Source organism: Desulfovibrio biadhensis, assembly GCF_055388615.1.
The window spans coordinates 3,386,720-3,444,390 of the sequence record NZ_AP042477.1 but is presented as its reverse complement, the minus strand read 5'-3'; the positions used below and the strand labels follow the sequence as shown (position 1 = coordinate 3,444,390).

Below are 57,671 nucleotides of genomic sequence, written 5' to 3'. Positions count from 1 at the left end.
GCTGTCCGGATGTCATACATGAAGCCCTGGATGCCCGTTGGTATGGGGGGCGCTTCCGCAATGGCCGCCGCCGCATAGGCAGCCAACCCCACAGGAGGCGTGTCATCCGCCAGAATACCAAAGTAGAAGCAGAACAAATGCGCCGCCATGAGCGGCACCATAAAGCCCTGCATGGCGCCCAACTGCACGATTGCAGGGGCAGTGAGCGAAGCCATGACAATATACGTGGCCGTGGTGGGCAGCCCCATGCCGATCAACAGGCTGGCGCCGGCGGTGATGGCCAGCATCAAGAAAATGTTGCCCATGGAGAGCACGTCGATGATCTGGGTGATGAGCCCCCCAAGACCAAGAGCAACAACGCCGACGATTATGCCGGCGGAAGCCGTCGCCATGGCCACGCCAGCCATGTTTCTGGCGCCATCCGCAAGGGAGACGACAATGTCCTTGATGCCCTCCTTAAAGGCGGGCCACACGGCTTCGCCTCGTACTTTGGCCTTGATGGGGTGCTGCAGGAGCATGATTACGGCCAAAACGCAAATGGCGCGGAAAGCAGCCAGTTCAGGCGAATGGCGAACCACGATCAGTTCATAGAGCAGCATGATCAGGGGCAACAGGTAGTGCAACCCTTTCAGCAGGGTTTTGCCCAAAGGAGGCAACTCCTTCCAGGGGATGCCCTTCAGGCCGAGCTTGCAGGCTTCGATATGCGAAATGTAAAGCAGCGCCCCGTATGAGGCAAAGGCGGGAACAGCAGCGGCCTTAACCACTTCGATGTAGGGCACGTTCACATACTCGGCGATGATAAAGGCGGCTGCCCCCATGATAGGAGGCGCAAGCTGCCCGTCTGTACTCGCGGCCACCTCGATGGCGCCAGCTTTGGTGGCTGGATACCCCACTTTTTTCATCATGGGGATGGTAAAAGTGCCCGTGGTGACGATGTTGGCAATGGAAGAACCGGAAACCATGCCCGTAAGACCCGAGCCCAGGATGGCGGCTTTTGCGGGCCCCCCCTTGAATCCACCAAGGATGGCAAGGGCAATCTGGATGAAAAAATGCCCTGCCCCGGCTTTTTCCAACATGGTGCCGAACAAGACGAATAAAAAGACAATGGTGGCGGATACATCCAGGGGGATACCGTAGATGCCCTCCGAGCTCATTGTCATTTGCCCCAGGTAGCGTGTGATGGACACGCCTTTGAAAGCTATGACATCGGGCATGTATGGCCCAAGGAAGGCATAGGCCGTGAACAGCAACGCAATGAACGGCAATGCCGGGCCGATGACCCGGCGGGTGGCTTCCAGCAGGAGAACCACGAGAATAATGCCGAAGATCATGTCACGCATGATCGGATTGCCGTATCGGAGGGCGATGCCGTCACGGTCAATATAAATATAGAGCGCCGACAAGGCAGCCAGAAATCCCAACACGTAATCAAGAATTGTCACGCGGTGCATGGCTAAAAGCCAACGCAAATCCGGCCGCCAGTTTGGCGTAAATTTGAACATGGGAATATTCAGGTAAATCAATGCGATGGCAAAGGCCAAGTGAATTGAACGTATATAAAGCGTGTCCAGTATCAGCCACGATGCGATGGAAAGCTGAAACAATGACCAGGAAATGGCCAGCACCAGGGTGACGTACTTGGTGACGCCTTCCTCTGCCGAAAAATGCCCGTGTTCCTGTTCCGCCAGCTTTTTGGCGAACTCGACACCGTGCTCTGTCTGTCCATTGTTTTGCATGTACCATTCCTTGTTGCGGCCCTGCGCACCGGCCGCAGTCACGTCTACACTCGTCTGAAAAATACAAGAATGCGGCCAAAACCACAGGCCGCAATATGGCTACACGATAAGGGGGCAGGAGCATGCGCTCCCACCCCCTGTTCCTGCCCGACTATTTCATCAGGCCGGCTTCCTTGTAGTATTTGATAGCGCCGGGGTGCAGAGGAGCACTCAGGCCTTCCAGCATGCTTTCCTTGGTCAGCACGGAGTAAGCGGGGTGCAGCGCCTTGAAGTCGTCGAAGTTTTCGAAGACTTCTTTAACCATGGCGTAAACCACTTCGTCAGGCACATCAGCGGAGGTCACAAAGGTTGCCTTCACACCAAAAGTAGGAGTGTTTTCTTCGTTGGCGGCGCCTTCGTAGAACTCGATGGGCACAAAGGATTTGGCATAGTAGGGATGTTCAGCAAGGAGCTTGTCCACGGGCTCGCCAGCGATTTCAACAAAACGTACTTTGCGATTGCCGGCAGTGGCTTCCTTGATGGCGCCGGAGGGGTGGCCAACGGTGTAGAAAAAAGCGTCCAGGCGGTCGTCCTGCAGCAGGCCGGGAGCCTCAGCGGCCTTCACCTGCTCGGCTTCCATGTCAGTCTCGTAATTCATACCAAAGGCGGACAGGGCGTCGATGGCGTTCTGGCGGAAACCAGAACCGGGGTTACCAACGTTAACGCGCTTGCCCTTCAGGTCCTGAATGGTCTTGATGCCGGCGTCTTCAGCGGCGACCAGGGTCACGGACTCGGGGTGGATGCTGAATACAGCGCGCAGCTTGTCTTGAGGCTTGCCTTCCCACTCAGCCAAACCTTTCACGGCCTGGTACTGACGGTCAGACTGGGCGACGCCGAATTCGAGGTCGCCAGCCATGATGGCGTTGATGTTGAAGACGGAGCCGCCAGTGGATTCAACAGTGGCGCGGATGCCGTACTCATCACGCTTGGCGTTGACCATTTTGGCGATAGCGCCACCAGTGGGGTAGTAAACACCGGTGATACCGCCGGTACCGATGGTGACAAACGTGGTTTTGGCCTCGACAGTAGGCGCAAAGCCCATGACCAGAGCCAGGCTAAGCACTGCTAAAAGAAAACCGATCCTCCGCATAGTAACTCTCCTTCCTCAATATGGTTAACGGTTTTGGTCTGCATCGCCTTCCACAGTAGGCTGCAGGGACCGAATGACTTACATTCCGGCGCACAACCAGACTTCACTGCTTGTTTGACTGGGCCAACAAGAGCGGTCAGATATTTATATTCGTGTGCCCCGACAAATTCGGGATACAACCTGAACCCGTATAACTTTTGGGGACGGATTTTACTGTCCGTCAAGACTGTCGACGCTGTGCTTCCTAGAGAGGCGGCCTCTCTACAGAAACCCGCATTATTTTTTATAGTTACCAAATTTGAAAATAAATCGCAACCCTTAGTGAAAATATAGTTAATTCATCAAGAACAAATCACCCTGTTCACAGCGTTAGCGCATGACGCACCTAAGCGCCTGCTTTGCGCAGCATTTCCAACTGCGACGGTCATCTTTTTGCCCTCCCTGCACTGATGTTCTCGCTATCTTGACGCACCAAAACCCCCATGCTAGCAAAAAACAAGTCGAACTACTGAACTGCCAGCCATCATTCACCTTCTGCGCAGCACAAATACAATCGGCAACACCATTCGTATCAACTCCCACCACACGGCACGACAATGGACTATCAACTTTACGATGACGTCATCTATTCCAATCTCGCGTTGGACCCGGACACCTATTATTTTCTCTATGTAGGCGAACTCAAAGCACATTGCCTCAACCACTACCTGCAACGCGGCATGCAACGCGAACGCGGCGGAAAAGTGGGGCACATTTCCATCATCCAGGATGTCCTTGGAGAATATGACCACGAAAACATCCTTGTTTTGAATCCGATTGCGCAGCAGTTTTCCGAGGAATCTGATGGGGCGCCGCGGGTCGCTTTCCGACTGCCCATGCGTGATTTCGCCATGCAGGCGTCACAGAGCGTTGCAGTTCAGGATCTCATCCGCCAGCTCTTGCGCCGGCAAAAGGAAGTCAAGGTCTGGATGTTCGAGAACAAGCCCGAGCTGTCTCTACGCGAAGTTTCCGGCGTAGAGCTACTGGGGCCCAACCCGGCCCTGGTGCACCAGTTCAACGACAAGGCCTGGCAATACGACACTTTTTACGGGCTGGTGCCCACGGTGGACTACAAAATATGTTGCGGCAATGATGAACTGCTTTCCGTCACCGGACGTATGCGCGATGTATGCTGCGATGGCATATTCGTTACCCACACATACAGCGCAGGCGGCTCCCACTCCATGATAACCCGCAATCAGGATGAAACAGCCACCCGCTTCCAGGACCCATACGCCCGCTATCTGATCAGCCCCTTCATTCCGCACGAATATGACCCCACGGTGCTGGGCATTGTCGCCAGCAGCCAGGATGTCTACATCGCTGGCGTTGCAGACCAACGCATAGAGGGTGGCAGCGGCTTCCGCGGTTCCACCTACCCTTCAGTTTTGCCGGAAGACATCCAGGCGCCCCTGCGGCAACACACCAGGGCGGTCGGCCGCAAACTCGGTGAGCTGGGCTTTCGCGGCATTTTCGGCTGTGATTTCATTGTGGACGCATGCGGCAACATTTTTTTTATCGAGGTGAACCCCCGCAAGCAGGGCACGACCATGGAGTTCACCTGCACACTGGAGCAACTTTTCCCCCCTGACGCCCACAGCTTCATCGAACTCGAGTATTACGCGCTCTCCCACAAGCGATTCCCCACAAACACACCTTGGCCCGACTTTGGCGACGCCCTTACCAAACGCAACAACATTCATTGGGGCACATACAATTACAAGGTGGACCGGAACGTTGTGACGCATGACGCCTTGCCCCAAAAAATGCCGGAAAGAGAACTCTTCCGGCGTTGCGCCAAACATGGCAAGGGGGGTAGTCTGATCCTCGAACATGTGGGCGCCAACACGGTGGTCAAGCCCGGAACCTTCCTGGCCCGCGCAGTGGCCGTGGATACATCTCACGAAGGCATGCAGCACCGCCTGGAAGAAGCGATACAGGAAATCGAACGGTCTTTTTCCGATTGATGAACATACGTCTGAAAAGAGACCCTACATACAAGACTGGAGAACAGCATGAGCACTTCCCCCCAAGCAACCGCCTCACCTTGTGAGGCCGGCCAGAATTCTCTTTCGCTGGACAAATTTACCCGAAATCTTCTTGAAGAATTGGAAAGTGGCAGCACGGAATCTGCCCCCGCTGCGACAGAGAGCATTGCCCCTTTGCTTGCCAAGGCAAGGAATGAAGAGCTGACGCGCCCCATTGTGGAGCTGTTCACGGCTTTAAAGGAATTGCGCCGCGACAAGGGGCTGGCCCCGCAGGCTGTGGGCATACGCCATGAGGACCTCATCGAGCTTTGCGAAAAGCACCTGCGTATCGATGAGCACGCGGTTACCGTGGGCGGGCGTGTTGGCCGCGCCCTGGAAATCGTTTCCGAGGCAGATGCCCGAGTAAAGGAATACCTCGCAGCAAAGGATTCCGTGGCACCCAGCGGCATCGAATTATGGGAGCGCATCAGCGAAAACCGTATGCGCATCATGCAGACCCTCGGCATGAGCGATACCGACTGGGGCAGCTTCTCCGGCCAACTGCGTTACGCCATCAATGACGTTGCCACCCTGGCCAAATGCATTCAATTGCCTGAAGCGGCCATTCGTGACGTGACCCGTGTGACCGGGACCTACCGCATGCGGCTGACCCCTTATTATGCAAGCCTGATCATGCCTGGAACAACAAATGACCCCGTGTTGCTGCAGGCCGTACCCACTGCAGAAATGGTAGACACTGTAGGGGAGGAAATCCCGCCCGTTGCCTCGGACCACTCCCCGGCCCGGCTCATCGACCAGTTCTACCCGCGTGTCGTGACCATCAAGGCCACGAATATCTGCGCCATGTACTGCGTACACTGCCTGCGCATCGCGCACATCGGTAAAAAAGACCGCAACTTCGGGTGGGAGGCCTTCCAGGAAGCCATCGACTATATCGCTGCCACTCCGGAAGTCCGCGACGTTCTGATTACAGGGGGCGATGCCTTCATGGTGCCTAATGAGATGCTTCGCAAACTCCTGCGCGCCCTGGACGATATCGAGCACGTGAAGATGAAGCGCCTGGGCACCCGCGTTCCTGTCACCACACCACAGCGCGTGGACCAGGAACTGCTGGATATTCTGGCCGAAAGCAACGACCGGGGCCCGGTGCGCGTGGTCACGCAGATCAACACAGCGCAAGAGATAACCCCGGTCTCAAAAGATGCCTTCAAACGCATCAACAAGGCTGTGAGCGCGGTGCTCAACCAGGCCGTACTGTTACGTGGCATCAACGACGAAAAGCATAAGATGTGGAAGCTTTGCGAGACCATTCAGGAAGCGTACGTGCGCCCCTACTACATATTCAACTGCAGCTACCGCAACCCCCAGTACTATCACTTGCGCGTACCCGTGGAAAAAGGGCGAGACATCGTGGAGGGCATGTACGGCAACATCTCTGGCGATGCCATCCCGCGTTACATTGCGGCGGCTGGCGGCAAAATTCCACTGCACCGCGATAACCTGACAGCCCGTGAAGACGACGTGCTGCTTCTGCGCAAGCCGTGGAATGGCGAGGTGGTGCGTTACCCCGACGCCGATCCTGAACTATATGAAGATGATGGAGATTTTGCGTTCAACAAGTATGAGTAACGAATTGAAAGGCGGTTCACGTCTGCGTCCCACTATCTCCCGGGCGTGGACCGCCACTGTATATATTAGGCAGGCTAAGTAATGTCGTTTACAGTAAAATAATCGTTATAAAATTGAGACCTGTTTTTCTGTTCAAGAATAGCTGAGGGGATTGCCTCTAGATGTGTTTTATATCGCCGTAAAATTCCTTTATTAACTATCATACTCATTGTATATTCTGTAACAGAAATATCAATTTTTTGTTGATTGTATAAATGGTTTAGCAAAAAAATGTAAATAAATTCTATCCCGTGAGTATTCTTAATCTTTGTAAAATCACTTTTTTTCATCATTATCAGACTTTCGTAAACATAAGGAGCATCTACTATTTCTTTTGATTCACTATCCATTCTAATTTTAGAAAAATCAGAACTGTAAATAAAATTTGCTAACAGTGAGAGATAGTATTTCCCGTATTTTTTTGATTTTGAGTTGGCGTTAAATATCCTATTGCATAATGTTTCAAACATGTCCCGCGTCACTTCATATTCTGTTAGTTTTACATCAGTATATGTCAGGACATCATATTTCTTTTCAAAAGGGACGAAAAACAACTTAGCCGTATTGTTTTTTATTGTATCAGGCAGCTTTAATTTGGGATCAATATACACCCCAACACCCTTCATTTGTGTCTGTAAATGATACACATAGCCGACCTGGCGAGATAGAAAATTAGTGCTGTTCAGGACTTCCGAATACTTCCGCAATTCATATAGTAGATTGATTGACGGATCCAATATTCCATCATCTAATTTTTTTTCTGTTTTTTTTAATGAGTCTACGGTAGAGACGACATCAAGGCTCCCATCTGATATCGCACAATTAAAATAGTAGCCGCGTGCATATAATGTTGCGCGCAAATTTTTAATAAACGAAAACAATACATCAAGTTTTTTTGATTCTACAAATACAGAATCACTGTATGAATTGATATTTACTTGCTGTTTTCGATATGTATCATAATTTCTTCTGACAAGGTCAACAATTTCTTGCTGCATTGAAGCGATCATATCATGATAAGCAAGAGGTGCATACTTGGCAATTTCTTTAACACCAAGCAAATCAAAAAAAGCAATGTAACTTTCCATATCAAAGCTCAAAATAATACATACCTAGGTATGTATCCCAGTTTTCCAACATTATTAATTGCTCATACGGTGAAATTTTAATCCTTCCCACATGCAACTCCTCTCCACCAAAATAATTTAGCAAGGTGGATTTCACATCCTGTTTTCTTGGCTTTCTTTCCAAGCGTACCAGAAGATATTTTCCTTGAGGCAATGCATCCAGTTCTTGACGTATCTTATTAAGGGGTAATTGCTTATACTTTTTATGCTTGCTGTAGAGTTTATACACCAAATCATCTGTGCCCTTGAACTCAATTTTTACAATCCCCGCAGCTTTTCTTGCGATCTTATCCTTCATCGCTGTATCGTATCTATAATGATCCAGGAATTCATTCCACAACGCAATATAAGCATCAACATCGAATTCACCGTTTTTCATTCGTACTAACGAAGCAAAAGAAATATACGTAATACCTTCGTGCATATTTCCATGGACGGTCGTTTCAAATCTTTCTTTTGCAAATGCCACTTTTTGCATTGAAAATTCACGCCTGAATTCAAGATCACTCGTATCTGAAAAACAGGGGAGACAATGACAAAATGCCACATCTAGCAAAACATCTTCAATGAGATATTTAATCCTATTGCATTCTTCAAAACAAACTTTTGCATTTACAATTCCCTCTGCGGGATGCCATCCTTGCTCGTTATTGAAATCAGTTTCAACTACGTGCGATATATTAAAACTTCCATCATCATTTATTACGATTCTTTCCTGGCCTATATAAACAAGAACTCGTACATTTTCACCTTCATTGCTTTGCATATACTTTTGCAAGAAAACTTCATGTCGATTAGTGCAATCGTTTTGTTTTATAGAAACATATGGGACATTAAAAACGCTTACTCGCTTCAATTTTGCAATCACCTGCGACAAGGATTCTTTCGCTTTTGCAATCGCGAGATTAACGTTTGTGCAGAATGCAGCATATTCATCTTGTTTAAGAGCATCGCCTCTTAAAACCATAACGCTACGTTCCAGTGGCCCTGCAACATCATAGTATGGTTTATTTTTTTCCTTAGGCATTCCCCGGACCCCTTTTTTTTGATATTTAATTGCCGGGGATTAATACTCACTACAAGTTAACATTTTGCAAGCTTATTCGCTTCATCTATATTGAATTAACAATAAAAAACCCCCACCCTTTCCATTATCGGAAAAAGCGGGGGCTTATCTACGTCATACGCCCTGCAGCACAGGGCTTTTATTGCATACTATTCCGCACTGTGAGAAGCAGCTCTCTCATGGCGCTGATTGCCATTACCAGCAGAACGTTTCCGCTTCATTGGGGATTCGCTGAAGGAGAGACTATTTCCCTTTTTACGGGGCGGCTTCGAGCCACCAGGCTTAGGTGCGCCGGCGCCCTTTTTGGCGCCGTTACGCGAGGCATTGCCAAGGCTTTTGCCTGCACCGTTACGGGGCGTGCGGCGTGCACCGTCCTTCTCAAAAGGAGTTGCCTCTGCACCGTGTCCGGCTTCACCCTGCTCTCTGCCTTTTCGAGAAGGACGCCCCCCGCGAGGAGCGGCGTTGCTTCTCCCCTCTTCACGCGGTGCGCGCGAAGGACGGGAATTCCAACGCTGCGGACGATCGCCCCTTCCATCCGGGGAAGGCACATCATAATTGAAGCCCTCAAGGGTCTTGCGCTCAAGGGGCTTGCCGATGAGACGCTCCACCTGGCGCAGCATGCGCATGTCGTCACGCGTGGTCAGGCTATGCGCCATCCCTTTGCGCTCGGCACGGCCGGTGCGGCCGATACGGTGGGTATAGGCCTCAGGGGTATCGGGCAGGTCGTAGTTCACAACATGGGCAACGCGGCTGACGTCGATGCCCCTGGCTGCGATATCCGTGGCAACCAGGACACGGTAGCGCCCGTTCTTGAAAGCCTTGAGCGTGGACTGGCGCTTGTTCTGTGAAAGGTTGCCCTGGAGTGATGCGGCCGTGTGGCCATGGCGCTCAAGCTGCTCGGCAAGCTGCTTCGCCTTGTGCTTGGTGCGGGTAAACACCAGGGTGGTGCCGTCATGAGCGCCCAGAAGCCCCAGCAACAGCTTGGTCTTCAGATGTTGCGCCACAGGCCAGGCCGTATGCGATACGGTAGCAGCAGGGGCAATGCGCCCCACAGTTACCCGGGCGGGATCATGGAGCACATCCTGGGCCAATGCCTCGATGCTGCTCGGCATGGTTGCGGAAAACAGCAAGGTCTGGCGCTCCTTGGGCAGATGCGACAGAATCTTGCGCAGATCAGGCAGAAAGCCCATGTCGAACATGTGGTCAGCTTCGTCCAGCACCAGCACTTCCACACCGGAAAGGTCAATGGTGCCCTGATTGATGTGGTCCAGAAGACGTCCGGGGCAAGCCACCACGCAATTGGCGCCATTACGCAGATTGCGAATTTGGGGAGAATAGCCAACCCCGCCATAGATTGTCGCCACACGCATGGCGGTCTTGCGCCCCAAAGCGCGGGCAGACTCGGCAATCTGCTCTGCCAGCTCCCGCGTTGGTGCAATAATCAGGGAGCGCACACCCTTCTTTTTCCCGCCAGAAGCACGCTTCATCAGTCTCTGTACAATGGGCAGCATAAAAGCGGCGGTCTTACCGGTGCCTGTCTGGGCAAGGCCAATCATATCGCGACCTTCAAGGACGGGAGGAATGGCTTGCTCCTGAATAGGAGTGGGGGTCTCGTAGCCCAGGGCTTTGATATTGGCAAGAATACAGCCGTGTAAGCCAAAAGTCGAAAAATCCAAAATAAAATCCTTTTGTTACTGGTGCACCGCGAGCACGCACCACTACAAAAAAGGGCGGACGCGGCGATACGCTCGTCAGTAATGTGGTCGCTGCGGGCCACAGTCGTGACGGCGGTCAATGACGTGACTAGTGTCGAATCGGCGAGAACAACTGGTGGGAAGATGCGTGTCTTGCAGCGGAAACGCCGCATCGCAGAAATGTCTGCCGGGGGGCGCTCGTTGGCGCAAAGGACTATTTAAGCCCCCAACCGCCCAATGTCAAATTCTATTTGAATGCTGCTCTTTTTTCTTGCGATTTTCCCCTACTCTTTATACACCCCTTCATCCGGGGAACTCCCCCATGCACACCGCCCTTTTCTCTCACCATGGAGGGATTTCATATGGGCAGCAGATCAAAAAAAACCGCTGCAACACGCCGCAAACGCCAAATCGCGCCCGGATTGACACGAGATGCTCGTCCTGCCACGCCGCAGACAATCATTGCAGGGGGCGGCGACGCCACCCAAGACGTTTTTTTGCAACGGATCGCCAGACGCTGCAAAGAGACGACGCAAAAATCTTTGCAAAAAACGCCTGACCTGCGCAGCCTCCATGGCGTGGTGACGGATTGCACCCGCCTCTTTGACGATACTGTGCGCGAAATCGACTTTACGCCGCGGATTGCCTGCAAGCGCGGCTGCAGCTACTGCTGTTTCAACCAGGTATCGCTATCCCAGCCAGAAGCCTTGTTTCTGGGCATCCACCTCCTGGAAAACTTCACTGAGGAAAGATTATGCCTGCTTGAAGAAGAACTGACAGCCCTCGTCCTGCGCGTAAAAGGCATGACACGGGCGGAAATCGGCATGATCCGACATGAAGTGCCCTGCATTTTGCTGGAGAACGGCGCCTGTTCGGTCCACACTGGCCGCCCCTTTGCCTGTAGGGGGTGGAATTCGGTCAACGTAGCAAATTGTCGTGATAGTGTGGAACAGCGCAACCCCATGCTGCCTGTAGAGAATCATGGATTGATGCGAGAAATCGCAGAACATATTCAGCTTGGCCTGCTTCAGGGCGCGCACGCCGCTGGTCTGGAAGCAGGCTACCTCCTGCTCCCTCGCGCCCTCCTGCTTATGCTGCAAAAAGGCGTTCTGGAATGCACTACAAACTGGCTGCAAGGAAAAACCTTTTTCCGCAGTGAATGATGCGTAGGCGAATGTCTCAGCGCCAATGGTCTCGGTCTTGGCTGTGATGCGCCCCACATTGTCGCGCGTGAGGGCGATGTCTCCTATGGCAATGCCGTTAACAGTCAGCGTCTGTCGTTCGACCTCGCCGTAGCCATTAAATTCCCGAACAATACGCGCCCCGCCGTCATCCACGGCCAGGGGCAGACCATTTTGTTCGTCGCGCTCGATGCTGAAGTCGCCGGACTGGATGAGCAGGCCGTCGTCGTCATATTAATGAGTGCACAAATTTTTAATTTTGCAGCACGAATTAAAAATTACACCCGCGGCCAAGCGTAGCGAGGGTGCGGGGTAGCGGCGAAGCCGCTGGAGCAGGATGTTTAAAAACATACTGCTCTGAGTAATAGGTGTAGGACACGGAAATATCCGCATAGTCCATGATAGCGACGTCGAAATCGCTGTTGTATGCGAAGCCGAGCGATTGCTCCAGACTGCCGCTCTGCGTAATGGATGTGATAAGCGAGCCGTCGTAGGCTATAGGCTAAGGCAACGATCTCTATAACCGATTGGGTGTTGCCGTGTCTCGGTAGAAGGCACAATGAACAGCTTATGAAAAGTTAATATTACGCAACGAAAGAGGAGGCACCTCAGTCCATTCCAGAGCTGCATCATTTGCAGCAAAATAGAGATATGAATCGTAATAGTTCATATATACAGAAACAGTAAAATATCCTTCCGGTATATCATGAGGGATTTGACAGGCTCTCCCAGTGGTGTGATTATCTAAAAATAAATCTATATCTGTTTCGCCATCAAGCCCTAGAGTTGAGTTACTGCAGAAGCACCCTTGCCAAGGAAAATCAGCTACAAAGTAAAGAGTATTATAGAAAAACAAATTCGCCTTAACTAAACATATTTTTTCATCATCGTCATCCTCGTTACATAGAATGCCCATTTTAAAGCATAGCTGACCACTAACATAATCAACAGAGTACGAAAATAACTCTGAATCATGGAAACCATGATGAAGGTTTCTTTTCAAATCTCTTATATGCATAAATCTTATTCCTTAGTTAAAAATAAATATGTAAAAGATGACAATGCTCGATATTATTGCGGCTCCAATTGCATTTGGATCAGGTTCTGGTAATTCAGGACTTGTGTTTGGATCAGGTTCAGGGTCAGGACTACATGGATCAACTTCTACTATATCACCAGGAAGAAAATGTCCTCTTCGACCAACAGATATATCAGTCCTCCATTTTCCTTTTTTGTTTTTAATAGACCTGTGCCAATGATCTTTTCCTTCAAATCCAAATTCACCAGGAACACCTTTATGGAATTCTAATCGTGGAGAATCTGCTCCAGCATCAGAATTATAATACCTTGGTTGGTTGTGAGTCATATCTCTTTTCCAACATCCAGGAAGACCGCTTGGATTAGAAGGAAGTATTAGAGGAGCGAAACCTTCACTATCGAAATATAAGATGGGGTCATAAAAGCAATACCCATACAGATCGCTGTCTCCCCCACCAAACCCAATAGGATCCTTGGCCGTCCATCTTCCGACTTCGGCATCATAGTCGCGATATCCAAACCGCACCAGTCCGGTGTCGGCATCATACAGTCCCCCAGCGAAGCCAAAGGGAACCTCAAGCGCAGAATTCGAGTCTTCCAGGACGTTGCCGAAGGAATCGTATTCAACCACCTTCACGACTAGGCCATTGGCGTCAGTCACGGCGCGCAGGGAGCCCACTTGGTCGTACGCCAGGTAGTAGGTCTGGCCGTCGGCCGTCATGGACACAGGCAAACGGCCGTCGGCATATTCGAAGCGGTATTTCAAAGAGCCGTCTGGGGCGTAGGTGGCAAGCAAACGCGTGCGCCCCAGCCATAAGTACTTCTCTATTAGCTCGCCATTGAGGTATTTCGCAACCCGTCGCCCCAGTGGGTCGTGGCGGTATTCAACCACGTCGCCAGAGGGCAGTTCCACGCGTTTCAGTTCGCCACGGCTGGCGTAGGTATAATTGGTCGTACCGTTAGCGTCGGTCTTGCTGGTGAGGTAGCCGTCCGGATTATACACATAGCTGGCGGTTCCGGCCGTCAGCAAGTGGTCTTCCGCGTCGTACGTGTAGTTGCGGTTGCTGATGCCGCGCCGCGTATTGGTTTCGGTCAGGCGCTCCCCTTGGGGGCCGTAGGTATAGGCTTCCACCACGGCGCCGTTGAGCTGCACTTCGATCAGACGGCCAAAGGCATCGTAGGCGTATGCGTAGGCGAATGTCTCAGCGCCAATGGTCTCGGTCTTGGCTGTGATGCGCCCCACATTGTCGCGCGTGAGGGCAGCGTCACCTGCTTCAGCTCGCCGCGTCGCGAGTAGGCGTAGGTCGTGGTTTCGCTTGTGGCCGCGTCGGTCTTGCTGGTGAGAAAACCGTCGACATCATACGTGAAAGAGACATCACCGGCCGAGAGCAGGTGGTCTTCGGCGTCATAGGCATAGGAGCGGTTCGCAATGCCGCGCTGGGTGTTGGTTTCGATCAGGCGCTAGCCTTGCGGGCCGTAGGCGTAGCTCTCCACCAGGGCGCCGTTGAAAGGCGGAGTTTCAGGTAGTCCAAGGACTACTACATCTCCACTTGCAACAAGAATTTAACAGCGGATTATGCAAATTTAATGTTACGTAAAGACCGTGGTGGAGTTTCAGTCCATTCTAGTGTTGCATCATTTGCTGCAAAATAAAGATGCGAATTGTAAACGCCCATGAAAAGTGAGACGGTAAAAAAACCATCTGGTATGTTTCGAGGAAGTTGACATGCTCTGCCGTGAGTAAAGTTGTCAAGTTCAATATCTATAGTCGTCCCTCCACTGAGACCTAAAACTGACTCGTAAAAACATCCTGGCCATGGAAAATCTGAGACAAAATACAGTGCGTTGTAGAAAAATAGATTGGATTTAATGAAGTGCATACTCTCTTCATCATCGTCATCATAGCATAAGATGCCAAGTTGAAAGCTCAGCTGGCCATTTACGTAGTCAACTGTGTACGAATATAATTTTGAGTCATGAAAACCTTCGTGAAGATTATCCTCAATACTCTTAATATGCATATGGAACTCCATCAGTTAAATATTAAGTAATAAAAGAAGATGCTAAAGATTACGGGCCCAACTATATTTGGGTCAGGATCAGGTATGTCAATGTCTGGGCCTTGCTCTGTGTCTGGTTCTTGCTCAGGATTACAGGGAGCAACATCCACGGTATCACCTGGGAGTAGATGGCCTCTCTTTCCAACAGACTCGTCTGTTCTCCATCTTCCCTTTTCATCTAAGATTGATCTGTGCCAATGGTCCTTGCCTCTGAATTTTGGCTTACCTGGGGTGCCTTTATGAAATTCAAGGCGCGGAGAGTCTGGCTCGGCATCCTCGTTATAATACCGAGGTAGCTCATGAGAAAGGTCTGGTTTCCAACATCCAGGAAGACCGCTTGGATCAGGAGGAAGTATTAGAGGAGCGAAACCATCACTATCGAAATACAAGATGGGGTCATCAAAGGCATACCCATACAGATCGCTATCGCCCCCATCAAATCCTATCGGATCCTTGGCCGTCCATCTTCCGACTTCGGCATCATAGTCGCGATATCCAAACCGCACCAGTCCGGTGTCGGCATCGTACAGTCCCCCTGCGAAGCCGAAAGGCACATCCAGTGCAGGATTCGAGTCTTCCAGGACGTTGCCGAAAGAGTCATAGCTCACGGTTTTTACCACCGCGCCATTCGCGTCTGTCACGGCGCGCAGGGAGCCCACTTGGTCGTACGCCAGGTAGTAAGTCTGACCGTCCGCTGTCATGGACACGGGCATGCGGTCATCGGCGTAGTTGAAGCGGGATTTCAAAGAGCCGTCTGGGGCGTAGGTGGCAAGCAAACGCGTGCGCCCCAACCATAAGTACTTCTCTATTAGCTCGCCATTGAGGTATTTCGCAACCCGTCGCCCCAGTGGGTCGTGGCGGTATTCAACCACATCGCCAGAGGGCAGTTCCACGCGTTTCAGTTCGCCACGGCTGGCGTAGGCGTAACTGGTCGTACCGTTTGCGTCGGTCTTGCTGGTGAGGTAGCCGTCCGGATTATACACATAGCTGGCGGTTCCGGCCGTCAGCAAGTGGTCTTCCGCATCATACGTGTAGTTGCGGTTGCTGATGCCACGCCGCGTATTGGTTTCGGTCAGGCGCTCCCCTTGGGGGCCGTAGGTATAGGCTTCCACCACGGCGCCGTTGAGCTGCACTTCGGTCAGACGGCCGAAGGCATCGTAGGCGTATGCGTAGGCGAACGTCTCAGCGCCAATGGTCTCGGTCTTGGCTGTGATGCGCCCCACATTGTCGCGCGTGAGGGCGATATCGCCTATGGCAATGCCGTTAACAGTCAGCGTCTGGCGCTCGACCTCGCCGTAACCGTTGAATACGCGGGCAATGTGCGCCGTGCCGTCATCCACGGCCAGGGGCAGACCATTCTGTTCGTCGCGCTCGATGCTGAAGTCGCCGGACTGGATGAGCAGGCTATCGTCGTCATAGGCGTAGGCGCTTCAGATAAAGGAGAAAATAGTAATTTATTCGTTCGCTCTCCAGAGGCAAAGCGTCAGGTTAATACTCACACTATACAATCAGTGCATCTTACAATCCCCATTTTTTTGCAAACTTTTATTCTTATTCCTTCATCCCTACTCAGATATTTTTCAAGTTGTTTAATTTTTTCTCTATTCTTAAAATTATATATCGGACAGCTAAGAAATATATACTTACTCTTGGATCTCGATGACAATCGAACGACACAGAGCCCGAGCAAAAACGGGGAACAAAAAAATGATATACTTTCGAAGTCTTTATAGTAGTAATAACAATCTCCCCCCTTCGCATTAACCACTATTTTATCACCATCATAGTTTATAGAATAAACCATAAAATATGAAATAAGAAAAAATATCACGGCTACAGGCAAAATAATTAGCTTCAAAAATATAATTTCATCAAAGCCGTTATTTAAAACATATAATAGCGTTCTGTATGAAATTCCCAGTATTATTATCGCCAGTACAGTTAGTTGTAATAATCGAAGTTTCATCTTTGCAATACCTGTCTGTACTTTCACAATATATAGTTAGTCACAAAGATTACTTATTCTTTCGCTTACGACCTTTAGATCTTTGATATGGGCAAGGCTCAGGGCTAAAACAGATTTGATAATTCTCAATATCATCAGTTGCACTAAGACCTAAGCCAACTGTTAGTCCTATTGAGGAGCTGTTTTCATCAACTTGGAAATAATTTCCAACCAATATAGCTGCAAATCCTGAAGCAGAAACATTACCACTCTGATACCAAGAGAAGTCCTCCGTTTCAGTATATCCTTCAGCCAAAAAGAACCCGAGCCCAAGTCCAGGGCCAAGGCCGGCAGAAACTGTTATGCAAATTTTTTCTATATCACCTGAAAGATTTTTGTACTTTTTTGTCCCTAGAGACAAGGATATCATATTTGGAAAACTTGCTGTTATTCCAACGGATTCTGTTTGGTATATTTCGAATCCTCTAATATCAATATAATTGATTCCATCTTCCCCACAATACCCATACAAATCACTAAGACCACCTTTAAACCCCATAGGATCCTTGGCAGTCCACCTTCCGACTACCGCGTCATAGTCCCTGAATCCAAACCGCACCAGTCCGGTGTCGGCATCGTACAGTCCCCCAGCGAAGCCGAAGGGCACCTCAAGCGCAGAATTAGAGTCTTCCAGGACGTTGCCGAAAGAGTCGTATTCAATCAGCTTCACGACTAGGCCATTGGCGTCTGTCACGGCGCGCAGGGAGCCCACTTGGTCGTACGCCAGGTAGTAGGTCTGGCCGTCGGCCGCCATGGACACTGGCATACGGCCATCAGCGTAGTTGAAGCGATATTTCAAAGAGCCGTCGGCATTGAAGACGGCCAGGAGGCGTGTGCGCCCCAGCCAGAGATATTTCTCCGTAATTTGGCTGTCGATCTTTTTGGCGACGCGGCGGCCTAGGGCGTCGTTCTCATACTCCACCAGGCGGCCGTCGGGCAGGTGTACCGAAAGCAGCTCGCCCGTGGAGGCATAGGCATACTGCGTGACGTCCGCGCCGGTGGTTTTGCTTTGCAGGAAGCCGTCAGCGTCGTAGGTGTAGCTGGTGTCGCCGGCGCTCTGCAGGCGGTGGTCTTCGGCATAGGTGTAGGCTTTGTCCGCCACCCCGCGCAGGGCGTTGGTCTCCAGGCTGCGCGCACCGTTTTCGCCATATGCGTACGACTCCACAACCGCTCCATCCAGCGTGACACCGGTCAGCCGCCCCAGATCGTCATAGGTATATTCGTAAAGCTTTGCAACACCGTCAAGCACTTCCTGCTTGCTGGTGATGCGGCCGGTGGCATCGCGCTCCACACTCCAGGAAAAGGCGACGTTTCCACCGACGGTGACGCTCGCCCCTGCCTGTTCACCACTTGCGTTCATATTTTCTTTTAGATAGTTACCAGTCCTGCTTTAATGTCCACCATTATATATTAAGCTGAGAAAACCATCTTCGGCAAAGCCCATGTCAAGAAATTTATAAAAATATAATATTATTTATATTTATTGCCAGATTCGACGTAATATGAATCAACATATCCTACGGCCCCACTCTCAGTTTTTATTTTTAAATATTTATAGTCTTTTGAATACCTAACATTAATGAAACAACCCTTCGCTCCCTTCTCTAGCGTGGCAAGCACCCTGTTGTAATAGGGGTCAGGAGATTCTGCATATTTCAACAAAACAGTTTTTTCCCTAATTACAATATGATCCTTGCACATAGTGCAACTATAGAACAAATATCCCGATAAAAGAAGTGCCCCACAAATAAGCATTATAAAAAACATCATTGCTTTAATCTTATTTCCCTCCACTAAAATTATAAAAATGATAACTTGAAACTATTCCAGAGTTCATTAGGTTTTCACCAAGCCTTACAGGAAGAAATGTGGAATCAAGTTTGAAACCTATTTTTTCCAAAGCCTCTTGGATTGGATGTGAACAGTTATTTGACAATGGTCTATAATAATCATTAAACGATTCAAGAAAATCCTTGACTTTTTGTTCATCACAAGGATCGATATCAATTTCAAATCCAATTCCTGTTCTAAAACTATTGCGATTACGATATTTTTCAGTTACTTCGATCGCCATACCTCTTTTTCCATATGAATATGTGGTTCCATTTATATCGACAGAAACATGTCCGCAAGACGAACGGCCAGTCCCCACTGGTTGCCAAATAGTAACAACTGTCCGTAACCCATAGAAATCAATGAATGAAACTGGATCAGATAGGCAATACCCATACAGATCACTATCGCCCCCACCAAATCCAATAGGATCCTTTGCCGTCCATCTCCCAACCTCTGCGTCATATTCCCTGAACCCAAACCGCACCAGTCCGGTGTCGGCATCGTACAGTCCCCCAGCGAAGCCGAAGGGAATTTCCAGCGCAGGATTCGTATCCTCCAGCACATTGCCGAAGGAGTCGTAGCTCACGGTTTTTACCACCGCGCCATTCGCATCGGTCACGGCCCGTAGGCTGCCTACCTGATCGTAGGCCAAGTAAAAGCGTTCGCCGCCGCTTGTCATTGCCAGAGGCAAACGGCCGTCGGCATATTCGAAGCGGCATTTCAAAGAGCCGTCTGGGGCGTAGGTGGCAAGCAAACGCGTGCGCCCCAACCATAAGTACTTCTCTATTAGCTCGCCATTGAGGTATTTCGCAACCCGTCGCCCCAGTGGGTCGTGGCGGTATTCAACCACGTCGCCAGAGGGCATCTCCACGCGTTTCAGTTCGCCACGGCTGGCGTAGGTATAATTGGTCGTACCGTTAGCGTCGGTCTTGCTGGTGAGGTAGCCGTCCGGATTATACACATAGCTGGCGGTTCCGGCCGTCAGCAAGTGGTCTTCCGCGTCGTACGTGTAGTTGCGGTTGCTGATGCCGCGCCGCGTATTGGTTTCGGTCAGGCGCTCCCCTTGGGGGCCGTAGGTATAGGCTTCCACCACGGCGCCGTTGAGCTGCACTTCGGTCAGACGGCCAAAGGCATCGTAGGCGTATGCGTAGGCGAATGTCTCAGCGCCAATGGTCTCGGTCTTGGCTGTGATGCGCCCCACATTGTCACGCGTGAGGGCGATATCGCCTATGGCAATGCCGTTAACAGTCAGCGTCTGTCGTTCGACCTCGCCGTAGCCATTAAATTCTCGAACAATACGCGCCGCGCCGTCATCCACGGCAAGGGGCAAGCCATTTTGTTCGTCGCGCTCGATGCTGAAGTCGCCGGACTGGATGAGCAGCCGGTCATCATCATATGCTAATGCATTCTCGCCCCCTGCATAAACAATTGAGACGAGCTCCATGGTGTCGTTGTAGCCAAACGCGAAGTGGGCGTTAAGCTCGCCCCCCTGGTCCAGGGCAGTGAGCAACGGCCCGTCATACTCGAAGGAAAGAAATGCATCGCCCTGTGAGATGGAGCCGATCTTTGAGGAACAGAGATAGGTGAAATCGACGTTGCCTTCAGGTGTGATGATTTGTTGCAACTGGCTGCCGTCATAAACGTTCTCAATGTTCGCGCCGGAGGGGAAGACCGTGCGCACCAAGCGGCGGTCGCGGTCGTACTCATACTGATAGCTGGATGAAATCGGCGGAACATAAGAAGTGTTCTTGTCGACCTTGTTGTAGCCAAAGTCGTGCTCCACATTGGAAGGAACTGTCAGCACTTCCAGATTGCCGTTTAAGTCCCAGGTGAAATTAATGGTGGAGCCATCCGGGCGCGTGGTGGAGGTCACACGGCCATCCGCATCATATGAATAGCTGGTCGTACGGCTCTGGGCATCCGTCACCGAGGCCAGGTTGCCCCGGTCATCGTAGGCATAACTCAAGGAGCGCTCGCCCGTTGCGACGCTGGTCAGCCGGCCGCGGGCGTCGTAGCCGTAGGTGGTCTCCAGCAGGCCGGGCACGGTGGCGCGCTGGGGCAGGAGCGTTGCGGGATCGTAATACTGCGTGCTGGAGCGCCCTTCCGGGGTGGTAACGGTAACGGCGCCAGCCGCTACGTTATCCTCGGTGGTGGTGGGTTTGCCATTGAGGGAGGTGATGCGCTGGATCAGGTCGTAGGTGCTGTCGCCATCCTCGTCGAGATAGGTGACGGCGCTTTCGGTCACGCTGGCCAGGCCGCTTTCCGTGGAGGCCACGCGCCGCGATACATAGGGCTGGTTGTATTCAGGATCGAGGGCGTAATCCACGTCCAATATGGTGCCACAGGAGAGCTCCTTGTGCACGTGGAGTTCGTCCCGACTGCGCCAGTATTCGGTAACGCCCCCGTCGGGCGTGGTGATGGTGGATTCCAGAGCGCCGGCCGCGTTGCGGTCCAGATAGGTGGTCTGCTGCCCTAGCCTACGTTACCATTAGCTCATAGGAGGATAGAATTGAAACGTTCGTATCATGCAATTTGCTTATTTAAAATATTTTTTCAATATATACAAGAAGCTACCAAAGAATGAAAGCAGAAAAGATGCTCCGAATGAAGCAAACACAACAATAAGAGAAATAATTTTATATAGTATTGGAAAATCATTATTTTCGAGATAAAAATAAATAAAAACAAAAAGAACAAAAACAGCTGCCAACACAATACGAAGCAAAGTTACGTATGCAACAACTTCACCTGGAGTACTAAAATTCTTAAGTAGTTTGTCAATCGGACGAAAATTTGACATGTATTATTTTCCAAATGTTTCGCATGGTAGAGGGGAGCATTCACAGTCAAATAACTTCGTATGACATATATCAGCAGCTTCTGAGGCACCAAAACTAGGGCCAATAGAGATCGCTCCACCAACGGTTTTTTTCCCAAAAGCAATACTGCCAGTAATAACAGCAGGAGGCGCAACGCTCATGCCTATTGACCGGCCTTCGAAGGCAGCCCAGCCTCTGCGAGAGTGGTTAAATCCAAATTCTTTTGCTCCTGAAAGTTGCACTCCAATGCCACTTTTAAAGCAATAAGTTGCATATTTACAATTACATCCATCAAATCCTACAATAGTTCCAAAATGGACACTCATACCGAAAAAGCCCGCCATAACCTCAACGTCATAACCGATGTTGAAAGTTACTAATAAACCCTGAGAATCAAAAAGACCGATTGAATCCCCACCACAATACCCATATAGATCACTATCCCCCCCACCAAACCCTATAGGATCCTTGGCAGTCCACCTTCCGACTACCGCGTCGTAATCCCTGAACCCAAACCGCACCAGCCCGGTGTCCGCATCGTACAGCCCACCGGCGAAGCCGAAGGGCACATCCAGTGCAGGATTCTTATCTTCCAAGACATTGCCGAAGGAGTCGTATTCAATAACCTTCACGACTAGGCCATTGGCGTCTGTCACGGCGCGCAGAGAGCCCACTTGGTCGTACGCCAGGTAGTAGGTCTGGCCGTCGGCCGTCATGGACACGGGCATGCGGTCATCGGCATAGTTGAAGCGGTATTTCAAAGAGCCGTCGGCATTGAAGACAGCCAGAAGGCGTGTGCGCCCCATGGTAAAGAGAAGACGCTACTGACCACGTTCTCAGTATGGGGGCACGCTATTGTGCAAACAACTCCTTGAGTGCGGCACAATCCGCACCGCGCTGAGCTATGCCCAGCATTAGCAGCAGCCGGGCCTTGGCGCCGCCCAAATCGCCGGCCAGGAGACATCCGTCATTCAGGAGCGTCTTGCTCCCGCCTTTGCCTCCGTATATTGGCTCAACCGCGCCCTGAAACACACATGAAGAAATAACCACGGGAACCCCCTTGGACTGGGCATAGCGTATTGCCTTGTATGTGGACTCGTTCACATTGCCCGCGCCCACACCATCGATGACCAATCCCTGGGCGCCGTCTGCCACCGCATGGCGCACGAGAGAGCCGTCGGCCCCTGCGTACGTTGCGATATATACGACCTTGGGCAGCGACGTTGGAATGGGGAAGGTAATCCTTGGGGGGCGATCGTTCAGGCGCCGGACCTCACCTTTTAGAATATACCCCAGATAACCGCGCTCCCCCGAATTGAAGGTCTGGATGTTGGTGGTATGGGTCTTGCGCACTGCTCTTGCCGAATTCACATAGTTATTGAGGGTTACTGTCACGCCCCATGCAGCGGCCACGGGCGAGCAAACCTGGGCAACAGCATTGAGCAAATTACCAGGACCGTCGGGAAACGAGCTCGAGGCGTCGTTCATGGCGCCGGTGAAAACAACCGGTTTATCGCTTACAAGTGTCACATCAAGAAAATACGCGCCTTCGGCCATGGTGTCTGTGCCATGGGTAACAACCACGCCCCGCACTTCCGGCCTTGCCAACTCTTTGTCCACTGCACGGCTCAGGCGCGCCCAAATGTCAGGAGACATCTGGGAACTGTCAATATTTGAAAACTCCACGACTTCAATGTTGGCTATTTTGGCAAGCTCAGGCACTGCCATGATGAGTGATTCTCCGGTAAGTGCAGGGACAGCGCCGCCAGTTTCCGGATCAACCTTTTCGGCAATGGTGCCGCCCGTTGCTACAATAACCACCGTTGGGAGGTCTGCATCTCCACGAGTGGCCTGTGTCTGGCCTGCAGCATTCGCCGCAGCCACAAAATAAGAGCCAAAGAACATCGCAAAAGAAAACACCATCACCCTAGCAAAACAGAACGCACAACGATGCCTCATGTATCCTCCCCACGTGTTAACAACGATCAACTTCCGCAAACTGCATTCGAACAAGGTGCATCGCGCATGTATTGCACTACCTTCTTCCTCAAAGTGGATGGCAGGCAAAATACAAGGTTGCAGGCTTCAATATAGTTGCATTTCACTATAATCAAAAAGGGGATTAGAGACAATCACTCCCAGAAAGGATGCAAACGGCCAGACCTCTGGCGCGAAATGAAGATTGTGGGTGGGGTGGGGAAAAAAGGTGTGCTGTTAGCGATGAATTAGCACAAAGAAAAAGGCAGTTACGCTGTATATCAACGTAACTGCCTGAATTATCTGGTGGGCCATTAAGGACTCGAACCTTAAACCAACGGATTAAGAGTCCGCTGCTCTACCAATTGAGCTAATGGCCCACAAAGCGCCGTCGTTGCGGCAGAGGCGGTTTATAGATTTGTGACGCTTTGATGTCAAGCAGTTTTCAAGAAAAAAATGACACTTATTTTTGAACTCTTTGAAATCACAGACTATCACACAGACGTCACAAGGTTTCTGCCCCTGTTCCTACTGCTCCTTGTTCTGTTTCTTTTTCCTGCCGCCAGTTGCCATGGCCCGCAGCCTTGCCACGGTAGCCCTGCTTTCTTCTTGATTGCTCGAGACAAGCAGTGCAAATTCCGCTTGCGCCTTGTCATCGTCACTCAATGCCTGCTCGGCCGTCTTGGTATGCCAGAGCCTGAGCATGTGGCCGCCCCAGAGAATCAACCCCATATTATATTCAAGCCACAACAAAAACAGTACTATTCCGGCAAGAGAGCCGTATATCAAGGCATAGTCTGGCAGGGAGAAGATAATCCGGCTGAAAAGCGTCGTAACGCCCAGGCTGGCCACGGAAATGAGCAGGGACAAGAGAATGATTTTACCTGTGGGACAATGCAGAGGCAGAAACAACGAATACAGCACAAAAGTGGCGATGAGCAGCGTCAGCCATGCCCCAAACGTGGGGATAATCGGCAGAAAACTCCCAGGTAGCCACTCCAGGCCAGGCTGCACATAGCCGGCCACATGCATGGCCAGCATGGCCAGAGGCAACATAAAACCAAGGGCAGGTCCGAGTATCCAGGGCAAGAACCATCGCCACAGCCCACTTTTATGTGAACTTTCACGGGTCCATGGCAGTATCAGGCTGTTCTGCAGCACAGCAAAAAAAAGACCGGATGTCCAAAAGATAAAAGCCAGGCTCGCCCAGCCAAGTCTGGATGCAATTGCGACAAGGGTGCCCAGTTGCTTATCCAGCAGTTTTTGCACCCAGGGCATCAGGAAATTGTCATTATTCTCGACAAAATGCTTGAGCTCGATGGTATCGCCCCAAATCATCCCGGCAATGGCAATGACAAGAAAAAGAAGGGGAATAAAGGAGAGTAAGGCGTAAAACGCAAGGGCCGCAGCCTGGCTCACGCCCTGATAACGCCAGAAATCCCTGAGCCCACGCATACAGAGCGTTATAAAGGCCACCAGAGCCTTACCAGGGGCGCGCCAGGGTCTCACGTGCCAGGCTCCTTGCCATGTGATCAGGCGATCATGAGTTTTACGTACAAATCGCCCACAAGCGGGCCAAATTTTCGGCCCAGGCCTTTAAGCCGGATAAAGCGCCCTACAACATAATCGGGGGGAAGCGTCACATCCACGGCAACCTTCTTTCCAGACCACCCCTGGCGGACCTGAAGCCGGACCTTCGCGCCGGGGCGCAAAATGCCGGCCGGCAGATTGATGGTCTGTTCCTCATCCAGCCAGCTGCGCATCCACCCCTTGGTGCCTTTCCAAAGCCCTTCACTCAAGTCCAGCTTAACGTCTTTGTCGCCCCATTGAAAATGAAGCTTGCGTTTTTTCGGCGGCTTATAGGTACGCACCATGTTCTTGCCGCCGGTCTTGCGAATCTGGCTGTAAATATCTTCAAACACCTGACGCGCAAAAGGATCCTTGAGGATTTCATGGAGCACTTCCTCTTTGCGAGGCGGTTTCTTTGGTTTTCCCGGCTGCGGGGGCGGTTTGGACTTGCCAGAAGCAGCCTTTGCTCCAGCGTCAGGACCAGAGGCATCGGCAGTCTTTTTGGCCTTTTCATACTGCTGCCGTGCATGCTCCCACGTAGGGCGCGACGCCTCGGAGCGAGCGCCTGACGCGCTGCCCTTTGCAGAGGCCCCACTTCCAGAAGCGTTGCCATTCTCAAGATGCTGCTTGAGAACAACGTATGCTTCGTTGACTCTCTGAAAATGCCTGGAAGCGTGCGGATCGCCGGGATTCAGGTCAGGGTGCAGCTTGAAGGCCATGGCGCGGAACGCCTTTTTGACCTCATCCAGTGAAGCGCCCTCCTCAAGCCGGAGCAATCGATAGCTTTCGCGGACATTCACCTGGTACGCACCCTTTCCCTATTCCGCCGCCAATCAGGGATTACGGCCGGACTTAGCGGGATCAGAAGAAATGCGCAGAGCGTTCGCCGTCTGCTCATCATCTTGTCCTTCCTCGGCAATAAGCCCGTTTTCCAGCAAAAAAGCCCTGCCTGCAGCAGCAAACTTTCTGAAAGAAATATCGGGATTTATGCCAGGGCAGTATTCCTTGGCCATGGACAAACTGAAGGCGTCTTCTATGTTGCCCTTGAAAAATGGCCAGGCCCGGCAAACATCGGGCTTTGCCTCGTGCACGCCGCACCCTTTTTCAAAGAAAACACAGTATTCTTCATCGTTCACCCGCAAACGGTGTTTTCCGTTTTTGAGCTCCGCGTAGGTATCCAAAAATTCCTGGCGCTGCAGGCCCAGGTGGTCTGCCAGTCGCATGATGTCTTTTTCGGCCATAACGATGCCGCCGCTTCCCTGACAACACTGGCCGCACATTTTGCAGGAAAAAGCACTGCCGTTTCCAAACTTCTTTTCATCAGCATTTTGCGTCATGCATATCCTCTACACTACTATTTACAGGACCAAAGACTATAAGGCAGTCTTCTTCCTTGATATTCGCTATCTCCCTGCCCAGCCAACGGTGCAGGCAAAGGGAATCATTTACATTCACCCAGGGAAATACATATTCTCCCGCGGTTTCCGGGTGTAGCGTATTTTCCCTTGCTTGAAAACTCCCGACAGGGACAGGACTCACTGGAAGCATTGACTTGTTGAAATACCTTTGAAATTGACATAGGAATGAGAATACCCGCGTCCATAGGTACGACGTGGAACGATCACGCGAACAAGGAGAGCGTTGATGAGAACGACACTCTTGAGCACCCTGATACTGGGCGCCTTGGTTTTGTTCGGAACGGTTGCTGGAGCCGGTAATGCCGATGGAGTTGCCTTGTCACCAGAAGAAAAAGGCAAATTCGCCGACAATTTGTTGCTGCCCTCACCTTCCGAAGTTTTTGTTGCTCTGGACAAGCTTGGCAAAGCCAACTGGGTTGGCGCAGCCTCGTATTCAGAGCGGTACGATTACACGAGCGACTATCTGCGCGCCCTGAATCTTGGGGTACGCTCAGCCGATGGATTTCTGGCCATCCAGGCCAAAGACAAATCCCGACTGGGTGAAATGATCACAGTTATCATCACCCTTGCGGAAGAGCTTCTGGTGCGTGAAACAATCCTGGACAAGGGCAAGACCTTTGAAGAGCTCTCAAAGCAGGACAAATGGCATGAGCTGCACCGGGAACTTGATTCGCTACGTGAAGACGTGATGGAAGAGATCAAGCGCCTGGGCGATCAGGATGTCGCATTGCTGGTCAGCGCCGGTGGCTGGCTGGAAGGCTTGCGCGCCACGACTAAAATACTCAATGAACGCTACGACTCCACGGCCTCTTCCGTCCTCTACCAGCCCAGACTTGTGGAATACTTTGAGACCAAACTGGCTGCTCTTGAACGGGAGGATAAAAATCACCCCGCTGTCAAGGAATTGCGTGCGAAACTTCCGGAAATTATGGTACTGGTTAACGTAGGCTTCAAGAAACCCGTGCCCCAGGAAAATGTGGAAAAATTGCACGAAATCAGCTCTGAACTGGTAAGCCTTATCGAAGAAGGATAGCCTAATGATGAGCCCGCTCAAACATACACGGTTGCAGGCTTTTGGCCTGCTCCTCCTCGCCGCGGCAATTGTGGTTTGCCTTGCGACACCAGGGGAGGCGGACAGGCTCGAAGCCCGTGACCTGGCTTACGAGGCCATGGACGTCTACAATGAAGACGGCTTCCATATTCGTGAAGAAATTCAGATAGGCAAGCTGGACAAAGGCGAGTCCTATTATTTTGACACGCAACTATCTGCTGGTAACGAGTACTTTTTCTACGTCAGCGGCGATGAAAACGTCATGGGCGTGCAGATACGCATTTATGACGAAAACTGGGAGCTGGTCTCAGCCAACATTATGAACGCCCCCCAGGCTGAAGCCGTTTACCTTGCCCAGTGGAGTGGTATTTACCATGTCAAGGTGACCATGGTGGACGCCTCCCCCAAGGGTGGGTACTGGTTCATCATTTCAGGGTTCAAATAACCCGCTGCACCGAGAATAAGGGATACAGACAATTGCGCCGCCTGGCCGGAAATGCTCCGGCTGGCGGCGTTTTTTCAACACCCCACGCCGGCGCGGCGTACAATGCAGGCGATGCAACGCAGACCGACTCCCGACAATGCAGGATACCCCGCTCACCAGCGCAACGGAACGCGCACTCGAAACCAGCCTGGCCATGCAAATGTTGCGGGCCTTTGCCTGCGTCATTTCTCAAGGGGGGCGGCAACCCAGCCCTGAAAAAAAAGCTTTCATCCGCACGTTTTATATAGGTCTTTACCCGGAAGACATCACGAACCATTTCACGGCTCGTTTTGAGCAGGAACTGGCTGAACCGCCCTACCCGGAAGATCTTGCCAAGGACCTGAACAAACGACTTTCCTATCAGGAAAAGGTTTTCAATCTTCTGGCATTGTGTGAATTTTTGCAGTCAGATGGCAAAAACCCGGAAGAAATCCAGGCCGCCAGAAAACTGGCAACCCTCATGCATGTCGCGCCAGAAGACGTGGCGTACGTGGAGAATGCCTACGGTATTTCCGAGGAGCCCCCGGAAATATTGGAAGCTTCCTCTATCCTGACGCTACGCATCACCGGGGACGTGGAGACTGCTGATGTCTGGCTGCCCTACCCCGGCCTCGATCTGGTGGTGCACCGCATTCACAACCTTTACTGCATCACCGCGAAAAACGACCTGCACCGCGTCATGGTCGAGGGGAATCCCCTCAAACCCAATTTTTCCAAACGCATCACGCAGCATTTTCATATCCGGATCAACGACTACAACCTGCGCTACCAGGACCTCATCGTCTACTTTCGCAACAAGGTTCACAAGCTGGAGATGAGCCTCTATGTGCAGCAAAAAGATCTGGAGCTGATCTTTTCCCATCAGCCAAGTGCGCAAAGCTTGCTGCGCCTGAACATCCAGCAATCCCAGATGGTGCTGGAGCCGTTGGAGCAGGACGCCGTCATTGCCCACAACAGAAGACGCGTGCGTGCAGCGGCGCGCATGAACCTCAATGACGACGTGTATGTCAACGGGTTTCGCCTGGATCTGCGGGAGGCTTTCTACTACCTTTCAGCAAGGGGCGAAATTACGATTCGCGAAGGCCTCAACCGCTACATCATCAGCAACGATATCAAGGCCGACATATTCATTCACGATGCTTTGCCAGAACGCTGGCGCGCGGCTATCCGCATCGAAGAAGGGCGCTTTCTGCTGGAAAAAGGCACTTGCCCGTATCAGATATATTGCAACGGCAAAGTCGCGCCATCCGGTCGCGAACTGACCGACGGCGACACCATTTTTCTACATGACAATTTCATTGAATTCGATCCTGATGAAGGTTTCTTCCATCGGTCTGTCTTCAGCTTCCGCAAGCTGGTTGCCGAGGGACTGCGCTACACATTTGATGACGGCACCAATGGGTTGGACGATGTTACCTTTGACATCGAGTACGGCGAGCTGGTTTGCATCATGGGCCCAAGCGGCAGCGGCAAATCCACCCTGCTTTCCGCCATCAGTGGCCAGATTACCCCCCAGGCGGGGCGCGTGCTTGTGGACCAGCACGACCTCCACAAAGAGTACGAAGTCCTCAAGGACTATTTTGGCTATGTTCCCCAGGACGACCTGTTGCTCCCCAATCTGACTGTCTGGGAGAACCTGTATTATCATGCCCGGTTGCGCTTTCCTGAAAAAACGGATGAAGAACTGGGCGCGCGCATCGACCTTGTTCTGGATAAGATCAGACTCAAGGAAAAGCGTTTCACCCGTGTAGGGCAACCAACCCAGAAGACCCTTTCCGGTGGAGAACGCAAACGCCTGAATATCGGACTCGAACTGCTCTCCGACGCCGAAATATTCTTTTTGGATGAACCAACATCCGGACTTTCCTCCAAGGACTCTGAAAAAATCATAGAACTGCTGGCAAACATTACCCTGAGCGGCAAGATTGTCGTGGCCGTCATCCACCAGCCCGGTTCAAAGCTCTACAAGATGTTCAACAAGGTCATCCTTCTGGATAACGGAGGGCGCATGGCCTATTACGGCACCGCCTACTCCGCCCTTGAATATTTCAAGCGCCACATGGAAGCGACCCTGGCCGCAGAGCCTGTGGAAGTGGAGTGCCCCCATTGTAAAACAGTCCAGCCCAACGTGCTGCTGGACAGCCTGGAAGACTCGCTGCTGGACATAGACGGGGCGGTGCTGGGCGAACGAAAGTACTCACCCGACTATTGGAAGCGCCAATACAGACGCAAAGTGGTGTCATCCTGGTTCAGCAACGTGAAGCTGCCAACGCGGGACAAGCTGCCCCCGCAACGCGTCATTACGCCCAGAGAACGCTTCAACCAGTTCCTCACCCTGCTCAGGCGCAATTTTACCAATAAATTTCGCGATCGAGCCAACCTGCTCATCACATTTCTGGAAGCACCCCTACTTGGAGCGGGTATCGGCTTTATTCTGAAATATACGCCCCAAGGCGATTACACGCTTTATACCAACGATCTGTTCAAGACCTTTCTTTTCGTAACGGTCATTGTTTCCCTTTTTCTGGGGATGACCAACAGCGTGGATGAAATCATTGGCGATACGGCCCTTTTTCTGCGGGAGCGCATGCTGAACATAACACACCGCAGCTACATGGCGGCCAAGATGGTTGTTCTGCTGGTTTTTGCAATGCTGCAGAACCTGCTCTTCATTTGCCTGGGCTTCTTTATCCTGGATATTCAGGAACTGTGGCTGCACTACCTCGTTTACCTCACACTGATATCCTACGCCGGCATATCAGCAGGTTTGCTCATTTCCTCCGTGCCCAGACTGACCTCCAAGGCAGCACTCAACGTGGTGCCGCTGATTCTCATTCCACAGATCATCCTTGGGGGGGCGCTTATCGAATACGAAAAGATGAACAAAAACCTGACTTTTTTCGATAACAGCCCCATCCCGGAAATCTGCCAGTTCATGCCTTCCCGTTGGGCTTATGAAGGGCTGATGGTCATGCAGGAAACCCAGAACAGCTACGATTCACGCCATCAGCAGCTGCTGGATCAACTCAAGCGTTTCAAATACGCGCGCAAAAGCTATATCGAGCTCTACGGCGATACGGCCTACCAACACCGTGAGCGGGAATTATCCAATGAACTTGAGCAGTTTCGGCAGGATTACAAGTATGCGTACGGCAACAAAAACGTGCACGACGCCATCAGCGTGGGTGAGAACCGCCTGAAGCAATATCTGGAGCAGCGTCTGCCGGAAGGCATGGACGTGGAACTTGCCCTGCCTAAAACAAGCTGGGATTACGCCTACCCCATGTTTGTGCGCGAGAAGGTTTTCTTTTTCACGGAGAAAACCGTGAACACATCCATTTACAATGCGACCATTCTCTTTATCGCCAGCCTGCTGATGAACATTCTGGCATTGGTGATGCTCAAGTTCCGTGACAATATCATCGCCTGGGTATCCGGCCTGCTACGAACCCTGCGGGGGGCGTCACGCAGAAGAAGTCGCGCCTGATTGCGAGGAGCACGGCCCAAGACCTACGCCCCCTGCCCTTCCCGCTGCTCCTGCACCAGCCTGCTTCCCAGCTCCCTGGCCTTTGCGCATTCCTGGGGAAACACCTCATCTCGACGTTTTGCCTTGGCGGCAACATCAAACATAGTGGATTTGTATTTCGAATAGTCGCTGAACTGGTAGGTATCGGTGCAAAGAAGCATCTCACAATGGCCGAATAACCATGACATAGTGGCCTTGTTGCGTTCGAACATGGGGGTGTAGCCGAACTGTGGCATCTGCTCTTCCGTGACGTTCATGGTGTAGAGCAGGGCTGTGCGTATCTTTTTCGGGTATAATGTCTCGCGCTCAGGAGTATAGGTGAGATAAGGAAACAACAATCGCTCCACTAAAGAGCGCATCTCACCTGTTTCTGAGCCAAAATAAATTGGCGACCCCAGGGCCAGTACATCGCACTCCCTGATTGTGTCGAGAAGCGGCTTCAACTCATCTTTCACGGCGCAGCGGCCATAGCTCTTGCCGCCAATCTTCTTGCATTCAAAACAACTTATGCAGCCTTTGAAGGTGTAGTCGTAAAGATGCACCAGTCGGCACCTGGCGCCGGCAGCTTCCGCTCCTTCCATAAAATGCTGCAACATTGTCGCAGTGTTCCACTTCTTCCTCGGACTGCCGTTGACGACTACAACATCCATTCTCTCTTCCCCTCTTTCAACTCAGGGCAGATCCCATGTGCCGGAATACACCTCCCGCCCTCTATCCAAAACATTTATACCCACAACGGCATTGTCCATCATTGCACACTGCAGGTTGTACTGGTGACTTCCATACGTGACGGCAGGAACGCCAGCACATATTGAGCGTACCAGCGCATCATCGAATTTCAAGTCATTGAGCAGAGAATCGGAGTATTCAATGCGGAGGGCGGATTGCCCTGTATTGTAAAGTCTTTCCACAAGCTCAAGCGAAATATCCCGGTCCAGATCAGGAGGCTGTGGCAACCCAACGGCAAGGACCGTGATGAGGACTACGGAAAACAGCCACCCCAGCACGGTGTTGCGCGTGCGGGATTTATGGCTGCCGGAGCGCGCTGCATCCTTGCCCGCGACAAGTGATTTGCCGAAAACGCCATCGAGGCCATTGAGCAACGAACGCACCACCACGGCGACGACATAAAGGGGCAATAGCAACACCAGCCCCAGTAATATCAGGCTCAAGACAAGTTTCATAAAATAGCACCACTATATCAAACGCTGGCCAACATAAAACAAGCGCACACAGCAAACAATCGCATACCATATCTCCGTCAGATTTCAGAGCGAACGTGTTGCATGTTGCGAGACGATGGCTTAAATTCTAAAAAATAACTAGACTTTTTGTTAGAAATGTGCTTGTTGAAACTACCGGAAGGCCACTAGGCTTCGTATGCGCCAAGCCAACGTTTCCAGCCGATAACTTCCAACTCTAAAGAGGGGACCCAATACATGAGCAGCTTTGCCAACATCAGTCTCCTTGAATGGCTTATCGGAGGCGGCCTGGTCGCCTTGTTCTGCTTTTCGGCCTGGCTACTGCTCAGGGCTTGTCACCATCTTCCCTCGAACGATCCCGGTGTGAGCGTCGACTTCCATGCGCTCAAACGCAGGGGATAGTCAATCAGCAAAAACTGCCCTGGACAGACCTCGCACTCTGACATCCGCAAAACAAGTCGGGGGCTTTTGCTGTGCCTGTTGTGAATGCCGTTTCTTCCTGATCAAATAACCAAACATACGGCTCTGCCTTGCAGAGCCGTTTTCATTTCTCCAGCAGGGCAGACATGGCCTTCTGGATATCCTCGAACACGCTATCCGGGTCACGGGCAGCGTCCACCACGGTGAAGCGTTCCTGGTGGAAGGCAGCCAAGGTAAGATAGCCTTCACGAATCCGGGTATGAAAATCCATGCTCTCGGCTTCAAAGCGGCCTTCGCTCTTTGACTTGCCGGTTTCAAAATTGCGGGTGAAGGCTCTTCTGAGCCCCACTTCGGGGGGCAGATCCAGAACAAAAGTCTTATCCGGAAAAAGGCCGCCGATCGCCATGTCGTTGAGTTCATGCAACCGTTTGGGATCGAGCCCGCGTCCGTACCCTTGATACACGGTGGTGGAGTCCACATAACGGTCGCAAATGACCACAGCGCCCCTTTCCAGAGCAGGGCGAATGACTTCAGCCACATGCTGGGCTCTGTCCGCAAGCAACAGAAACAGCTCGGCCCTGCTGGTCAAAGACTTGGAAGACACGTCCAGCAGAATGCGCCTGAGAGTCACACCCAGTTCACTACCTCCGGGTTCCCGGGTCCGCAGAACCTCCACCCCTCTCTGCTGCAGAAATGCCTCCAGACGAGCGATTTGCGTGCTCTTTCCCGAGCCTTCTATTCCTTCAAAGGTAATAAACATTGGTTTTCCTTTTTATCTCCGCGACGTTGTGCATTGAAGCGACCGGGCGTCTGCTGCGGTCTGTAGATAAAACGTTCCAATGAGCGTTGGAAAGGGGACCATCCGGGCTCTGGCATGCCGTTTTCGGTCTTTGCCCCCCCTTCGTCCATTTCAGCGTAAATTTCCTTGAACTGGTTCATTTTGGCGTCAAGGTTGTCGGCATAATGCAGGGCCATGGCCTCGGCAGTCTTGGGGCGTTTAGGAGAGCCGAAATGATATTCGCCATGATGGCTGATGATAATGTGCTTGAAATGGGTAACCAGCCCCGGCTCCAGTTTGGATTTCTGCAGAAAGGGCTCCAGAATCTCCAGCCCCATCTGAATGTGCCCCAGCAAACGTCCGGCATCAGTATAATCCGGCGCCAGACCGCCACCGATTTCCCAGGCTTTTCCCAGGTCATGAAAAATAGCAGCCGTCAACAGAATTTCTCTGTCCAGGTTGGGGTACAGATCGCAAAACGCCAGGCATAATTTCATCACGCCCAGAGTATGCTCCAGCAAGCCGCCAACATAGGCGTGGTGTATGGCCTTGCCTCCAACAGCCTTGAGCAGGCGCGCACGGATTTCCTCTTCGCCCAGCACCTTTGCCGCAAGCTTGCGCCACGGGGGGTAGTGCAAATGCTGCCGGCAAAGCTCTTCTATGCGCTCCAGAATATCATTGGGCGGCTCTTCGCTGCAGGGAATGAGCTTGGAAAGATCCACAGGTTCGGGCGCAGCGCACGCCTCTTCCAGATCGATAAGGCGAATCTGGTCCACATTGAGCTGCACCTTATCCCTATAGCTCACGGCCTGTCCTTCCACAAAGGCGAGCCAGCCGCCTTCCAGAAATTCATAGGCCTGACTCTGGGGGCTCCAGATACGTGCCTCTATACGGCCGCTTGCATCCGTCAAATTCAGTGACCAGTATGGCCCGTTGCGGGCCTGCCCCTGCCTGGCTTCAGCCAGCACAAACAGATCGGCCACGGCCTGGCCTGGCTGCAACTCGCGCACCAGTTGGCGTTTCTCTTGTATCATCCCTGGGCAGTATCCTTGCTAAAGCAATTGCCTTGACGTAATACCCGGTAACGAAAACGGACCTCATTTTTCGCTTCCCGGTCATGATTACGGACGTTTCGGCGGTTTATGACCGCCACAGACTGCCCCGCAGGGGGGCAGATTGTCAAACCTAACGAAACCGCAAGGCTGTATACGCCAAACCCGAGAAACCGACAATGCGCATTCTGCTGACCAACGACGACGGTATCCAGGCCCATGGCTTGCGCGCCATTTATCATGCACTATTAGAGGCAGGCCACCAGGTACAGGTGGTGGCGCCCGTGACGGAACAATCCGCAGTGGGGCACGCCGTGACATTGAGCATGCCCTTGCGTGTGAAGGAATTCAACGAAAAGAACTTCCAGGGGCTCGGGGTCTACGGCACTCCGGTCGACTGTGTTAAACTTGGCGTGAGCACGCTGCTGAGCGAGCGCCCCCAGCTGGTGGTTTCCGGCATCAACGCGGGCGCCAACGTCGGTGTGGACATCCTTTATTCCGGCACTGTCTCGGCCGCTACGGAAGGCGCCATGCTTGGTTGCTCTGCCCTGGCCGTTTCCTTTGACAGCTTTGACCCTGCTGCAGACCTGGAAGGCCAGGCCGCCTACGCCGCCCTTCTCGTGGAGCGAATCCCCTGGGAAGAAGTGCCCGAACAGACGGTGCTGAACCTGAATTTTCCAGACAAGAGCATCGAGGACACCAAACCCTTGAAGCTCTGCCGCCACACCCGCACCATGTATCACGACTGGTACGAAAACCGTACCGACCCGAGGGGACGCCCCTATTATTGGCTGGACGGCATCATTCCCGCCGAAAAGCTGAGCCCAGACACTGACAGGGCCTTATTGACCGAAGGGTACATCACGCTTACCCCCTTGCGCTTTGACTTTACTGACAGGGACACCCTCTCGGCGCTTGCCCCCTTTCTGGGCTGAAAGAGAGTCCCCCCGTGTTGCGCAAACTCTTTTCCCTGAAATCTCTTGGCAACCTGCTGTTGGCAGTTTGCAGCGTCCTGGCGGTGTGGCTGATTTTCGAGCTGTTCCTGTTCGATTACGTGCTGCCGCACCTGCCAAAGGGCGCCTACCACCATATGGTCAGGGAGTTTCGCGTTCTGGGGCAAAGTTCCTTCAATGGCAGGCTGCCAGACACAGGGTACATCGCCCTTGCAGGGGATTCCTACGCGCAAGGCAAGGGGGACTGGTTTATAGACCAGGGGTACGACCGCAACGCCCGCTTTCATAGCGCCCACGTACTGCAGGACCTTACTGGCAGAGATGTGATATCGTACGGCCGTAGCGGTGCAGGCAGCTTTGAGGGCTTTGCCGTTGAGCCGCTGCAAATCATTCGCAGGCTCGAACGCCACGGTGTCCGCTTACCCTCCAAGCCAGATGTGATGCTGGCGTACTTCTATGCTGGCAATGACATCGAGAACAATCTGGATTTCTTGTACAATCGTGTGCCGGAAGCCATGAAGGAAAAGGCAACTGCCCTTGCCGACAAAGCCGCTGCATCACCCGAGGCCCGCCAGGAGCTCATTGATTTGATACGGGAGCTGCAGACGGAAGAAGCTGACGGCACGGCGCACAAGCTGGACGAAAAGCCCATCGTTGGGAATTTGCTGCTACGCGTACTGCGCGACACGTTGCGTAATACATTTACACGCAAATATGTGGACGTGGAGCCCATCGTGCCCCCCGGTGAGGTGAATGCCGCCCGTATCAACGGAACCGTCATCCCTCTGCCGGACAGGCTGCAATCACCGCCGCTTGAAGTGTCAGGACAGGAAATTGCAAGGGGCGTTGCCGTGATGCAGGCCAGCCTGGCCCTTCTGGCTGAGGAATTTCCCCGCGTGATGCTTGTCTACGTGCCTTCCCCCCTTGCCTGCTACGACTTGGCTTCTCCCGATGTCAGCACATTTTACGGGGGCGCCACCCTCTATCCTGCTCCGGAAGTAACCCAACGCAGCGAGCTTTTGTGGCATTTGACCAGCAAAGCCGCCGCACAATTGGGCCTGGAAAGCATTGATACGCGCCATGCCATCCGTAAGGCCGCACACTCGGAGCTTATCCACGGCCCCCGCGATTGGGACCACTTCAACAAGGCCGGCAACGAGGCTTTGGCCAGGGGGATCTTACAGACTCTTGAGCTTCCCTGACTGCCAGGAGACCACCAATAGCATTTCTTGCAAAAAGTAACGCCCCCCGTATCGAAACGATACGGGGGGCGTTTTTTCATTCAGGTCTGATGCGTAAGCTTTAGAACTCGTAGCGCAGGTTCAGGCCAAAACGCACCAGGTAGGTGTCCTGGCGGAAGAAGCTGTTGGCCACCTCTGCACTGACGATGAAACTGTCTGTGGGGTAAAGGTCCAACCCCAGGGTGACCTCCATTTCGTCTGGATCCATATCGTCATCACTCGTGCTGATGGTGGTATCATATATATAGGCGGCATCCAAATACGGCATGCCCCAACCAAATGCGTAGCCAGCGCGCCCACCAAACCGGAGTTCACCTGTTTCGATGGTATCTGGCTTTGCATTATTCGGCACAGGCCCGTTGTAATCAGGCAGATCAAAAAGACTGTCAGGTGAATCACGCTTATAGTCGAAACCGTCTTCACTGGCGTAGGTATAGCCCATGGTGCCGCTGAATAACCAGCTGTCCAGGATATAGTAGTAGGTCAGGTTCGGGCTGATCATCACCCGTACGGAATCATAATAAGGCTGCATGGTGGAGCCGTTGGAGAGGAAGCTCACACCGCCGATAATATCGAAGATAAGCTCTTCGAAAAGCGCAATGGACATATAAGGGGCGATGGTATAGCCGTTGCTCGCCATCTCACCAGAAACATGGCTGAAATTGGTATCCAGGTAAGAGCCTTCAATACCCAGGGCAATACCAATGACCGTGCGTTGCGTCAGCATGTAGTCCACACCCAGCATGGCGACAAAGGCGGTGCCATCATATTTTGTGCTGCTGTCTGAGTTGCCCAGCAAGCTGAAACCGCCCGAAGTCCAGACGCCCAGGCCGAGCTTTTCAAAACTCTCTGCTGCATCACCAGCGGCAAGACCGCCCATGACGTCGTCCTGGTTCAGCTGGTAACTCATGGCCATGGCGCCGCCAAACTTCACATTGTCAATCTTCGCCTGGGTCTTGACGCCAGGAGCGCCAGCAGGCTTCGGAGCAAGAAGGGCTGCACTGCGGGATTTGATGAGACGTACGGTCGTGCGGGTCTGCGCTTTCAATGTTTCCTTGGTGCTTTCCTCTTCTGCACTACGCGTGGGGCGACTATCCAAAAGAGAGGTAATGGTGCCATACCCAATGAGATCACCATCTCTGTATTCTTCCCAGTAATCGCCATAATAATAAATATAGGTAGTTACCCCAGTATCTGTATTAGTGTATTCGCTAATTCGTCCTTCACTGTCATACTTCACACTGTAGAGACCGGAGTTATAGCTTTCCAGCCAGCTTGAACTTGGCGTTCCGTCTCCATATTCCCATCCATGAAAAATTTCAGCAGACGCACTTGATTGTAATAATACAAAAAAAGCGCACAACAAGGCCACAAAGGCGGCCCCCACTCTTCCCTTTGCAGTTAGCATACAACCCCCGAAGATGCTGATGGTTTCGCCGGGTTATATCATATTTAATGATTCACGGTTGCGGGCCGTGCCCGACGAGAGGTCGCTGCTATACCGCCCTCTGGTACAACAGCTTTTGACCTCACTACTCAAAAAATATAGCTAAAGCAAGATAGGAAGAGATGTTCTGTTTACGATTTCCCCGTATGGCCGAAGCCTCCTGCACCACGTGCTGTATCCCCTAAAGATTCGACAGCTTCCAGTGATGCCATGAACGCAGGCAAAAAAATGAGTTGTGCTATGCGCTCACCTCTGGCAATTGTGCGCAGTTCCTGGCTGGTATTCAGCATCCAGACCACGATCTCGCCCCTGTAGTCCGGGTCTATGACTCCTACACCCTGGGCAACGGTAAGGCCGTGTTTGGCGCCCAGGCCAGAGCGGGAAAAAACAAATCCGGCAATGCCTGGCTGCTGCACTTCAATGGCAAGGCCGGCTGCAAGCTTGACGCGTCCTCCTGCGGGAATTTCAACGGATTCCTCTTCGATACAGGCCCGCAAATCCAAGCCAATGCTACCGGGGGTGGCGTAGCAGGGCCCCAGTTCACACGTTTCGGGCATGGCGTAACAGCGCTTGCCCTGTTCCGTATAGCGTACTCGAACGTTGCAAGGGGCTGGATTTTCTTTCTGCATGTTCTATCCTTTGATTTGTCGCCAAAGGGTAACACTACTGGAGTGTATTGAAGCGGTTTTTCCGCTTGCAATGGCGTAAGGGTTTTTGGGATATTATTCGAAGCGGTGATTTTACCGAGACCATACAACCATACTGCCATACTGCCGCTAGCCACGTTACGTGGATGCAAAACATGGCGGTTTGCATGTGGCTGAAAACAACATATTCAAATGTTGATCATTTTGTTGGCACACTAATAACCCCGACCTACCTTCCGGGGCAACCCCGGATTCGCCCTAAAAAATGGTAAGGAGATTTTCAATGCGTCCTATCAACGTATTCAGCGTTCTGCCCAAATTGCCGGCTTCCCTGACACCTCTTTGGGAGCTGGCGCACAACTTCTGGTTCTCCTGGAACAGTACCATCGAGAGCATCTTCACCCAGATCGACCAGAACCTCTGGCAACAAAGCTACAGGAACCCGGTCTGGTTCCTGAACCATCTGCCGCAGCAGACACTGGAAGAACTGGCCAAGGACGAAATATTTCTGGAGCGCCTTCGGGAAGTTCACCAGAGCCTGCGAAATTATCTGGAAAAAACGATTTCTCCTGTTTCCTTTCCTGACAAGGAAAAAGACCAGCCTGTCATCGCTTATTTCTCCCTTGAGTATGGTCTCGCACTCTGCCTGCCGATTTATTCCGGCGGCTTGGGCATCCTTGCCGGTGACCACCTGAAAAGCGCCAGCGATCTGAATCTCCCCCTTGTCGGCATTGGACTGTGCTATCAGGAAGGCTACTTCCGCCAGTACCTAACCCCTGACGGCTGGCAGCAGGAGCGCTACCCTGTCAACGACTTCGAGGAAATGCCCCTGACGCTGCTCAACGACAGCAAGGGCGAGCCTTTGCGCATTTCCCTGGATTTGGCCGGGCAGGAGCTCATTGCACGCATTTGGAAAGCAGAAGCGGGGCGCGTTACGCTCTACCTGCTGGACACCAACATGCCGGAGAACCCACCGCATTTTCGCAAGATCACCTCCCAACTCTACGGAGGCGACCTGGAAATGCGCATCTGGCAGGAAATACTGCTGGGTGTCGGCGGCATAAAAGCCTTGCGCGTACTGGGGCTGGCGCCCAAGGTCATTCACATGAATGAAGGGCACTCCGCCTTTGCCGGGCTGGAGCGCATCCGCGAATTCATGAGCAACCATTCGCTGCCATTTGAAGCCGCCATGGAGCTGGTCGCATCCACCAGCGTATTCACCACGCACACACCTGTGCCTGCTGGGAATGACCGGTTTCCGCCCGAGCTGATGCAGCGCTATTTTGAAAACTACTCCCGTGAAATGGGCCTAGCCTTCAAAGTGCTTCTTGCCCTGGGGCGCGAAGACCCCCGCGACGACAGCGAACCCTTCTGCATGACGGTGCTTGCCCTGAAGCTTTCACGCTTCAACAATGGCGTCAGCATCTTGCACGGGCATGTATCCCGCTCCATGTGGCAACGCGTATGGCCACAATACCCCCTTGCGGACATCCCCATCGGCGCCATCACCAACGGTGTTCACGCCGCCTCCTGGGTGGCGCCGGACATCGCCCAGCTCTATGACCGCTATCTGGGGCAGAACTGGCGCGAAGAGCCAGATTGCTCCCGCGTATGGCCCCTGGCCGAAAACATCTCTGAAAGCGAACTCTGGCGCACGCACGAACGGCTGCGCGCACGCTTGGTGGACTATGTGCGCATGCGGTTGCAAAAACAGCTTCAGGCAAAGGGCGCACGCCGTAAAACTTTGGAAATGGCTGCCGAGGTCTTGGACCCAGAAGCCCTGACCATTGGATTTGCACGCCGCTTCGCCACCTATAAACGCGCCAACCTCCTGTTGCAGGACAAGGAACGCCTGCTGCGGCTCATTACCAACAAATCCCGCCCCATCCAGTTTATATTCGCCGGTAAGGCGCACCCCCAGGATAACGAGGGCAAGCGCCTGATTCAGGAACTCATTGAGTTTTGCCGCCGCGAAGAGTGCCGCCACAAAATGGTCTTCATCGAAGACTATGACATGGAAATCGCGCAGCACATGGTGCAAGGGTGCGACGTCTGGCTGAATACTCCCAGACGCCCCCTGGAGGCGTGCGGCACCAGCGGCATGAAAGCCCTGGTCAACGGTGTGCTGAACCTGAGCACCCTGGACGGCTGGTGGGATGAGGCCTACCGCCCCGATAACAGTGTAGGCTGGGCCATTGGGCAGGGCGAAGAATACGAAGACCCTGGCTACCAGGATTTTGTCGAGAGTCAGACCTTGTACAACATCCTGGAAAACGAAGTGCTGCACGATTTCTATGATCGCGCTGCTGCCGGCATGCCCCGGACCTGGCTGCGTAAAATGAAGCTCTCCATTAAGGACCTGGTCGCCATCTACAACTCGCACAGGATGGTGGAAGACTACGCCAACCACGCCTACATCCCGGCTTTCGAGAACTTCAAGCTGCTGGAAAAGGATGGATTTCAGCCTGCCAAGGAACTGGCTGCCTGGCGCATGCAATTGATGACGAAATGGAGCAGCCTCCAGATCCGCAACGTCACCTACGAAGTCCCGCAAAAACAACTGGTGGTGGGCGACAGCCTCCACGTTGAGGCCGAGGTCTTCCTCAACGGCATTTCCACCGAACATGTTCGTGTGGAAATATACTGTGGCACCGTGGGACACGATGGCAAGTTTTTCAACCGACGTTATGCGCCGATGGAGCCGATAGACACCCCCACAGCCGATGGCTGGATACGCTATAAAGGTGAAGCGCAACCCGGTCAGGCGGGACGTTTCGGGTATACCGTGCGCATAATGCCCCGCCACACCCTGCTGCTGGACCCCCACTCTCTTGGACTGATCTGCTGGGCTCCCGCCGAGTAATCCCCTTCCAGACGACCAAACATTCAAGGCGGAGCGCGTTACGTGCTCCGCCTTATTTCATTTCTGCCCTTCACATTATACCTTTCACGGAGTATGGAGGACTGTCGAATAGCATTCTAAGCTGAACCAACAAACCTAGTTAAGGAGTATGTGAAATGGCTGTGAAGAAAATTCTCATGTTGGTGGGTGATTACGTTGAAGATTACGAAGTCATGGTGCCTTTTCAGATGCTGCTCATGGTTGGCCACACTGTCCATGCCGTTTGCCCGGACAAGAAGACAGGCCAGACTGTTCGCACCGCCATCCATGATTTTGAGGGAGATCAGACCTATAGTGAAAAGCCCGGCCACAACTTCACCATCAACTTCGACTTCAACGATGTGAAGGCTGAAGACTATGATGCGCTTGTCATTCCTGGTGGCCGCGCCCCTGAATACATTCGCCTCAATCCCAAAGTTATCGAAATTGTGAAGCATTTCGGTAATGAGAAAAAACCCATCGCCGCCATTTGCCATGGCCCGCAATTGCTGGCCGCTGCAGACGTCATTGAAGGGCAGCAATGCACCGCCTACCCTGCCGTGATGCCCGACGTCATTGCCGCCGGCGCCAAGTGGGCCGCCCCAAATGATACTGTCACCAACGCCTATGTGGATGGTAACCTGGTCACAGCTGCCGCTTGGCCCGCGCATCCCGAATGGATCAGCAAGTTCCTCAAAGTACTCGGCACCACTATCGAGCCGTAATCCACTTTACACACAATGCTTCTCGACCCGTTTCTGCACACCGCAGAAGCGGGTCGTTTATTTTTCGCCCTCGCAACTACTTGCGCCACTGGCAAAAAAATGTTCACTCGTGTCGAACAATCGAACACTTACAGCATTTCCGCAGGAGTTTTCCATGCAGGTATCAGTCCCTGAATTTCAAGCCATTGAAGTCATCCCGGCCGAAGAACTGGAAGCACGACACGAACGTTGTCGCCGCCACCTGGACAAACTCGTTCCCGAAGCAACGGGTCTGCTGCTCTTCTCACCAGTGAATATTTATTATTTGAGCGGTCATCTGGCCAACGGGGCTTTCTGGCTACCCAAAGAAGGCGCCCCTGTTCTTTTGTGCCGCAAAGGCATAGAGCGCGCCCGCCTTGAAAGTTTGGTGGAAAACATTTTGCCGTTCCGCTCTTATGCCGACATCCCACCTTTGCTGGCAGATGCGGGCGTACCTCTTCCGGAAGCGCCCACTCCGGTGGCGGCGGAGATGAATGGCATTACCTGGAGCCTGGCGAACCTGCTGACGTCCCGTATGGAAAAGCAACGGTTCATACCCGGCGACAAGGTGCTTTCCCATGCGCGGAGCTGGAAAAGCGCCTGGGAACTTGCCAAGCTGCGAACGTGTGGAGAGCGCCATGACCGCAGCCTGCAACAACTGTTGCCGGAGATCATCGCCCCTGGCATGTCCGAGCGAGAAATCTGCCACAAGGCTTGGGAAGTCTTTTTTTCATTGGGGCACGCGGGGCTTATGCGCATGAGCACCCCGGGAGAGGATATTTTTCTGGGGCACGTCTCAGCAGGTGAAAGCGCCAACTACCCGAGCCGTTACAACGGCCCGGTGGGCCTCATGGGCGAGCACCCCGCCGTGCCGTTCATGGGCTACGCCGGCGCAATTTGGAAAAAGGGGGAGCCCCTTGCCTGCGACATCGGCTTTTGCCTGGAGGGCTACCAGACAGACAAAACCCAGGTATACTGGGGCGGTTCCGCCGACAGCATCCCGGACCATGTGCGGCATGCGCATCAACTATGTATGGATGTCCAAGCCTACATCGCAGAGAATCTGAAACCCGGCGCCATTCCCTCCAAACTATATGCAGAAAGCATGGCCATGATCGAAAAGGCCGACATGCTGGACGGCTTCATGGCCCTGGATGGCAACAAAGTGCCTTTCATCGGTCACGGCATCGGCCTGGCCATTGATGAATACCCTGTCATCGCAAAAGGCTTTGACGCCCCTCTTGAAGAAGGCATGGTCTTGGCCCTGGAACCCAAAATGGGAATCCGAGGGCTGGGCATGGTGGGGGTGGAAAACACCTTTGAGGTCACTTCCACAGGCGGCGCCTGCATCACCGGCAACCGTTTCGAGATGATCTGCGTGGAATAGAAGAATATGCATCTACAGTCTTCGGGGGAGCTCCCTTAAAAGAGGGCTCCCCCGAAGACCTATCTGGCGAATCAGATAATTTTAGGAAGCCTTGCTGCCATTCACAACAGGGCCGGTGGTGGTAAGCAGCTGCATGCCGCCTTCCGAGCGCACGGCCATGACCATGCCCTGGGATTCGAGGCCGCGCAGTTTGCGGGGGGCCAGGTTGGCTACAACGACCACCTGTCGGCCTTGGAGCTCTTCCGGAGAAAAGAATTCACGGAGCCCGGCCACAATTTGGCGGGGGCGTTCCTCACCCAGATCAACCTCCAGACGCAGTAGCTTGTCCGCCTTGGGGTGCGGCTCGGCAACCAACACCGTGCCCACGCGCAAATCCAGCTTCTGAAAATCTTCAAACTGAATGTTCTCCACAGGGGCGGCGGGGGCGGCGTTTTTCGCCGCAGGCTGTTGCTTCTTGGCTTCTTTTTCCTTGGGCGCTGCCTTTTCCGCCTGGGCTTCCAAAGCTTCAAGATCAATACGCGGGAACAGGTTCGATGCGGGCGCCAGAGGCGTGCCTGACTGCAAAAGCTCCCAGCCTTCCACCTCGGCAGCCAGGTCGGGGATGGCGCCTTCTTTGAGAGGCTGCCCCAACTGCACGAGCATCTTCTCCGAAGTCTCAGGCATTACAGGCCAAAGCTGGACAGCAATTTTCCGCATGGCCTCAAGCAAGGTGTACATGACTGTGCCCAGTCGTTCCGTGTCGCCAGCCTTGTTCAAGGCCCAGGGTTGTGCTTCGTCCACGTATTTATTGCAGGCGCGTACCAGCTCCCACAACGCGTCCAAAGCGCGGGAAAAGAGCGCGCGCTCGAAAAGCTGCGCGTAATTGCGGGAGGCGTCCAAAGCCAGCGTGCGGATGTCGCTGTCCATATCTTGCGAGGAGGCAGCAGCAGGAACCACCCCTTTGCAAAACTTTTTGGCCATGGAAAGCACCCTGCTGAAAAGATTGCCCAGATCGTTAGCCAAGTCGGCATTGAGCCGCCCTATCAAGGCTTCCTCACTGAAGCTGGCGTCATTGCCAAAGTGCATTTCGCGCAGCATAAAATAGCGGAAAACGTCCAGGCCGTAGCGCTCCACCATGGCAAGGGGCTCGATGACATTGCCCAAAGATTTGGACATCTTGGTTTCACGAACCAACCAGTACCCATGCACGTTCAAATGCTGATAGGGTTCGAGGCCGGCCGCCTTGAGCATGGTAGGCCAAAATACCGCATGCGGCTTGAGAATGTCCTTGGCCACCAGATGCTGCGCATTGGGCCAATACGTTTTGAAATTTTCGCCATCAGGCCAGCCAAGGGCGGTGATGTAGTTGATAAGGGCATCGAACCAGACATAGCAGACGTAGTCCTTATCAAAGGGCAGCTCGATTCCCCACTCCAGCCGCGTTTTGGGGCGGGAGATGCAAAGGTCTTCCAAGGCGCCGCTTTCCAGCAGACTTACAACCTCGTTGCGATAGCGCTCGGGGCGGATGAAGTCGGGATTTTGCTTGATATGCTCGAGCAGCCACCCCTGATACTTGGCCATGCGGAAAAAGTAGTTCTTTTCCTGAATGAACTCCGGCTTGGTCTGATGCTGCGGGCACAGGCCGTCTTCAAGTTCTTTTTCAGTGTAGAAGCGCTCACACCCGTAACAGTAGTGTCCGCCGTATTCACCAAAATAGATGTCGCCGTTATCGTAGACCTTTTGCATGAACTGCTGCACAACACGCTTGTGGTCTTCATCTGTAGTCCTGATAAAGCGATCGTTGCCTATGCCCAGACTGGGCCAGAGATTACGGAAGAGGCTACTGATCTGATCCACGTATTGTTGTGGACTCTGCTCATTCTTTTCAGCGGCCTGCACGATTTTGTCACCGTGTTCATCCGTACCGGTAAGAAAGAATACCTGCTCACCCTGCCCTTTGTGAAAACGGGCCATGGTGTCTGCAACTATAGTTGTGTACGCATGCCCCAGATGGGGTTTTGCATTGACGTAATATATGGGCGTAGAAATAAAGAAACTTTTCATCTTGTATTCAGACCGTTATTGTTGGTTCGGTTTAGGTTTGGGTTTACGCCGGCGTTTACGGCGGGGCTTGCTTTTTGCTTCGCCTTCGGGCTTTGCGCCACCTTCCTGCTTTTGCGGACGCGGTGGTTTGGGGCGCTGGGGCTTTTTATCGCCCCCCTCACGTGAAGGTTTTTTTCCGCCTGCGTTTGGAGAATCGGCTTTTTGATCGCCTCGCCCGTCCCCTTTGGCGTTTCTATTATCGTTCCTGGAGTCCCCGCGGTTATCCGCATTGCCGGACTGCCCTTTGGAGCGTCCGCTTCTGCGAGACCGTGACGACCGTTTACGCTTTGACCTGGAGTTCCTGTCACCTGAGCGGTCGCGAGGAGTTCCGTCCTTCTCCGTAGCGGCAGGTTGACCAGCAGTTTCGTCGCCTCCACCCTTTGCAGATGCACCCTGGCTAGGATTGGGGCCTTTGTCCGGACCAAGCCCAAAGATACCTCCACTATCAGGCGCTGCAGAGGTCTCGGGCTCCGACGCGGCGGCTTCGGTTGCCGTGTTTCTAGGGGCTTCAGCCTCGCTCCTCTGCTTTTGGGGAGCGCCACCGCCCTGCTCGGATTTTTCGGGCCTGCTGGATGCGGCAGAAGAATCCTGTTGCTTGGCTGGCTTGCCTTTACGTTTTTGCGATTCCCGCTGGTCTGCCTGTTGCTCTTTCTGCTGGGAGCCTTGTTGGCCGCCCTGTTGCGTCTGGTCAGGTCTTTTGGGAGCGAGTTCAGCCCATTCTTCCAGGGTGTATTCGCGCTCTTCGCCCCCGTCCATAACCACACTCAGGCTGTTGCGAAAGAGATTCGCGCGCAGGACCTTGAGCACGCCATCTCTGGTCGTGTATTTCTTCCCAATTTTCGGACAGCTCCGGTGAAATTCTTCATAATTGCTTTGCTCGTAGCTGAGACAACAAAGCAGTCTGCCGCACATGCCCGAGATTTTGGCAGGATTAAGGAAAAGGTTCTGTTCTTTCGCCATGCGTATTGTTACAGGGGCGAACTTGCGCAGAAAACGACGGCAACAACAAACTTGACCACAATTGCCTACAGCGCCAACCATCTGGGTTTCATGCCGCACACCGATCTGACGCAATTCAATGCGCGTACGGTACGTACGCACCAGATCCTTGACCAGTTCACGAAAATCTATCCGATTTGGGGCAGTGAAATAAAAGATGATTTTGCTGCGGTCAAAAAAAACATCCACTTCCACAAGCTTCATTTCCAGCTTGCGTTCACGGATGCGCTTGCGGCAATATTCAAAGGCTTCTTGGGCCAGCTCTTCGTTTTCTTTCTGCTTTTCCACATCATCGTCGGCCGCGATTCGGTAGATGGGCTTCAATTCCTCGATTTCAGCGTCCTGCGGCAACTCATCGCAAATAATGACCACGTAGCCCAGTCCGTATCCCTGGTCGGTGTTCACTATCACGGCATCGCCCTGATTGACGACAAACGCACCGGAGCTGAAATAATAGATTTGTCCCGCATCGCGGAACTTAACGCCTAGTATGGTGCTCATGCTTTATTACTAAGAGCGCAAAATATTTATATTTTGTCTCTTGAGGTTATATAGATTGCGCAACGCCCTCATAGCTTACGGACGTATGCGGCGACACGCGATGATGGCCGCCGGAAAACCCAATCAGAAGTCTGTATTCCGAAGACAAGGGTCTGCGAAAATAAGACCTCGCAACCATGTCAGTTTTCCTGGCGCCCCCAGGCCTCGACATAGCGCAATGTCGCGTGTGCAAATACTTTTTATTCCGTTATTTTTAGCCTTGTGTCAACTCCGTTGCAATTATGCAAATGTTGCAATTATGCTGTGCCGTATTGCGATTTGCTTGAAAATGCAGCAAAAAAACATGGGAATTGGCAATCGAAGTCACAAGACCGTCAATAATGTTTCATTTTCAGGAGGCGTAAACAATGCTTACCCGTGACGAAGCTCTGGCTATTTTTCAAGCGCAATCTCCAGACAAAGCCCTCTTCTCACACTGTCTGGCGAGCGAGGCAGTAATGGAACGCCTTGCCGATCATTTTGGCGAAGACAAGACCCTCTGGGGCATTTCCGGTCTGCTCCATGATGTGGATTTCCCCCATACCCGGGAAACGCCAGACAAGCATGGTGTCATGGCCATGGACATTTTAGAAAACAAGCTCCCTCCCGAAGCGCTCCACGCCATCCAGGCCCACAACGGAGAATATACCGGCGTTGCGGCGGAGTCACGTCTGGATTTCGCCTTGCGCGCGGCAGAATCTGTGACGGGGCTCGTGTCTGCCAATGCCCTTGTCCGGCCGGAAGGCATGAACGGCATGAAACCCAAAAGCCTGAAGAAAAAGATGAAAGAAAAGGCCTTTGCCGCCAATGTGGACCGTGAGCGCATCAAGGATTGCGAAAAGATAGATCTGGATCTTGGCACATTCTTTGGCCTTGCCATAGAGGCCATGGCCGCCAGGGCCGAGGAGCTGGGACTCGTTAAATAGTTGTTACAAGTTATCGCAAAATACTGCCTGAGCTTTACAATGATGCCGGAAACGCGCTAGACGCAAGAGAGTGGATATTTTGCGGGAACTTCCCGTTTTTCGAACCTGAAGCAGGGAGATCAGCTCATGGCTGACGAGCCAAAACCGGTTATACCGCAACAAGTTGCCATCGATACTAAAATTAAGGCGCTTGGCACTGCCAAAATTCCTTCGCCGCTGCCCTATTGCCACGTTGCAAACGAACCGGCCAGCGTGATGATAAACATCAGCGAAGACCAGCAGGACGGTCCGTCCTCACAGCCTTTGTATTTTGATTTCGAAGTCGCCGGCCCCCGCAAGCATCTGTATTTCAACCCAACCCAGACCAAGGCCGCCATTGCTACCTGCGGCGGACTGTGCCCCGGCATCAATGACGTCATCCGGGCCATCGTCATGGAAGCTCACCACAACTATGGTGTAGCGGCCACGTTGGGCTTCCGCTTTGGCCTGCAGGGCTTCATCCCAAAATTCGGGCATGAAGTATGGGAGCTTACCCCCAACAGCGTAGCAAATATCCACCATTTTGGCGGCACCATTCTGGGCTCATCCCGCGGCCCGCAGGCGCCCGATGAGATAGTGGACTGCCTGGAACGCATGAACATCAGCTGCCTGTTCATGATCGGGGGCGATGGCACCATGCGCGCCGCCCAATCCATCACGGAAGAGGTGGAACGCCGCAACCGAAAGATATCAATTATCGGCATACCAAAAACAATCGACAACGATATCAGCTTTATACGCAAATCTTTTGGATTTGACACCGCCGTGGAAAAGGCCACTGAGGCCATCCAGTGCGCCCATACGGAAGCCACAGGCGCCATGAACGGCATCGGCCTGGTTAAGGTCATGGGGCGAGAATCAGGCTTCATTGCCGCTCAGGCGACCCTGGCCCTGAAAGAAGTCAATTTCGTGCTCGTGCCGGAAATGGACTTTGAGCTTGAGGGCGAAAACGGCCTGTTAACCCAACTGGAAGAACGACTCGCCTCACGCAAACACGCCGTCATCCTCTGTGCAGAAGGCGCAGGCCAGAGACTGCTGCAAATCAGTGGTGAAAAGGACGCTTCAGGCAACCCCGTCCTGGGTGATATCTGCCAATTGCTGATCCAGGAAATAAAGCGCTATTTCAACGCAAAAGACCGCGAATACACACTCAAATTCATTGACCCCAGCTACATCATCCGTTCTGTGCCTGCCAATGCAAACGACAGGATATACTGTGGTTTCCTGGGCCAGCACGCAGTCCATGCGGCAATGGCCGGCAAGACAGGCATGGTGGTCAGCATGCTGCAAGACCGTTACGTGCACCTCCCCCTGAAGCTGGTTACCAAAGAACGCCGCAAGTTGAACATCGCCTCGGACTACTGGCGCGCTGTGCTGGAATCAACAGGGCAAAAGCCCAGCTCGGAACCTTTTGCGCCCAAGTCTGGCTGCATAGTTTAGGGAGTGCCTGCATCACGATTCCATGCAACTGCAGAAGCGCTTGAAGAAGCCTCCCAAGCCGCCTGGTAAAAAGTTCTAAAAAACGCGGTCGTCGGCACAACCCGATGGCCGCGTTCCTTTGTTATACACTTTGCCACCCACCCCGTGGTTCAAGCAGAAAACAAAAGCCAACAGCAGGAGCATGCACACAGTTCAATAATCATGCTACATTTCACAGCTGCTATTTCTGCATCAAAATGGAATTTTTTCCAGGTGAAAAAGCCGACAGCTTTCTTCTGGAAATCCCACCCTGGTTAGGGCACTCTCTTACGGTCTGCCAGCAAGAACCCAAGGAGAAAATACGATGCTGCGTATAGTCAAGGCCTCAGCAGGGGCGGGCAAAACCTATACTCTCACCAAGGAATTTCTGCAGCGGCTCTCCGTTGCCAGGCAAGAGGAAAGCCTGGCGCCGTGTCTTGATGGCTCGGAAAAACAGTACGGCGCGTCCCTCTACGCCTGGACTGAAATACTTGCCGTAACATTCACCAACAAGGCCGCAGCGGAAATGCAGCAGCGGGTGTTGCGCGTGCTCAAGGAGCGCGCCCTGGGTGCAGCGCCTGGCGACGTAGCCCCAGAGCTTGACGCCGCCACGGCTGCCCGCTGGCTCGATATTCTCATGCGGCGTCTGGGCAATCTGAACATTCGCACAATCGACAGTCTGTTGCACCATATTCTGCGTCTCGGCGCGCTTGAACTCGGCCTGTCACCAGACGTAGAACTCGAGTTACAGCCTGCAGAACTATTCAACCCTTTGTATGCACGGCTGGTAAACGCCGCAGCCCAGGAGGAGGACGACGAGGCCTCCTTGCTGTTGGAAAACGCCATTGACGCCTGGCTGAATCTTGAAGGTTGCAAACGCTTCCTCCCCGCCACCTCTTTCAATGGCCTGGTACTGCAGGTTTTCACCCTATTGTTGGACAGCCCCGCGCCTTATCTTGCCGAAAAGGAGCCGCTACATGACACATTGGTGCATGAATTTGCGGCGCTTCAAAACGCTTGCGACGCGTTCAGAGGCCAAGTGGCAAACAGTGACCTGAAGTTCAGCGCGAACTTTATCAAATTTCTGGCCAAGCTGGACGGATTGCAACTTTATGGACCTGCCAGCAAACTACCGGACTCCGTATACGCCTCCAAACCCAGCCTGGATGACTGCCTGAACAAGCCCAGCAAGGGACTGGCGTCTGAAGCCCTGATGACGGGTTACGAAACCTTCAAGGCCGCCTGGGAACGCTATAATACGCTGAGCCGCCCCTTGCGTACGGCGCAATTGCTGGCGCCTCTGGTCGCGCTCTGCAACCGCCTGCTGCTGGATATGCGCCCCATGATGTTGGGGCGTGGGCGCGTTCCCATGGGGATGCTGCCGCGGTTGGTAAGCCACTTGTTGCGCGATGCTGCGTGCATCAACGAGGCTTTATGCCGGCTGGGCAACCGTCTTTCCCATCTTTTGCTGGATGAATTTCAGGATACGAGCCGTGTGCAATGGGCAGCTATCCAGCCCCTGGTGGAGGAAGCCCTCTCCCATGGCGGCAGTCTGTTCTATGTAGGCGACGTGAAACAGGCCATTTACGGCTGGAGAGGAGGCGACGCCTCACTGTTTGAAGAAATTCCCCGCATTAAAAGCATTGCAGAGGTGCTTGCCGCTCCTCCAGTTTCCGCGCCTTTGCCCAACAATTGGCGCAGTAGCGAAGATGTTGTGAAATTTATCAACCGCTTCTTTTCCCAACTCGAAGACCCTGTCCTTGCCAGGGACGTTGCCGAAGCCATGCTCGGTGACAAGGCCCCAGAGTATGCACAGGAGGAATTGGCGAAACTGATAGGCACCGTCTATTCTGAGGCGCATCAGGAGGTCGCCCCCTCGAAGAAAGGCTTGCGTGGCTTTGTGCATCTGGAGGACATCCGCGGGGATGACAAGGACACCCTCATTGCTGGCGTAAAAGAGCGGTTGCGTCAGATCCTGTTGGAAGAACTGGGCCTGAAAAACGAAGCACCCCGCGTGCGACAACGCGACGTGGCCGTGCTCGTGCGTACCAACAGCCAGGCCGGTGAAGTCGCTTCCTGGTTGCTGGACTGGGGCGTTTATGTGGTGACGGAAAACAGTCTGATGCTCGATGCCCACCCCTTGATTCGTCAGATTATCGCGTTCCTCGAATTTCTGGATTACCCAGGCAACGACCTGGCCTTTTGGGAAGCCATTTCGGGCCCTGAGCTATTTCTGGATGCTTGTGGCCTGGAACCGCCCCGCCTTCAGGAGTGGCTTGCCGGGCGAGACAAACGCCCGTTGCACCTGCAGTTTCGCGAAGCCTTTCCCGAGATATGGCAACGCTTTTGCGCTCCCTTGGTAAACCAGGCCGGCTTCATGAGCGCCTATGATATTCTGTGCGACGTGGTCTCCCGTTTTTCCCTATTGGAACGCCACACCGAAGATACTCTCTTCATCCGGCGGCTGCTGGAAACCGCCCACGTTGCTGAATCCCAGGGCGCGTTATCCCTGGCCGCGTTCCTCGACCTGTGGAACGAATCCGGAGACGAGCAAAAGGTGCCTTTGCCCGAAAACCTGGACGCGGTCCGCGTTTTGACCATTCACAAGGCCAAAGGGCTTGAATTTCCCTTTGTCATAGTACCGTTTCATCACGCGGACTCGCCCCCTGGCACTGATATCATTCCCTGGGACGATCCCGAACTTTTGAACAGCCTGAACCTGTCATCTTCTTCCGGCACCGGAGACCAGGGCACAGCCATACTTACCCGCCTGTATGAAGAGCTCGGGAGCGCCTATTACGCGAGAGCCCTGCCCCAACTGCTGGAGCAAATCAATCTGCTTTACGTTTCATGGACGCGGGCGGTACGGGGGCTGTATTGCCTTATCACGGGCACCAGCACCTTCGAGGGCAAATCGCCTGCCCTGCGCGCCTTGAGAATCCTGCTGCAGGAGTTCGGCTTGCACAATGATGGCGACGTGGCATCCCTGGGACAACCATTGGCAAAATTGGACCTGCCGCAGAAAAATCTCGCGGCGCAGCAACCAGCGCCACCGCCCGTAACATTGGAGCCTGTGGGCGAACGCCCCATGCAGTGGCTGCCAGAGCTGAAAATCTTCCGCTCGGAACTCAAGGAAGAACGCTTTGCCGAGCGCCTGCGCGGCACCCTTACCCACCGCTGCCTGGAATTTCTGCGTACGCTGACAACGCCCGAACAGGATGTGGAGGCCGCGTTACGCGCCGGCATACGAGGCTTTACTGATCCCCACGACCCCGCGGTCTTTGCCGAGGAGAATCCCGAACTGGAAGCCGACATCAGACAGGCCCTCGCCTGGGTCAGAGAAAACGAGACACTCGCGCCCCTGCTGACCACAGCGCAAAGCGAACAGGAGTTACTCGATACCGAAGGCAAAATTTTTCGCGTGGACAGTCTGGCGCATCACGGGGGCGGTTGGGTGGCGCTGGAATACAAAACCGGCGCCAAGCGTCCGGAACACGTTACCCAACTCCGGGGGTATCTGCACTTGCTCGCTGCTCTTCCCGGCGCGGCAGCCGCTCCAGCGCCACGGGGGGTCCTTGTCTACCTTGACCAACATTGCACCGAGGAGGTGCTACCGTGAACAAAGGGCAATTCCTCATCATTCCATGGGAGTGCGACACCATGGCCGCGTTGGCGGAAATGCTCCTTGGCGCGCAATCCACCCCGGAAAAACAACAGGAGGACTTGAGCAATCATCTGCTGGTTTTTCCGCATCGGCGCCCTCGCTCTTATTTGTTGCGCGCACTCATGGCAGATCCTCGTTTGCCCCGCCCCTGCCGGCCTCCAGAGGTTGTTTCCGCAGGATTGCTCTTTTCCAAACTGCGCATCGACCTGGAGTTACCAGGATTACTGGGTGACACGCCTCCCCCCCTTGCAGGCGAACCAGGACGCATAGTGGGGAGACTGGACCGTGTTGGCGTGTTGCAGCAATGCGTTTCTGAGCTTGCAGCGGAATCCAAAACATGGGGCGGCCCCCTCTCACGACTTCCGATGGACGACCCCACGCTGTTCACTCCATGGGGGCTCAGACTGCAAAGCCTGCTGGAAGAGTTTTACCGCTGGGACATCGATCCAGAAAACATGCTCTACCCCGAGCAGCAGCCCCACCCGTTTGCCGCAGCCCTGTTGCAGCAACTTGGCGACGTGGCTACCCGATATGGCCAGCGCATGCGCGAAAAGGGATGGACCACGCCAGGGCACGATGCCCGTCTTGTGGCGCGTCATGCCGCGGAAGCATGCACCATATTGGAAGGGCGCAACATACTTCTCGTAGGCTTCAGCCAAATGGACGAAGTGGAAGAACAGCTTTTTCACGCCCTGTGGCGACAAGGCGCAACCATGATCGTGCAGGGCGACAAGAAACTTGCCTTTGGCGAGACGCCCCACTGGTCATGCGCATCCATACAAGCCCTTGCCCGACGATGGGGGGCGCAGCCGGAGCTTCTTTGCACACCTGCAACCGATCGAGATTCCGATGGTCCACAGATCGAATTTCATGAAGGATTCGATCTGCACTCGCAACTCGACGCGCTCCAACGCAGTCTTGCCGCCCTGCCAGCGCCGGTTGGCCATGAGCAGACTGGCGAACTGCCTGGCGAAACCGCCGTGGTGCTGCCTGAAACGGGATTGTTGCTGCCTGTGCTGCACCATGTGCCCCGCAAGGACCGGGTCAACATTTCCATGGGGTATCCCCTGGCGCGCTCCCCTTTAGCGCGCTTGCTGGAGTGTCTGCTGCAACTGCAGGAAAACGCGCCTGCGCCCGACGCCTATTACTGGAAGGACGTTGTTGCATTGCTGCGCCACCCGTATTTGAAAATGCTTGCGACCAAGACGCCTGAGGCTGAAGAACAAACGCCTGAAGAGCAAAAGGGGGACACCCTGCACCGTGCCTTCCAGGCTTGTGAGAAAGTGATGCGCACTGGGACGCCGACGGTGCGCCCCCAGGAGTGGGAACCCCAGGAAATTGATGGCGGTTGGCGGGATTTGGTGCGACAAGGCTCCCCCGAAGCGTTGCACACCCTTTTTAGCCGCGTCATGGATGTTTGCCTGAACGCCTGGGTGCATGTGGAATGTCTGGATGACGCTGCCCGCGCTCTGGAGGGCCTGTGCACCCTGCTGGTGGAACATGGCGGCGACCTGTGGGAGCGCTTTCCCATTGATGCTGAATGTCTGCACCGTCTGCTGTACAGTGTCATTCCTGCCATGCGACAATGCGCGATTGCGCCGACAAAGTTGCCCAAAGAAGCCATTTTCGCCATCTTACGCGATGAACTGGCCGATGAACGCGTTCCTTTTGACTCCTCGCCCACTGTCGCACCGGAAGGGGAGCGCGACCTGCAGATACTCGGCCTGCTGGAAACCCGTTGCATAAGCTTTGATACCGTATTCGTACTGGACGCCACCGACGATCTACTGCCGGGGCGCCCTGCCTCCGATCCCCTGCTGCCTGATACCTTACGCCGTATGGCAGGGCTGCCAGACAGTCGCCATCGTGAAGAGATGGTGGCTCACGCCTTTTTTCGCCTGCTGCACAGCGCCAGACACGCCACACTGCTGTACCAGAATGTCATGGAAGGCGGCTCTCTCTGGGACGACAAACGACTTCGCAGCCGATTTCTGGAAGAATTGCTCTGGCGCAAGGAACAGGAACTGGGGCATGTGCTCACCCCTGGCGAACCGCCTGTCCACGCCGTTTCCTATCCCATCCACGCCCCCGGTATGGAACGCCGTGCCATTACCAAGGGCGAGACAGCAGGCCGGAGATTGGAAACTATTCTACATGAAGGGCTTACGCCATCTGCCCTGGACCAGTACCTGCTCTGCCCTGCCAAATTCTTTTATGCGCGCATCGCACAGCTAAAACCCATGGACGTGGTGGAAGAAGATGGCGACCCCAAAGATATCGGGGATCTGATCCATCATGTTCTGGAAGATTTTTTCAGGCCTCTGACAGGATCCGTGCTTCATCAGGGAGCGGTTGATCCCCAGGCCCTGCGCGATACGTACCTGGCCAAATTGCGCGAAAGCGAATTCTACCCGCGCATCCCGCAAGATCAGCGTCTTATGCTGGAGCGTACCGGCGTTGTGCTTTTGACCCGCTATTTGGAGAACATGCCCCAAACAACCATTCTGGAAGTGGAAACTTTTCTCAGGGGCGCCATTGAAAGTGACGGGCGCACAGTGATGCTCAAGGGGAAGGCGGACCGCATCGACAGCCGGGTAGAAGCCGAAAACGGCGAAATTGTCTTGGACTATAAAACCGGCAAGCCCAGGTTGCCCCAAAAAGGCCTGTGGCAAGACGAGGACTTGTTTGCCAGATTGCGTTGCTGGCCGGATTGTGAGCACCCTGCTGCTTTGCTTCCGGAGCTCGCGGAACGGGTGCGTAGCGTCCAGCTGCCCTGCTATTGCCAGATGCGCAGGCAACAAAGCGGCAAGACGCCATGGGACGCAGGGGTTGTGCCCCTCGCTGATGGAGGCAAGGAAGCCATGCTTTTTGGCCCCAAGCCCAGTGCTACAGAGCGGGCAGACGTGATCGAAACTCGCATACCGGTTATACTGGAGTTTCTGCTACGCCATATGCTGCAAAGCGAGGGATTTGCCCCCATCGAGGGAGGCGCTTGTAATTATTGCGATTTCGCCGGTCCTTGTCGCGGAGGGAGCACCCCCGTCGAATAGTGCGGCGATGCAAGGTCGGGCCGCGGCCTAGGCCATCATGGCAAGGTAGGCGCCCACCCCTTCTGCAAAAAGAGACAGCCAGAGAAAACAGACCGCCAGCACCACGGCAGGCTTGTTGCGCAAGGGGGCTTTGCTGCCCTGGATTGCGCCCCAGGCCGTGCACGCGCCAATCAGAAAGAGAGCGCTCAGGCCAAAATACAGAACCTTGGTGTCTGTAAATTGCAACTGGGTAATGCCGGGCACCAGCACCAGCGCCAGCCAGCCTCCAAGAAACAACGACAGGAGACCACCGCCCAAAGCCCAAGAAGCGCCATGCTTAAAGGCGAATACGTAGTAATCCCGGCCGTAGTCTTCCTTGTTGCGCCGCAGCATGAGATAAAGCAATCCCAAGCCGCCCCCGGCCGTAATGCACAACGTCAACACCTGGAGCATGGCCGGCAAAAAGGGTGAAGAAAACGGAAGGAAAAAGATGTTCTTATGCAGCGCCATCAGGCTGATATCCGCCGTGAGCTGCCCTTGGATCTCAAGGGTTGCACGCTTCAGTCCCATGCTCAAAATCAACGTTGCCAGCGAGCACAAAGCAGCAAGCAGACCGATAAACGAGTGCGTTCCTTTGCCTTTTTTGGCCATGGGCTTCCAGGTGACCCAGTAGAGTACAATAAGGCCCAATGCCAGGGCATACACACCGGCAACAAGCAGGCTGGCGGGGCCGGCAAGGTCAAGCGAAAATTCCGGCAGCGGCGTATCCGGA

At 53.3% G+C, this 57,671-nt stretch carries 40 protein-coding genes, 1 tRNA gene and 2 pseudogenes (2 of these 43 running past the window's edge); 16 read left to right on the top strand and 27 right to left on the bottom strand.

The window, feature by feature from the left end; all coding sequences use genetic code 11:
* Both ACZ5EH_RS14905 and ACZ5EH_RS14900 read right to left on the bottom strand, forming a co-directional pair.
* Positions 1-1,736, bottom strand: partial view of a TRAP transporter permease gene (locus tag ACZ5EH_RS14905; protein WP_464274671.1) — the 5' portion only. 340 nt of this gene lie to the left of the window's left edge; 1,736 of the gene's 2,076 nt are visible here — the first part of the coding sequence; its start codon is at positions 1,734-1,736; its stop codon lies off the left edge, out of view.
* Positions 1,737-1,887: 151 nt separating this feature from the next.
* Positions 1,888-2,865 carry a TAXI family TRAP transporter solute-binding subunit gene (locus ACZ5EH_RS14900; protein ID WP_464274670.1) on the bottom strand — a complete coding sequence of 326 codons (978 nt, stop codon included), beginning with the start codon at positions 2,863-2,865 and terminating at the stop codon, positions 1,888-1,890.
* A 596-nt stretch (positions 2,866-3,461) separates the two neighbouring features.
* Between ACZ5EH_RS14900 and ACZ5EH_RS14895 the strand changes: the two genes are divergently transcribed.
* Together ACZ5EH_RS14895 and ACZ5EH_RS14890 are read left to right on the top strand one after the other, a co-directional pair.
* Positions 3,462-4,871, top strand: coding sequence for an ATP-grasp domain-containing protein (locus ACZ5EH_RS14895; protein ID WP_464274669.1), 1,410 nt, complete (start codon positions 3,462-3,464; stop codon positions 4,869-4,871).
* 48 nt (positions 4,872-4,919) lie between these two features.
* Positions 4,920-6,521: a KamA family radical SAM protein gene (locus ACZ5EH_RS14890; protein ID WP_464274668.1), complete on the top strand. Its 1,602-nt coding sequence runs from the start codon at positions 4,920-4,922 to the stop codon at positions 6,519-6,521.
* A gap of 74 nt (positions 6,522-6,595) precedes the next feature.
* Here the strand turns inward: ACZ5EH_RS14890 and ACZ5EH_RS14885 are convergent, their stop codons facing one another.
* The 3 genes from ACZ5EH_RS14885 to ACZ5EH_RS14875 form a co-directional block, all read right to left on the bottom strand.
* Positions 6,596-7,648, bottom strand: a complete 1,053-nt coding sequence (locus ACZ5EH_RS14885) for a hypothetical protein (protein ID WP_464274667.1) — start codon at positions 7,646-7,648, stop codon at positions 6,596-6,598.
* Position 7,649: 1 nt separating this feature from the next.
* Positions 7,650-8,714, bottom strand: coding sequence for a hypothetical protein (locus tag ACZ5EH_RS14880; protein ID WP_464274666.1), 1,065 nt, complete (start codon positions 8,712-8,714; stop codon positions 7,650-7,652).
* A gap of 188 nt (positions 8,715-8,902) precedes the next feature.
* On the bottom strand, positions 8,903-10,429 hold the full coding sequence (locus tag ACZ5EH_RS14875; RefSeq protein WP_464274665.1) for a DEAD/DEAH box helicase: 1,527 nt from the start codon (positions 10,427-10,429) through the stop codon (positions 8,903-8,905).
* 380 nt (positions 10,430-10,809) lie between these two features.
* On the opposite strand from ACZ5EH_RS14875, the gene ACZ5EH_RS14870 reads away from it, so the two are divergent.
* On the top strand, positions 10,810-11,610 hold the full coding sequence (locus ACZ5EH_RS14870) for a YkgJ family cysteine cluster protein (RefSeq protein WP_464274664.1): 801 nt from the start codon (positions 10,810-10,812) through the stop codon (positions 11,608-11,610).
* A 586-nt stretch (positions 11,611-12,196) separates the two neighbouring features.
* On the opposite strand, the gene ACZ5EH_RS14865 is transcribed toward ACZ5EH_RS14870, so the two are convergent.
* From ACZ5EH_RS14865 to ACZ5EH_RS14805, 13 genes and pseudogenes are all read right to left on the bottom strand, one after another.
* Positions 12,197-12,646, bottom strand: a complete 450-nt coding sequence (locus ACZ5EH_RS14865) for a hypothetical protein (RefSeq protein WP_464274663.1) — start codon at positions 12,644-12,646, stop codon at positions 12,197-12,199.
* Positions 12,647-12,658: 12 nt separating this feature from the next.
* Positions 12,659-13,924, bottom strand: a pseudogene (locus tag ACZ5EH_RS14860) (RHS repeat domain-containing protein); the annotation flags it as partial.
* A 316-nt stretch (positions 13,925-14,240) separates the two neighbouring features.
* Positions 14,241-14,687 (bottom strand): hypothetical protein, encoded by a 447-nt coding sequence (locus tag ACZ5EH_RS14855; protein ID WP_464274662.1) that lies wholly within the window; start codon positions 14,685-14,687, stop codon positions 14,241-14,243.
* An 11-nt stretch (positions 14,688-14,698) separates the two neighbouring features.
* A pseudogene (locus ACZ5EH_RS14850) lies at positions 14,699-16,138 on the bottom strand (RHS repeat domain-containing protein); the annotation flags it as partial.
* Between the two features lie 603 nt (positions 16,139-16,741).
* Positions 16,742-18,091: an RHS repeat domain-containing protein gene (locus tag ACZ5EH_RS14845; protein ID WP_464274661.1), complete on the bottom strand. Its 1,350-nt coding sequence runs from the start codon at positions 18,089-18,091 to the stop codon at positions 16,742-16,744.
* Positions 18,092-18,511: 420 nt separating this feature from the next.
* Complete coding sequence (locus tag ACZ5EH_RS14840; RefSeq protein ID WP_464274660.1) at positions 18,512-20,929, bottom strand: RHS repeat domain-containing protein; 2,418 nt, start codon at positions 20,927-20,929, stop codon at positions 18,512-18,514.
* Between the two features lie 174 nt (positions 20,930-21,103).
* Positions 21,104-21,367, bottom strand: coding sequence for a hypothetical protein (locus ACZ5EH_RS14835; RefSeq protein WP_464274659.1), 264 nt, complete (start codon positions 21,365-21,367; stop codon positions 21,104-21,106).
* Positions 21,368-21,370: 3 nt separating this feature from the next.
* Positions 21,371-22,192, bottom strand: coding sequence for an RHS repeat domain-containing protein (locus ACZ5EH_RS14830; protein ID WP_464274658.1), 822 nt, complete (start codon positions 22,190-22,192; stop codon positions 21,371-21,373).
* A gap of 46 nt (positions 22,193-22,238) precedes the next feature.
* Positions 22,239-23,345 (bottom strand): asparaginase, encoded by a 1,107-nt coding sequence (locus tag ACZ5EH_RS14825; protein ID WP_464274657.1) that lies wholly within the window; start codon positions 23,343-23,345, stop codon positions 22,239-22,241.
* A 322-nt stretch (positions 23,346-23,667) separates the two neighbouring features.
* Positions 23,668-23,743 (bottom strand) — tRNA-Lys (locus tag ACZ5EH_RS14820).
* 148 nt (positions 23,744-23,891) lie between these two features.
* Entirely contained in the window at positions 23,892-24,872 is a 981-nt protein-coding gene (locus ACZ5EH_RS14815) for a YihY/virulence factor BrkB family protein (protein ID WP_464274656.1), read from the bottom strand.
* Between the two features lie 23 nt (positions 24,873-24,895).
* Positions 24,896-25,732: a J domain-containing protein gene (locus tag ACZ5EH_RS14810; protein ID WP_464274655.1), complete on the bottom strand. Its 837-nt coding sequence runs from the start codon at positions 25,730-25,732 to the stop codon at positions 24,896-24,898.
* 33 nt (positions 25,733-25,765) lie between these two features.
* Entirely contained in the window at positions 25,766-26,269 is a 504-nt protein-coding gene (locus ACZ5EH_RS14805; RefSeq protein ID WP_464274654.1) for a YkgJ family cysteine cluster protein, read from the bottom strand.
* Between the two features lie 307 nt (positions 26,270-26,576).
* Here ACZ5EH_RS14805 and ACZ5EH_RS14800 point away from each other — a divergent pair, with 307 nt between their 5' ends.
* The 3 genes from ACZ5EH_RS14800 to ACZ5EH_RS14790 all read left to right on the top strand — a co-directional run bounded on the left by ACZ5EH_RS14800 (position 26,577) and on the right by ACZ5EH_RS14790 (position 31,372).
* Positions 26,577-27,383 (top strand): hypothetical protein, encoded by an 807-nt coding sequence (locus ACZ5EH_RS14800; RefSeq protein WP_464274653.1) that lies wholly within the window; start codon positions 26,577-26,579, stop codon positions 27,381-27,383.
* Positions 27,384-27,387: 4 nt separating this feature from the next.
* Positions 27,388-27,846 (top strand): hypothetical protein, encoded by a 459-nt coding sequence (locus ACZ5EH_RS14795; RefSeq protein WP_464274652.1) that lies wholly within the window; start codon positions 27,388-27,390, stop codon positions 27,844-27,846.
* Positions 27,847-27,982: 136 nt separating this feature from the next.
* Positions 27,983-31,372 (top strand): ATP-binding cassette domain-containing protein, encoded by a 3,390-nt coding sequence (locus tag ACZ5EH_RS14790; RefSeq protein ID WP_464274651.1) that lies wholly within the window; start codon positions 27,983-27,985, stop codon positions 31,370-31,372.
* A 23-nt stretch (positions 31,373-31,395) separates the two neighbouring features.
* On the opposite strand, the gene ACZ5EH_RS14785 is transcribed toward ACZ5EH_RS14790, so the two are convergent.
* Positions 31,396-32,061: a flavodoxin family protein gene (locus tag ACZ5EH_RS14785; protein ID WP_464274650.1), complete on the bottom strand. Its 666-nt coding sequence runs from the start codon at positions 32,059-32,061 to the stop codon at positions 31,396-31,398.
* A 21-nt stretch (positions 32,062-32,082) separates the two neighbouring features.
* Positions 32,083-32,595, bottom strand: coding sequence for a hypothetical protein (locus tag ACZ5EH_RS14780; protein ID WP_464274649.1), 513 nt, complete (start codon positions 32,593-32,595; stop codon positions 32,083-32,085).
* Positions 32,596-32,850: 255 nt separating this feature from the next.
* Between ACZ5EH_RS14780 and ACZ5EH_RS14775 the strand changes: the two genes are divergently transcribed.
* Complete coding sequence (locus ACZ5EH_RS14775; RefSeq protein WP_464274648.1) at positions 32,851-33,015, top strand: hypothetical protein; 165 nt, start codon at positions 32,851-32,853, stop codon at positions 33,013-33,015.
* Positions 33,016-33,157: 142 nt separating this feature from the next.
* Here ACZ5EH_RS14775 and tmk read toward each other — a convergent pair whose 3' ends face one another.
* Positions 33,158-33,793, bottom strand: coding sequence for a dTMP kinase (tmk, locus tag ACZ5EH_RS14770; protein WP_464274647.1), 636 nt, complete (start codon positions 33,791-33,793; stop codon positions 33,158-33,160).
* Positions 33,769-34,845: a 3'-5' exoribonuclease YhaM family protein gene (locus ACZ5EH_RS14765; RefSeq protein ID WP_464274646.1), complete on the bottom strand. Its 1,077-nt coding sequence runs from the start codon at positions 34,843-34,845 to the stop codon at positions 33,769-33,771. The genes tmk and ACZ5EH_RS14765 overlap by 25 nt, the downstream gene beginning before the upstream one ends.
* A 197-nt stretch (positions 34,846-35,042) precedes the next feature.
* On the opposite strand from ACZ5EH_RS14765, the gene surE reads away from it, so the two are divergent.
* Complete coding sequence (gene surE / locus ACZ5EH_RS14760) at positions 35,043-35,798, top strand: 5'/3'-nucleotidase SurE (protein WP_464274645.1); 756 nt, start codon at positions 35,043-35,045, stop codon at positions 35,796-35,798.
* Between the two features lie 14 nt (positions 35,799-35,812).
* The gene (locus ACZ5EH_RS14755) at positions 35,813-37,018 is read left to right on the top strand and encodes an SGNH/GDSL hydrolase family protein (RefSeq protein WP_464274644.1); all 1,206 of its coding nucleotides are present in this window, start codon (positions 35,813-35,815) and stop codon (positions 37,016-37,018) included.
* A gap of 100 nt (positions 37,019-37,118) precedes the next feature.
* Here the strand turns inward: ACZ5EH_RS14755 and ACZ5EH_RS14750 are convergent, their stop codons facing one another.
* Together ACZ5EH_RS14750 and dut are read right to left on the bottom strand one after the other, a co-directional pair.
* Entirely contained in the window at positions 37,119-38,465 is a 1,347-nt protein-coding gene (locus tag ACZ5EH_RS14750) for an autotransporter outer membrane beta-barrel domain-containing protein (protein ID WP_464274643.1), read from the bottom strand.
* 170 nt (positions 38,466-38,635) lie between these two features.
* On the bottom strand, positions 38,636-39,133 hold the full coding sequence (gene dut / locus ACZ5EH_RS14745; RefSeq protein WP_464274642.1) for a dUTP diphosphatase: 498 nt from the start codon (positions 39,131-39,133) through the stop codon (positions 38,636-38,638).
* A 301-nt stretch (positions 39,134-39,434) separates the two neighbouring features.
* Here dut and glgP point away from each other — a divergent pair, with 301 nt between their 5' ends.
* From glgP to ACZ5EH_RS14730, 3 genes are all read left to right on the top strand, one after another.
* On the top strand, positions 39,435-42,014 hold the full coding sequence (glgP, locus tag ACZ5EH_RS14740) for an alpha-glucan family phosphorylase (protein ID WP_464274641.1): 2,580 nt from the start codon (positions 39,435-39,437) through the stop codon (positions 42,012-42,014).
* 155 nt (positions 42,015-42,169) lie between these two features.
* The gene (locus ACZ5EH_RS14735; RefSeq protein WP_464274640.1) at positions 42,170-42,757 is read left to right on the top strand and encodes a DJ-1/PfpI family protein; all 588 of its coding nucleotides are present in this window, start codon (positions 42,170-42,172) and stop codon (positions 42,755-42,757) included.
* A gap of 154 nt (positions 42,758-42,911) precedes the next feature.
* Positions 42,912-44,162: a M24 family metallopeptidase gene (locus ACZ5EH_RS14730; protein WP_464274639.1), complete on the top strand. Its 1,251-nt coding sequence runs from the start codon at positions 42,912-42,914 to the stop codon at positions 44,160-44,162.
* 81 nt (positions 44,163-44,243) lie between these two features.
* Here ACZ5EH_RS14730 and metG read toward each other — a convergent pair whose 3' ends face one another.
* Both metG and ACZ5EH_RS14720 read right to left on the bottom strand, forming a co-directional pair.
* A complete protein-coding gene (metG, locus tag ACZ5EH_RS14725) occupies positions 44,244-46,205 on the bottom strand; it encodes a methionine--tRNA ligase (RefSeq protein ID WP_464274638.1) in 1,962 nt (653 codons plus the stop codon).
* Between the two features lie 15 nt (positions 46,206-46,220).
* Positions 46,221-47,744 carry a PSP1 domain-containing protein gene (locus ACZ5EH_RS14720; RefSeq protein WP_464274637.1) on the bottom strand — a complete coding sequence of 508 codons (1,524 nt, stop codon included), beginning with the start codon at positions 47,742-47,744 and terminating at the stop codon, positions 46,221-46,223.
* A gap of 407 nt (positions 47,745-48,151) precedes the next feature.
* On the opposite strand from ACZ5EH_RS14720, the gene ACZ5EH_RS14715 reads away from it, so the two are divergent.
* The 4 genes from ACZ5EH_RS14715 to ACZ5EH_RS14700 all read left to right on the top strand — a co-directional run bounded on the left by ACZ5EH_RS14715 (position 48,152) and on the right by ACZ5EH_RS14700 (position 56,920).
* Entirely contained in the window at positions 48,152-48,709 is a 558-nt protein-coding gene (locus ACZ5EH_RS14715) for an HDIG domain-containing metalloprotein (protein ID WP_464274636.1), read from the top strand.
* A 126-nt stretch (positions 48,710-48,835) separates the two neighbouring features.
* Positions 48,836-50,188, top strand: a complete 1,353-nt coding sequence (locus tag ACZ5EH_RS14710; RefSeq protein ID WP_464274635.1) for an ATP-dependent 6-phosphofructokinase — start codon at positions 48,836-48,838, stop codon at positions 50,186-50,188.
* 343 nt (positions 50,189-50,531) lie between these two features.
* Positions 50,532-53,825: a UvrD-helicase domain-containing protein gene (locus ACZ5EH_RS14705; RefSeq protein ID WP_464274634.1), complete on the top strand. Its 3,294-nt coding sequence runs from the start codon at positions 50,532-50,534 to the stop codon at positions 53,823-53,825.
* Positions 53,822-56,920 carry a PD-(D/E)XK nuclease family protein gene (locus ACZ5EH_RS14700; protein ID WP_464274633.1) on the top strand — a complete coding sequence of 1,033 codons (3,099 nt, stop codon included), beginning with the start codon at positions 53,822-53,824 and terminating at the stop codon, positions 56,918-56,920. Before ACZ5EH_RS14705 ends, ACZ5EH_RS14700 begins: the two co-directional genes overlap by 4 nt.
* Positions 56,921-56,947: 27 nt before the next feature.
* On the opposite strand, the gene ACZ5EH_RS14695 is transcribed toward ACZ5EH_RS14700, so the two are convergent.
* On the bottom strand, positions 56,948-57,671 hold the 3' portion of the coding sequence (locus tag ACZ5EH_RS14695; protein ID WP_464274632.1) for a hypothetical protein. It continues 269 nt past the right edge of the window; only the last 724 of its 993 coding nucleotides appear in the window; its start codon lies beyond the right edge, outside the window; the stop codon is at positions 56,948-56,950.

Excerpts from the sequence above, each read along its gene's own strand:
- ACZ5EH_RS14705 (WP_464274634.1), top strand. The coding sequence starts at position 50,532 with ATGCTGCGTATAGTCAAGGCCTCAGCAGGGGCGGGCAAAACCTATACT.
- ACZ5EH_RS14785 (WP_464274650.1), bottom strand. The coding sequence starts at position 32,061 with ATGGATGTTGTAGTCGTCAACGGCAGTCCGAGGAAGAAGTGGAACACT.
- ACZ5EH_RS14890 (WP_464274668.1), top strand. The coding sequence starts at position 4,920 with ATGAGCACTTCCCCCCAAGCAACCGCCTCACCTTGTGAGGCCGGCCAG.
- ACZ5EH_RS14775 (WP_464274648.1), top strand. The coding sequence starts at position 32,851 with ATGAGCAGCTTTGCCAACATCAGTCTCCTTGAATGGCTTATCGGAGGC.
- ACZ5EH_RS14870 (WP_464274664.1), top strand. The coding sequence starts at position 10,810 with ATGGGCAGCAGATCAAAAAAAACCGCTGCAACACGCCGCAAACGCCAA.
- ACZ5EH_RS14765 (WP_464274646.1), bottom strand. The coding sequence starts at position 34,845 with ATGATACAAGAGAAACGCCAACTGGTGCGCGAGTTGCAGCCAGGCCAG.
- glgP (WP_464274641.1), top strand. The coding sequence starts at position 39,435 with ATGCGTCCTATCAACGTATTCAGCGTTCTGCCCAAATTGCCGGCTTCC.
- ACZ5EH_RS14900 (WP_464274670.1), bottom strand. The coding sequence starts at position 2,865 with ATGCGGAGGATCGGTTTTCTTTTAGCAGTGCTTAGCCTGGCTCTGGTC.
- ACZ5EH_RS14715 (WP_464274636.1), top strand. The coding sequence starts at position 48,152 with ATGCTTACCCGTGACGAAGCTCTGGCTATTTTTCAAGCGCAATCTCCA.
- dut (WP_464274642.1), bottom strand. The coding sequence starts at position 39,133 with ATGCAGAAAGAAAATCCAGCCCCTTGCAACGTTCGAGTACGCTATACG.
- ACZ5EH_RS14750 (WP_464274643.1), bottom strand. The coding sequence starts at position 38,465 with ATGCTAACTGCAAAGGGAAGAGTGGGGGCCGCCTTTGTGGCCTTGTTG.
- ACZ5EH_RS14845 (WP_464274661.1), bottom strand. The coding sequence starts at position 18,091 with ATGAACGCAAGTGGTGAACAGGCAGGGGCGAGCGTCACCGTCGGTGGA.
- metG (WP_464274638.1), bottom strand. The coding sequence starts at position 46,205 with ATGAAAAGTTTCTTTATTTCTACGCCCATATATTACGTCAATGCAAAA.
- ACZ5EH_RS14780 (WP_464274649.1), bottom strand. The coding sequence starts at position 32,595 with ATGAAACTTGTCTTGAGCCTGATATTACTGGGGCTGGTGTTGCTATTG.
- surE (WP_464274645.1), top strand. The coding sequence starts at position 35,043 with ATGCGCATTCTGCTGACCAACGACGACGGTATCCAGGCCCATGGCTTG.
- ACZ5EH_RS14865 (WP_464274663.1), bottom strand. The coding sequence starts at position 12,646 with ATGCATATAAGAGATTTGAAAAGAAACCTTCATCATGGTTTCCATGAT.
- ACZ5EH_RS14835 (WP_464274659.1), bottom strand. The coding sequence starts at position 21,367 with ATGTCAAATTTTCGTCCGATTGACAAACTACTTAAGAATTTTAGTACT.
- ACZ5EH_RS14720 (WP_464274637.1), bottom strand. The coding sequence starts at position 47,744 with ATGAGCACCATACTAGGCGTTAAGTTCCGCGATGCGGGACAAATCTAT.
- ACZ5EH_RS14790 (WP_464274651.1), top strand. The coding sequence starts at position 27,983 with ATGCAGGATACCCCGCTCACCAGCGCAACGGAACGCGCACTCGAAACC.
- ACZ5EH_RS14895 (WP_464274669.1), top strand. The coding sequence starts at position 3,462 with ATGGACTATCAACTTTACGATGACGTCATCTATTCCAATCTCGCGTTG.
- ACZ5EH_RS14885 (WP_464274667.1), bottom strand. The coding sequence starts at position 7,648 with ATGGAAAGTTACATTGCTTTTTTTGATTTGCTTGGTGTTAAAGAAATT.
- tmk (WP_464274647.1), bottom strand. The coding sequence starts at position 33,793 with ATGTTTATTACCTTTGAAGGAATAGAAGGCTCGGGAAAGAGCACGCAA.
- ACZ5EH_RS14880 (WP_464274666.1), bottom strand. The coding sequence starts at position 8,714 with ATGCCTAAGGAAAAAAATAAACCATACTATGATGTTGCAGGGCCACTG.
- ACZ5EH_RS14825 (WP_464274657.1), bottom strand. The coding sequence starts at position 23,345 with ATGAGGCATCGTTGTGCGTTCTGTTTTGCTAGGGTGATGGTGTTTTCT.
- ACZ5EH_RS14730 (WP_464274639.1), top strand. The coding sequence starts at position 42,912 with ATGCAGGTATCAGTCCCTGAATTTCAAGCCATTGAAGTCATCCCGGCC.
- ACZ5EH_RS14855 (WP_464274662.1), bottom strand. The coding sequence starts at position 14,687 with ATGCATATTAAGAGTATTGAGGATAATCTTCACGAAGGTTTTCATGAC.
- ACZ5EH_RS14800 (WP_464274653.1), top strand. The coding sequence starts at position 26,577 with ATGAGAACGACACTCTTGAGCACCCTGATACTGGGCGCCTTGGTTTTG.
- ACZ5EH_RS14795 (WP_464274652.1), top strand. The coding sequence starts at position 27,388 with ATGATGAGCCCGCTCAAACATACACGGTTGCAGGCTTTTGGCCTGCTC.
- ACZ5EH_RS14710 (WP_464274635.1), top strand. The coding sequence starts at position 48,836 with ATGGCTGACGAGCCAAAACCGGTTATACCGCAACAAGTTGCCATCGAT.
- ACZ5EH_RS14735 (WP_464274640.1), top strand. The coding sequence starts at position 42,170 with ATGGCTGTGAAGAAAATTCTCATGTTGGTGGGTGATTACGTTGAAGAT.
- ACZ5EH_RS14830 (WP_464274658.1), bottom strand. The coding sequence starts at position 22,192 with ATGGGGCGCACACGCCTTCTGGCTGTCTTCAATGCCGACGGCTCTTTG.
- ACZ5EH_RS14805 (WP_464274654.1), bottom strand. The coding sequence starts at position 26,269 with ATGACGCAAAATGCTGATGAAAAGAAGTTTGGAAACGGCAGTGCTTTT.